The sequence below is a fragment of the Mycobacterium liflandii genome (assembly GCF_022354805.1).
GTDB lineage: Bacteria > Actinomycetota > Actinomycetes > Mycobacteriales > Mycobacteriaceae > Mycobacterium > Mycobacterium marinum.
In genome coordinates this window covers 4,380,486-4,438,156 of sequence record NZ_CP023138.1, presented here as the reverse complement: position 1 = coordinate 4,438,156, position 57,671 = coordinate 4,380,486, and the positions used below count along the sequence as shown (strand labels likewise).

Annotated in this window: 42 protein-coding genes and 16 pseudogenes (2 of these 58 cut by a window edge); 23 read left to right on the top strand and 35 right to left on the bottom strand. The window is 65.2% G+C overall.

Features of this window, described 5'->3' with window-relative positions:
- Positions 1–1,138, bottom strand: partial view of a wax ester/triacylglycerol synthase family O-acyltransferase gene (locus tag CKW46_RS19760; protein ID WP_015356299.1) — the 5' portion only. Its footprint begins 263 nt before the window's first position; the window shows 1,138 of its 1,401 coding nt (coding positions 1–1,138); the start codon lies at positions 1,136–1,138; its stop codon lies off the left edge, out of view.
- Positions 1,139–1,512: 374 nt separating this feature from the next.
- On the opposite strand from CKW46_RS19760, the gene CKW46_RS19755 reads away from it, so the two are divergent.
- On the top strand, positions 1,513–2,961 hold the full coding sequence (locus tag CKW46_RS19755) for a PE domain-containing protein (protein ID WP_482052291.1): 1,449 nt from the start codon (positions 1,513–1,515) through the stop codon (positions 2,959–2,961).
- Between the two features lie 86 nt (positions 2,962–3,047).
- Here the strand turns inward: CKW46_RS19755 and CKW46_RS19750 are convergent, their stop codons facing one another.
- Together CKW46_RS19750 and CKW46_RS19745 are read right to left on the bottom strand one after the other, a co-directional pair.
- A complete protein-coding gene (locus CKW46_RS19750; RefSeq protein ID WP_482052290.1) occupies positions 3,048–3,803 on the bottom strand; it encodes a maleate cis-trans isomerase family protein in 756 nt (251 codons plus the stop codon).
- A gap of 117 nt (positions 3,804–3,920) precedes the next feature.
- Positions 3,921–4,544 (bottom strand): hypothetical protein, encoded by a 624-nt coding sequence (locus CKW46_RS19745; protein WP_482052289.1) that lies wholly within the window; start codon positions 4,542–4,544, stop codon positions 3,921–3,923.
- A gap of 160 nt (positions 4,545–4,704) precedes the next feature.
- Between CKW46_RS19745 and CKW46_RS19740 the strand changes: the two are divergent.
- Positions 4,705–5,907: pseudogene (locus CKW46_RS19740) on the top strand (ISAs1-like element IS2404/ISMul1 family transposase).
- On the opposite strand, the pseudogene CKW46_RS19735 reads toward CKW46_RS19740, so the two are convergent.
- A pseudogene (locus CKW46_RS19735) lies at positions 5,873–7,405 on the bottom strand (PE family protein). The pseudogenes CKW46_RS19740 and CKW46_RS19735 overlap by 35 nt on opposite strands.
- Before the next feature lie 92 nt (positions 7,406–7,497).
- Positions 7,498–7,914, bottom strand: coding sequence for a M15 family metallopeptidase (locus tag CKW46_RS19730; protein WP_041299379.1), 417 nt, complete (start codon positions 7,912–7,914; stop codon positions 7,498–7,500).
- A gap of 665 nt (positions 7,915–8,579) precedes the next feature.
- Between CKW46_RS19730 and CKW46_RS19725 the strand changes: the two are divergent.
- A pseudogene (locus CKW46_RS19725) lies at positions 8,580–9,955 on the top strand (serine hydrolase domain-containing protein).
- 135 nt (positions 9,956–10,090) lie between these two features.
- Here the strand turns inward: CKW46_RS19725 and CKW46_RS19720 are convergent.
- A pseudogene (locus CKW46_RS19720) lies at positions 10,091–10,576 on the bottom strand (TetR/AcrR family transcriptional regulator); the annotation flags it as partial.
- 95 nt (positions 10,577–10,671) lie between these two features.
- Between CKW46_RS19720 and CKW46_RS19715 the strand changes: the two are divergent.
- Positions 10,672–11,073: a nitroreductase family deazaflavin-dependent oxidoreductase gene (locus CKW46_RS19715; protein WP_012395039.1), complete on the top strand. Its 402-nt coding sequence runs from the start codon at positions 10,672–10,674 to the stop codon at positions 11,071–11,073.
- A 21-nt stretch (positions 11,074–11,094) separates the two neighbouring features.
- On the opposite strand, the gene CKW46_RS19710 is transcribed toward CKW46_RS19715, so the two are convergent.
- The 7 genes and pseudogenes from CKW46_RS19710 to CKW46_RS19680 all read right to left on the bottom strand — a co-directional run bounded on the left by CKW46_RS19710 (position 11,095) and on the right by CKW46_RS19680 (position 19,136).
- Positions 11,095–11,754, bottom strand: coding sequence for a class I SAM-dependent methyltransferase (locus tag CKW46_RS19710; RefSeq protein WP_273591680.1), 660 nt, complete (start codon positions 11,752–11,754; stop codon positions 11,095–11,097).
- 27 nt (positions 11,755–11,781) lie between these two features.
- Entirely contained in the window at positions 11,782–13,017 is a 1,236-nt protein-coding gene (locus tag CKW46_RS19705) for an FAD-dependent oxidoreductase (protein WP_482052288.1), read from the bottom strand.
- A gap of 229 nt (positions 13,018–13,246) precedes the next feature.
- Positions 13,247–13,900 (bottom strand): class I SAM-dependent methyltransferase, encoded by a 654-nt coding sequence (locus CKW46_RS19700; RefSeq protein ID WP_012395036.1) that lies wholly within the window; start codon positions 13,898–13,900, stop codon positions 13,247–13,249.
- Between the two features lie 164 nt (positions 13,901–14,064).
- The gene (locus CKW46_RS19695; protein ID WP_012395035.1) at positions 14,065–14,577 is read right to left on the bottom strand and encodes a nitroreductase/quinone reductase family protein; all 513 of its coding nucleotides are present in this window, start codon (positions 14,575–14,577) and stop codon (positions 14,065–14,067) included.
- A 157-nt stretch (positions 14,578–14,734) separates the two neighbouring features.
- Complete coding sequence (locus CKW46_RS19690) at positions 14,735–16,027, bottom strand: hypothetical protein (RefSeq protein ID WP_117436634.1); 1,293 nt, start codon at positions 16,025–16,027, stop codon at positions 14,735–14,737.
- A gap of 267 nt (positions 16,028–16,294) precedes the next feature.
- A complete protein-coding gene (locus tag CKW46_RS19685) occupies positions 16,295–17,227 on the bottom strand; it encodes an alpha/beta fold hydrolase (RefSeq protein ID WP_482052287.1) in 933 nt (310 codons plus the stop codon).
- Between the two features lie 42 nt (positions 17,228–17,269).
- Positions 17,270–19,136: pseudogene (locus CKW46_RS19680) on the bottom strand (AMP-dependent synthetase/ligase).
- A gap of 306 nt (positions 19,137–19,442) precedes the next feature.
- Between CKW46_RS19680 and CKW46_RS19675 the strand changes: the two are divergent.
- On the top strand, positions 19,443–20,921 hold the full coding sequence (locus CKW46_RS19675; RefSeq protein WP_020787008.1) for a biotin carboxylase: 1,479 nt from the start codon (positions 19,443–19,445) through the stop codon (positions 20,919–20,921).
- Entirely contained in the window at positions 20,918–22,114 is a 1,197-nt protein-coding gene (locus CKW46_RS19670; RefSeq protein ID WP_482052286.1) for a serine hydrolase domain-containing protein, read from the top strand. Before CKW46_RS19675 ends, CKW46_RS19670 begins: the two co-directional genes overlap by 4 nt.
- A gap of 78 nt (positions 22,115–22,192) precedes the next feature.
- On the opposite strand, the gene CKW46_RS19665 is transcribed toward CKW46_RS19670, so the two are convergent.
- The gene (locus CKW46_RS19665; RefSeq protein WP_117436632.1) at positions 22,193–23,461 is read right to left on the bottom strand and encodes a DUF3500 domain-containing protein; all 1,269 of its coding nucleotides are present in this window, start codon (positions 23,459–23,461) and stop codon (positions 22,193–22,195) included.
- A 214-nt stretch (positions 23,462–23,675) separates the two neighbouring features.
- Between CKW46_RS19665 and CKW46_RS19660 the strand changes: the two are divergent.
- A pseudogene (locus CKW46_RS19660) lies at positions 23,676–24,878 on the top strand (ISAs1-like element IS2404/ISMul1 family transposase).
- On the opposite strand, the gene CKW46_RS19655 reads toward CKW46_RS19660, so the two are convergent.
- Together CKW46_RS19655 and CKW46_RS19650 are read right to left on the bottom strand one after the other, a co-directional pair.
- Positions 24,879–26,489: an FAD-dependent monooxygenase gene (locus tag CKW46_RS19655; RefSeq protein ID WP_499018121.1), complete on the bottom strand. Its 1,611-nt coding sequence runs from the start codon at positions 26,487–26,489 to the stop codon at positions 24,879–24,881.
- Positions 26,490–26,589: 100 nt separating this feature from the next.
- Positions 26,590–26,997 carry an SDR family oxidoreductase gene (locus CKW46_RS19650; protein ID WP_252872481.1) on the bottom strand — a complete coding sequence of 136 codons (408 nt, stop codon included), beginning with the start codon at positions 26,995–26,997 and terminating at the stop codon, positions 26,590–26,592.
- A 184-nt stretch (positions 26,998–27,181) separates the two neighbouring features.
- Between CKW46_RS19650 and CKW46_RS19645 the strand changes: the two genes are divergently transcribed.
- The 5 genes from CKW46_RS19645 (at position 27,182) to CKW46_RS19625 (ending at position 31,104) form a co-directional block, all read left to right on the top strand.
- The gene (locus CKW46_RS19645; RefSeq protein ID WP_482053377.1) at positions 27,182–28,384 is read left to right on the top strand and encodes an ISAs1-like element IS2404/ISMul1 family transposase; all 1,203 of its coding nucleotides are present in this window, start codon (positions 27,182–27,184) and stop codon (positions 28,382–28,384) included.
- Positions 28,385–28,405: 21 nt separating this feature from the next.
- A complete protein-coding gene (locus tag CKW46_RS19640; protein WP_252872249.1) occupies positions 28,406–29,230 on the top strand; it encodes an LLM class flavin-dependent oxidoreductase in 825 nt (274 codons plus the stop codon).
- A gap of 23 nt (positions 29,231–29,253) precedes the next feature.
- Positions 29,254–29,724 (top strand): HD domain-containing protein, encoded by a 471-nt coding sequence (locus CKW46_RS19635; RefSeq protein WP_015356288.1) that lies wholly within the window; start codon positions 29,254–29,256, stop codon positions 29,722–29,724.
- A 116-nt stretch (positions 29,725–29,840) separates the two neighbouring features.
- On the top strand, positions 29,841–30,554 hold the full coding sequence (locus CKW46_RS19630) for a haloacid dehalogenase type II (protein WP_020725714.1): 714 nt from the start codon (positions 29,841–29,843) through the stop codon (positions 30,552–30,554).
- Between the two features lie 151 nt (positions 30,555–30,705).
- Positions 30,706–31,104: a hypothetical protein gene (locus CKW46_RS19625; RefSeq protein WP_232022561.1), complete on the top strand. Its 399-nt coding sequence runs from the start codon at positions 30,706–30,708 to the stop codon at positions 31,102–31,104.
- On the opposite strand, the pseudogene CKW46_RS19620 reads toward CKW46_RS19625, so the two are convergent.
- Positions 31,101–32,304, bottom strand: a pseudogene (locus CKW46_RS19620) (ISAs1-like element IS2404/ISMul1 family transposase). The gene CKW46_RS19625 and the pseudogene CKW46_RS19620 overlap by 4 nt on opposite strands.
- A gap of 144 nt (positions 32,305–32,448) precedes the next feature.
- On the opposite strand from CKW46_RS19620, the pseudogene CKW46_RS19615 reads away from it, so the two are divergent.
- A pseudogene (locus CKW46_RS19615) lies at positions 32,449–32,817 on the top strand (potassium channel family protein); the annotation flags it as partial.
- A gap of 23 nt (positions 32,818–32,840) precedes the next feature.
- On the opposite strand, the gene CKW46_RS19610 reads toward CKW46_RS19615, so the two are convergent.
- From CKW46_RS19610 to CKW46_RS19590, 5 genes are all read right to left on the bottom strand, one after another.
- Positions 32,841–33,176: a DUF202 domain-containing protein gene (locus CKW46_RS19610; protein ID WP_012395014.1), complete on the bottom strand. Its 336-nt coding sequence runs from the start codon at positions 33,174–33,176 to the stop codon at positions 32,841–32,843.
- Positions 33,173–33,550, bottom strand: coding sequence for a YidH family protein (locus tag CKW46_RS19605; RefSeq protein ID WP_012395013.1), 378 nt, complete (start codon positions 33,548–33,550; stop codon positions 33,173–33,175). Before CKW46_RS19605 ends, CKW46_RS19610 begins: the two co-directional genes overlap by 4 nt.
- Before the next feature lie 198 nt (positions 33,551–33,748).
- Entirely contained in the window at positions 33,749–34,147 is a 399-nt protein-coding gene (locus tag CKW46_RS19600) for a cupin domain-containing protein (protein ID WP_011739460.1), read from the bottom strand.
- Positions 34,144–34,677 carry a hypothetical protein gene (locus CKW46_RS19595; protein ID WP_012395012.1) on the bottom strand — a complete coding sequence of 178 codons (534 nt, stop codon included), beginning with the start codon at positions 34,675–34,677 and terminating at the stop codon, positions 34,144–34,146. The genes CKW46_RS19600 and CKW46_RS19595 overlap by 4 nt, the downstream gene beginning before the upstream one ends.
- Before the next feature lie 68 nt (positions 34,678–34,745).
- Entirely contained in the window at positions 34,746–35,315 is a 570-nt protein-coding gene (locus CKW46_RS19590) for an ester cyclase (protein ID WP_117435312.1), read from the bottom strand.
- Between the two features lie 328 nt (positions 35,316–35,643).
- Between CKW46_RS19590 and CKW46_RS19585 the strand changes: the two genes are divergently transcribed.
- On the top strand, positions 35,644–36,690 hold the full coding sequence (locus tag CKW46_RS19585; RefSeq protein ID WP_482052282.1) for a hypothetical protein: 1,047 nt from the start codon (positions 35,644–35,646) through the stop codon (positions 36,688–36,690).
- 93 nt (positions 36,691–36,783) lie between these two features.
- Positions 36,784–37,410, top strand: coding sequence for a class I SAM-dependent methyltransferase (locus CKW46_RS19580; RefSeq protein WP_015356283.1), 627 nt, complete (start codon positions 36,784–36,786; stop codon positions 37,408–37,410).
- Positions 37,411–37,418: 8 nt separating this feature from the next.
- Here CKW46_RS19580 and CKW46_RS19575 read toward each other — a convergent pair whose 3' ends face one another.
- From CKW46_RS19575 to CKW46_RS19555, 5 genes and pseudogenes are all read right to left on the bottom strand, one after another.
- Entirely contained in the window at positions 37,419–38,792 is a 1,374-nt protein-coding gene (locus CKW46_RS19575) for a flavin monoamine oxidase family protein (RefSeq protein WP_240274720.1), read from the bottom strand.
- Between the two features lie 33 nt (positions 38,793–38,825).
- Positions 38,826–39,002: pseudogene (locus CKW46_RS19570) on the bottom strand (cytochrome P450); the annotation flags it as partial.
- A gap of 20 nt (positions 39,003–39,022) precedes the next feature.
- Positions 39,023–40,226, bottom strand: a pseudogene (locus CKW46_RS19565) (ISAs1-like element IS2404/ISMul1 family transposase).
- Between the two features lie 144 nt (positions 40,227–40,370).
- Positions 40,371–41,511, bottom strand: a pseudogene (locus CKW46_RS19560) (cytochrome P450); the annotation flags it as partial.
- A 105-nt stretch (positions 41,512–41,616) separates the two neighbouring features.
- A complete protein-coding gene (locus CKW46_RS19555) occupies positions 41,617–41,955 on the bottom strand; it encodes an MmpS family transport accessory protein (RefSeq protein WP_012395006.1) in 339 nt (112 codons plus the stop codon).
- A 214-nt stretch (positions 41,956–42,169) separates the two neighbouring features.
- On the opposite strand from CKW46_RS19555, the gene CKW46_RS19550 reads away from it, so the two are divergent.
- Positions 42,170–43,255 carry an NAD(P)H-dependent amine dehydrogenase family protein gene (locus CKW46_RS19550; protein WP_482052281.1) on the top strand — a complete coding sequence of 362 codons (1,086 nt, stop codon included), beginning with the start codon at positions 42,170–42,172 and terminating at the stop codon, positions 43,253–43,255.
- A gap of 131 nt (positions 43,256–43,386) precedes the next feature.
- Positions 43,387–45,298 (top strand): annotated as a pseudogene (locus CKW46_RS19545) (Hsp70 family protein).
- Positions 45,299–45,321: 23 nt separating this feature from the next.
- Here the strand turns inward: CKW46_RS19545 and CKW46_RS19540 are convergent.
- The 3 genes and pseudogenes from CKW46_RS19540 to CKW46_RS19530 all read right to left on the bottom strand — a co-directional run bounded on the left by CKW46_RS19540 (position 45,322) and on the right by CKW46_RS19530 (position 47,834).
- Complete coding sequence (locus CKW46_RS19540) at positions 45,322–45,678, bottom strand: hypothetical protein (protein ID WP_015356275.1); 357 nt, start codon at positions 45,676–45,678, stop codon at positions 45,322–45,324.
- A 94-nt stretch (positions 45,679–45,772) separates the two neighbouring features.
- A pseudogene (locus tag CKW46_RS19535) lies at positions 45,773–46,879 on the bottom strand (class I SAM-dependent methyltransferase).
- 1 nt (position 46,880) lies between these two features.
- Positions 46,881–47,834 carry an SDR family oxidoreductase gene (locus CKW46_RS19530; RefSeq protein WP_012395001.1) on the bottom strand — a complete coding sequence of 318 codons (954 nt, stop codon included), beginning with the start codon at positions 47,832–47,834 and terminating at the stop codon, positions 46,881–46,883.
- A gap of 82 nt (positions 47,835–47,916) precedes the next feature.
- Here CKW46_RS19530 and lnt point away from each other — a divergent pair, with 82 nt between their 5' ends.
- Positions 47,917–49,419 (top strand): apolipoprotein N-acyltransferase, encoded by a 1,503-nt coding sequence (gene lnt, locus CKW46_RS19525; protein WP_482052280.1) that lies wholly within the window; start codon positions 47,917–47,919, stop codon positions 49,417–49,419.
- Positions 49,416–50,164: pseudogene (locus CKW46_RS19520) on the top strand (SHOCT domain-containing protein). The gene lnt and the pseudogene CKW46_RS19520 overlap by 4 nt, the downstream one beginning before the upstream one ends.
- Positions 50,165–50,226: 62 nt before the next feature.
- Here CKW46_RS19520 and CKW46_RS19515 read toward each other — a convergent pair.
- Positions 50,227–50,850, bottom strand: coding sequence for an MBL fold metallo-hydrolase (locus CKW46_RS19515; protein WP_482052279.1), 624 nt, complete (start codon positions 50,848–50,850; stop codon positions 50,227–50,229).
- Positions 50,850–51,935 (bottom strand): S-(hydroxymethyl)mycothiol dehydrogenase, encoded by a 1,086-nt coding sequence (locus CKW46_RS19510; protein WP_482052278.1) that lies wholly within the window; start codon positions 51,933–51,935, stop codon positions 50,850–50,852. Before CKW46_RS19510 ends, CKW46_RS19515 begins: the two co-directional genes overlap by 1 nt.
- Positions 51,936–52,074: 139 nt before the next feature.
- On the opposite strand from CKW46_RS19510, the gene CKW46_RS19505 reads away from it, so the two are divergent.
- The 3 genes from CKW46_RS19505 (at position 52,075) to CKW46_RS19495 (ending at position 54,633) form a co-directional block, all read left to right on the top strand.
- Positions 52,075–53,136: a class I SAM-dependent methyltransferase gene (locus CKW46_RS19505; protein WP_085981931.1), complete on the top strand. Its 1,062-nt coding sequence runs from the start codon at positions 52,075–52,077 to the stop codon at positions 53,134–53,136.
- A gap of 12 nt (positions 53,137–53,148) precedes the next feature.
- A complete protein-coding gene (locus CKW46_RS19500; RefSeq protein ID WP_012394996.1) occupies positions 53,149–53,967 on the top strand; it encodes a serine hydrolase domain-containing protein in 819 nt (272 codons plus the stop codon).
- Between the two features lie 153 nt (positions 53,968–54,120).
- Positions 54,121–54,633, top strand: coding sequence for a DUF3145 domain-containing protein (locus CKW46_RS19495; RefSeq protein ID WP_011739477.1), 513 nt, complete (start codon positions 54,121–54,123; stop codon positions 54,631–54,633).
- 5 nt (positions 54,634–54,638) lie between these two features.
- On the opposite strand, the pseudogene CKW46_RS19490 reads toward CKW46_RS19495, so the two are convergent.
- A pseudogene (locus CKW46_RS19490) lies at positions 54,639–55,010 on the bottom strand (Rv2253 family sensor-like surface protein); the annotation flags it as partial.
- A gap of 145 nt (positions 55,011–55,155) precedes the next feature.
- Here CKW46_RS19490 and CKW46_RS19485 point away from each other — a divergent pair.
- A pseudogene (locus CKW46_RS19485) lies at positions 55,156–56,359 on the top strand (ISAs1-like element IS2404/ISMul1 family transposase).
- A gap of 297 nt (positions 56,360–56,656) precedes the next feature.
- Here CKW46_RS19485 and CKW46_RS19480 read toward each other — a convergent pair.
- Together CKW46_RS19480 and CKW46_RS19475 are read right to left on the bottom strand one after the other, a co-directional pair.
- Positions 56,657–57,592, bottom strand: a complete 936-nt coding sequence (locus CKW46_RS19480; RefSeq protein WP_193376299.1) for a diacylglycerol kinase — start codon at positions 57,590–57,592, stop codon at positions 56,657–56,659.
- A gap of 23 nt (positions 57,593–57,615) precedes the next feature.
- Positions 57,616–57,671, bottom strand: partial view of an FAD-binding oxidoreductase gene (locus tag CKW46_RS19475; protein WP_117435307.1) — the final stretch only. It continues 1,525 nt past the right edge of the window; the window shows 56 of its 1,581 coding nt (coding positions 1,526–1,581); its start codon lies off the right edge, out of view; its stop codon occupies positions 57,616–57,618.

Here is a 57,671-nt window from a genome sequence, read left to right as displayed (position 1 = left end):
AGATGACCAGGTTGCACGCCGGGTGCGCGATGCGATCGAGATGGGTGGAGGCGCCCACGCCGGCGAGCGCGACGAGTCCGACCGCGTAGGTCATGGCCGCTTCCTTCGACATGGCGCCGAGTTCTTTTTTGGCGGTGGCCACCGAGTTCATTACTTGCCCGATCCGTTCTGGCATGCTCGCCCGCGGCTGGCCGAGCCGCACGAAGATCGCCGACACCCGTGTTCCGATCGTGGTGTCGTCGTCGGCGCGCAGCGAGACCGGACACATCGCGATGAAAGGATGGGAGAACTCGCGCTCGGTCTCGCGTAGGTATGCGTGCAGTCCGCCGTCGATGACGCTGGCGGCGACGTCGTTGAGGGTGGCCCCGAAGTGATGGCCGATTTCGCGCATCTCGGCAAGCGGCAGCGACAGTGTTGCGAACCGTCGACCGATTTCCAGCGGTGCGTTGGTGGGGGCGTGCTGCGCGACGAACGGCAGACTGCCCTCGAGGTGGGATCCCAGCAGACCGGAAAGCACCTTGCGCGCCGCGCCGACAGCGACCTGGTTCAGCGCCGTGAACTCGGTGACCGCCCCGCGGATCGAGTGAGCGACCTTCTCGGCCAGCGGCGTGGGCGGGTGCGGTTCGGGGACGGGCGCATCGAGTGCGAATGCGGGCTTGGGGATGGTGTCGCGGTCGGAGGTGCTAAGTCCCTCGTAGAGCCGCTTGAGGCCGGATTCGCCATCGATGATCGAATGGTGCGTCTTCGTGTAGATCGCGAACATGTCGTCCGGCACACCATCGATCACCCAACACCGAAACAGCGGCCGGTGCCGGTCGAGTTGTGGTTCGTGTAGATCGGCAACCAGGCGCAGCAGATCGTCGTAGCCGGCGCCGGCCGGCAACGCCAGGTGCCCAACGTGGTAGTGCGGGTCCCAGTTCGCCACCTCCCGGAAATGGGGCGCGCCCCGGACCAGCAGTTCCGGGACATAGTTGAACGGCGGCGTGGGTGAGCACCCTCGGTAGGCGGCCACGATCTCGTCCACGGGATCTCGGCCGAACGGCTTCTTGAACAGCAACATCGCGCCGACGTGTGTGGTGCCGGCCGGCGACTCGAGCAGCAGCCAGGAAAGATCCAGTGGCGGAATCGGTTTGGTCATCGCCGAGCTCCCATCCGAGATCCGGGCCACCGTGTGATCGCCCATCGGGGCAGGGCGCTCAAGGGTCCGTACCCCGGATGCTCCCTCGCGACGACCGCGGTCGACGAGGGCCTAAGGGCCCTTGCTGTGCCAGCCGTAAGTCCCTGCGGCTAGGCGTGAGACCGGCCGGTTCGGCAGTCCCGGCGCCGGGGCCGCTCGGATAGTCGTTTCGAACCTGCTGTGGCAGCGTCGAATCGCGCCCTGGACAGGATCGGGGAAATCGCCGAACGCCTGTTCGTGCGTCTGCGATCGTTCTGACCACCCCGGACCGCCAACCCGGCTAACATTCTGTAGCGGTCCTGAGGTTGTCGGACTACCGGGTATGGGAGCCGCCGATGTCGACATACGTGATCGCAGCGCCCGATGCTTTTTCCGTAGCGTCGGGGGAGCTGGCCGGTATCGAGGCGGCGGTCAAGGGGGCGGCCGCGGCGGCGGCGCCCTCGACGACGGGGATCATCTCCGCGGCGGCAGACGAGGTGTCCACGGCCATCGCGCGGCTTTTCGGCAGCTACGCTGACGAGTTTCAGACGCTGAGTGCGCAAGCGACGCGGTTTCAGGCCCAGTTTGAGCGCGCGTTGAGCGAGGCCGGGGCCGCCTATGCGGCCGCCGAGGCCGCGAACGTGTCGCCGTTGCGGGCGTTGCTGCAAGAGGCGGAGAGCCTCGGGGTTTTCGCACCCATTGAGCGGCTCATCGGGCGTCCGCTGTTCGGCAACGGTTCCGTCGCGGCCGCGAGCACCGGGGCCACCGAGGCCAGCTCGCTGCTCACCTCGGGCACCAACCAGGCAGGCCTGGGCGGGGCGGTGAACTACGCCGCCGCCGAGGCGCTCGCCGCTCCGGCTACCGGGGCGACCGGGGTCAAGTCGGGGTTCTCGTTCCTGCAGATTCCGATCGGCCCGTCGGAATCCCTGGGCATCACGATTCCGCAATTCAACTTCCCCGCCCCCGCACACTGGTACTTCCCGACGCAGGCCGACGGTTCGGTCAACGCCAACGGCGTCATCTACCTACAGCACGGCTTCGGGGCGATCGGCTGGTTCTACCAGCCGCTGGCCATGCAGCTGGCGCAGCAGACCAACAGCATCGTGGTGGTTCCCACCGTGCCTTCGATTCCGTTGCCGTTCGGCATGTGGATCGGCGGTGCGCAGATGCAGCAGGGCGTGGGCTCGCTGTTCCTGGGCAGTCAGACGGTGCTGAACATCAGCGCGAACCAGGCCGACTACCTGGGCACCCTGCCGCAGGACTTCATCTTGTCCGGGCACTCCGCCGGCGGTGGGCTGGCCTCGATCGCCGCCGGCAGCTACCTCGCGAACCTTGGGGCGGCCACCAACCACCTACAGGGTGTGGTGATGTTCGACGGGGTCGCGTCGAATGCCTCGGCCTTCGGGGCTGCGGTAGCCAACCTGCAGGCGGCGAATGTTCCCATCTATGTGGTGGCAGCACCACCGCAGCCATGGAACGCTTTTGGTGCCACCACGAATCAACTGGTCAATCTGTACCCAGGCCAGTTCACCGGGGTCGAGATTGTCAACGGCTCACACGTCGACTCGATGCTGGGCGGAAATCCCCTCATCGACTTCGCCGCCCAGCTGCTGACCGGGTTCTCCCCGCCCGGCGCCACCCAGGCCGTGTACACGTTGTCCTCGGGGTGGATCAACGACATCTGGGCCGGTGCCGACCCGCTAAACCCGATCTACGGCATCTACGGACCCACCGGTGGCTACGTCGCCCCCGGCGGCCAGGCGATCTTCCTCGGGCCGACCGCCGGGATCGTATTGCCGGCGTAGTCGAGTCGGCGCAGACGAACGGGACGCCGGTTCCGGCGGCGACCCGCCGCCGCGGTCCCGGGGATCAGCCCCGGAGCGCAGGTTGTTCACCCACTCGCGCCGCCGTCGAACAGGGCGCCCGCATCGGCGGCGACTGGCGCAACACCCAAGGACCGCAGTATCTTCCACGACGTCGCGGTTGCCGCCGAGATCACCGGCAAGCCCAGCATCGCCTCAGCGGCGGGAATCGCTGCCTGGGAGGGCATTTGGACGCATGCCGACAACACGACGGCGTCGGCGTCGTGGGTGTCGAGCCGAAGGGCGATGTGCGGCGGGCGCATCGGGTCCAGGCATCCCACCGCACGGTTGTCCTCTACCTCGAGGCTGATCACATCCATTACCTCGATGCCCTCGGCTTCGATGTAGTCGACCACCTGCGACGTAAGAGGTTTCATGTAGGGCGCAACCATCGCGATCTTCCTGGCGCCCAGTTCCCGGATGTCCTCGACCAGAGCGCCGGCGCTGGAGATCACCTCGACGGTCCCGCCGGATTGAGAGGCAACCTTTGTCAAGCGCTCTTCGATTGTGCGGTGTGCGTTGGGTCCGGCGGCCATCACGGCGACCAGACAGGCGTAGGCCATCACATCCACGGCAGCGTCGGCGAGCTCGGTCGTCGCGCGCTCCGCGCTGGCGTTCATCGCCATAAGCTCTTGTGGATCAACCTTTTTCATCCGCATGCGACTGGCATGGAAGGTAAAACGATCACCGGTTGTGCTGCCGTTGGCGCGCAGCACTTCAGGAACCTCGGTTTCCATTGTCGTGTTCGAACTGGGTACGAGTAAGCCGACGCGGTAGCTCGACATCTTTCCGCCCTCTGACACGGGGATACAGATTCGACTCATTCAGCCTGGCCCCGACATGTCCGGCGTGTCAACCAGTTACGTGGAGCTCGGGTCGCCGCGCTGACGCGGTCGTGCCTCTCAAGGGATAGCGGGCCCGCTCGTGCCGGCGCTGCCACCGTTCAGTCCGGCCTGGCCGGACTGGCCGTTGGCGCCGGTAGCGCCCGTGGCGCCGGGTTGGCCGGCGGTGCCGGAGGGCGGAACGGGATTGTCATCCATGTCGAACGAGGTGCCACCGTCGCCGCCGTCGCCACCGGAGCCGGCGTCACCCCCTGCACCGACCATGCCCGACTGGCCATAGGTGCCGCCCGCGCCCGCGGCCCCACCGGTGCCGCCATCGCCGCCGTTGCCGCCGGCCCCGCCGCCGGTACCGCCGTTGCCACCGTTGCCGCCGTTGCCGGCGGTGCCGAGAATGCCGCCGGAGCCACTCGAGTGCCCGCCGATGCCGCCGTTGCCGCCCCAGCCGCCGACCAGCGGACCAAATCCGCCTCTACCGCCGTCGCCGCCGAGGGTGCCCGGCCCGCCGGTCCCACCGTTGCCGCCATTGCCGCCGAAGGGATTGTCGTCGATGACCCCGCTGTTGAAGCCGGCGCCGCCGGTGCCTCCTTGCTCCCCGGCGGTGGTGCCGTTGCTGCCGGTTCCGCCGTTGCCGTCGCCGCCGTTGTCGGTGGTGCCGGCCGCACCGGGATCGGCGTGGCTGGCCACCGGGTTGGGGGTGGGGTCAGGGCTCCGGCGTTGTTGATTAGCAGGCTTGTGAGCTGGGTTGATGATCTTTGGTGCCGCGCTATTGGGGCCGGAGTGTAGGCACGGGCTATCTGGAGAACGATCGAGTTGGTTACTGTTCGTCGTTGGTCTGGAGTTGCCCGTGCCTACCGTTTCAGTATTGCCTGTGTCGTCGGTTCCAGAGGTGTTCGACCGCTGGAGTCCTGGTGAGCGTAGCGAGGTCATCGGATCGGAGTTTCTCGGTGTGTTGGTCTCGGTGCTAGACCCGAGGGACCCACGCGGTCGGAGGTATTCGCTGATGGCTTTGTTGGCGATCGCGGTTCTGGCCACTGCCGCGGGGATGCGCGGCTATGCTGGTTTTGCTACATGGGCGGCCACCGCTCCCGATGATGTGTTGGCCTAATTAGGGGTCCGGTTCCGGCGGCCCAGTGAGAAGACCTTCCGCGCTGTTTTGTCTCGGCTAGACCCCGCCGACCTCAACGCCAGGATGGGCAGTTACTTCACTGCACACGTGGCCAGCAGCGACCCCAGTGGATTGGTGCCGATCGCGTTGGACGGCAAGATGCTGCGTGGTGCTTTACGCGCCAAAGCGACAGCCACGCATCTCGTGTCGGTGTTCGCCCACCGTGCCCGATTGGTGCTCGGTCAACTCGCTGTCGCCGAGAAAAGCAATGAAATTCCCTGCGTACGTGCCCTGCTCACGCTGCTGCCGGGTAGCTTGCGGTGGCTGGTCACCGTGGATGCGATGCATACCCAGGTCGTCACCGCGAAGTTGATCTGCGCCACCTTGAAGTCGCACTACCTGATGATCGTCAAGTCCAACCAAGCCAAAATACTTGCGCGTATCACCGCGCTGCCCTGGGCCGAGGTGCCCGCAGCCGCTACCGACGACTCCCGCGGCCACGGCCGTGTCGAGACCCGCACCCTGCAAATCATCACCGCTGCACGAGGAATCGGCTTCCCCTACGCAAAACAAATCATCCGGATCACTCGTGAACGCTTGATCACCGCCACCGACCAGCGCAGCGTGGAGGTGGTCTATGCCATCTGCAGCCTGCCGTTCGAGCACGCCCGCCCTACCGCGATCATGACCTGGATGCGTCAACACTGGGGAATCGAGAACAGCCTGCACTGGATACGCGACGTCACCTTCGACGAAGACCGTCAAAGGGCACATACCGGAAACGGCGCACAGGTCCTAGCAACGCTACGCAACACCGCGATCAATCTGCACCGCCTCAACGGCGCCGACAACATCGCCGAAGCCTGCCGGATCACCGCTTTGACCGCCAACCGCCGCCTAGACCTCCTCAATCCACAATTCCCCAGCTCACAAGCCTGCTAATCAACAACGCCGGAGCCCTGGGGGTGGGGTTGACTCCGGGCGCGCCGGTAGCCCCGTTGCCGCCGGCCCCGCCATCGCCGCCGTTGCCGTAAAGGCCGCCGCTGCCACCCGTTCCGCCGGCGCCGCCGTCAGCGCCGGGTGTGGTGGGGGTGTAGCCGTTGCCGCCTTTGCCGCCATTGCCGGCAGCGGTGGTAGGTGTGGACCCGAAACTGCCGTTGGCGCCGGTGCTGGAGCCGTGGCCGCCGATCCCGCCGGCCCCGCCGGCGCCGGGGTCACCGCCATCGCCGCCCACTCCGCCATCGGGGTGGCTGGCATCGCCAGCGCCGCCGGCCCCACCGGTGCCCGCTACACCGCCGTCACCGCCGTTGCCGCCGGCCCCGCCAGCCCCCTGGTCGCCAGATGCGCCGAACACTCCGCCGTGGCCGCCGGACCCGCCCCGACCACCGGCTCCGCCGACCCCGCCGACTCCACCGTTTCCGGCATCGCCGCCGCGACCACCGGCGCTGTCGGCGAGCGCACCATCACCACCGACCCCGCCGGTGCCGCCCGTCCCGCCTAGGCCGCCATCGCCGCCGCGAGCGCCGTCGCCGTACACCAGTCCACCCCGGCCGCCCGCACCGCCGGTCCCACCTGCGCCGCCCGTCGCGCCGGTGGTGCCGTCTTGGCCGGCACCCCCGGTCGCTCCGACCGAGCCGGCCCCGCCATCGCCTCCCGCTCCGCCGGACCCGCCGTGGCCCCACATCAACCCGCCGGCCCCGCCCGCTCCGCCGGCCCCCCGGTGCCGTCAGCCGCGCCGGCGCCACCGCCGCCGCCGGTGCCGATCAAGCCGGCGGTGCCTCCGTGTCCGCCAGCGCCTGCGACGGTCGAGCCTGCGCCACCGTCGCCGCCGGTCCCGCCGGCGCCCCACAGCCATCCGCCGCTGCCACCGGCCCCGCCGGCCCCACCAGCTCCGCTTGTCGAGCTTCCGCCGGACCCGCCGGCCCCGCCGGTGCCGATCAGCCCGGCGTTACCGCCACGGCCGCCGGCGTGACCGGGTGCTCCGGACCCGCCCGCGCCGCCGTTGCCGTACAAGATGCCCCCCGCGCCGCCGTTGGCCCCGCTGCCCGAGGTTGCATCGGAGCCGTTGCCGATCAGTGGGCGACCCAATAACGCCTGCGTGGGTCTATTGACCACGTTGACCAGGTCCTGGCCCATTGTCTGCAACACCGAGGCGCTTGCGGCTTCAGCCCCGGCATATGACTCCGCGCTCGCGGTCAACGCTTGGACAAACCGGTCATGAAACGCCGCTGCCTGCGCGCTGACCGCCTGATAGGCCTGCGCGTGGTTACCAAACATCACCGCCACAGCCGCCGAGATCTCATCGGCGCCCAACGCGCCCACCAGCATTGCGGTCGGGCTCGCCGCGGTAGCACTGGCTGTACTGATATTCGAACCGATACCGGCCAGCTGCGCGGGCCGCAGCCTCCAACAGCTGCGGTGCCGTCACCACAAATGACATAGTCGATCACCCCATCCGGCCGGAAACCACACCACACCGCCCGCCGTTAGCCGGGGCGATCGTCAACACCCCTGATGCTAGCGGTCTGGGTTCTAGCGTTTCCTGATTTGGGCAAAGGTGATGAGACACATCAAGGGCTGGCCACCGCCGGCGCACGAGTCCGCTCGCGAGGCCGACCACCGAAGCCGTGCGCCGACAACGATGTCTCGCTGGAATCGCCGCTCGAAGTGTTGGTAGCCGATAGGAGTTGTCCAGGCACCATCCCACCGCCAGCCGTGATCGGCGAAGGCAGGCACAGCCGGATCGCCCTTGTGTGGGAGTCCGGCGTCGCTGCGGCCGCGATCCGGACACGCCGGCTCGTTCTTCGGTTGGAATACTCCCGCCGCGTCGATGTAGGTCTTTGCGCGATTGCCGAAGGCGTGTGGAGACGATTGGCCGGGTCCCGTGATGGCCCGGCAATTGAGGGTTGACGCATTGTCCTGCGTCGATAGCTGATCATCGGCGGCCACGGATAGTGGTCGCCCCTGCGAATGTTCTCGATGGGAAAGCGCAGTCGGTAGAGCCGCTCGAAGATCGTGATGACCTCCACCCCCAGATCTTGGTGCACGATCAGTTCGCGACGACGGAACGCGGCGTCAAAACCGAAGTGGTTGAACTCGATTCGGCGTAACCGCGTCGGTCCGATCGGCCAATCCGGGTGCCAGGTTGCGCCGAGGTCGGCGGCAGTCACCGGGGAGACACTCGCACCGAAGGGTGCGGGCGCCACGGTGCACTGCGCGAGCAGGACGGCAGCCGCGATCATTTCAACGAGTAAGGCAACAGGCTGCCCGAAAGCGTCGGCCGGTGATGAGCCATCTGCGTTGCCTGCACACTCGCCCGATGATCACACGCAGCCGACGATATCCGGGGTCAGCGGGCAACAATCGCGCGGTGGCACGATGATCGGTTCGGAGTCACTACGCTGACGCAGGTAAGCATCGACAGCGGCTCGCCTTCTCGCCGGACCCGCCCAGAACGTCCGGCCGGGCTGCCGCCTGCGCGAAAAGTGCTCAAGGCCATCGCCGTTGGAACTAGTTTGCTCACCCTCGTTGCGGCATGCGCGCCCCACCAGCCGACACCCCCAGCGCCATCGCAGGCCGCACCCGCACCGGTAAGGGAGGGACCGAGGCCCGCCATGCCCGCCGTGGATGCGGCTGGCCTGGCTGCCTTCGCACCCGTCTCTCGGCTGATCAACGACGCCATTGCGGCCGAGCGGCTACCGGGAGCCGTCGTCGTGGTCGGCCACGGCGGCAAGATTGTCTTCCACCAGGCCTATGGCTCCCGCAAACTCGCAGGTGAACAGGGGCTCGATGGGGTGTCGGCACCCGCGGAGCCGATGACCGAAGACACGATCTTCGACATCGCGTCGTTGACAAAATGCCTCGCGACGGCGACGGCAATCATGCAGCTATACGAACAGGGCAAGGTTGGGTTCGACGATCCGGTGCAGAACCATTTGCCCGGCTTCAACCCCGCGAGCGACCCACAGCGTGCTCAAGTGACGGTCCGCATGTTGCTGACACAGACCTCCGGCGAACCGGTAGATGTCGGTTTGCAAGATGCATGGGGACTGGACGGCGCAGACCGAGCGGAAGGCATTCACCGTGCGCTGAGCACGCCGCTGCAGTCGCCGCCAGGGCGGGAGTTCCGATACTCCGACATCAACTACATTTTGTTGGGCGCGCTGCTCGAGAAAATCGCTGGTGAGGCCGAAGATGGCTACGTTGCGCAACATGTATTCGCCCCAATTGGCATGCAAGACAGCGACTTTCTTCCTGCGGCCAAAGCCTGCGGTCCACACAGCGTGAGAGGAGCCGCGATCGGGTGGGCTCCCGCGCCGGCAGGGCGCCCGCGGGCGCCCTGCCCTGCGGGTACCTGGGACACCGCCCTGCTGTCGCATATCGCGCCAACCGCACTCGATGAGGAGAGCGGTGCCGATCCAAGCCGGAACCCCAATTTCAACCGGCTGCTTCGGGGCACGGTGCATGACCCCACAGCGCGCCGCATGGGGGAGTGGCCGGGCACGCCGGGGTGTTCTCCACGGCGCACGATGTCAGCAGCTTCGCGCAGGCCCTGCTCGATCGTCTTGCGGGCCGCCCCAGCACATTTCCACTGACGCAGGCGACGTGCGAATTGATGACGACCCCGCAGCAGCCCGGACATCACATGGCGCAACTGGACGCCGCGAACGCCGCGGCGCGAGAAGCGCTTGCGCACCGGCCGAACTGAACAGATCCGATGCTGGCTCCGCGCTATCCGGCGATCAGCGGACAAACCCTGTTTGGGTTCGGCTGGGATATCGACACGCCATATTCCGCGCCGCGGGGCGTGGTCTTTCCCATCGGCAGCTTCGGTGGCACCGGCTTCACCGGAACTTCGCTGTGGATAGACCCGGGTTCCGACAGTTATGTGGTTCTGCTGTCGAACGCAATTCATCTGCGGGGCAGCACACCGATTTCGGACCTGCGTGGACAGGTGGCCACAGCGGCCGCCCTGGCGCTGGGCTTGTAGGAGGTGGCCGGCGGCACCGCGAGCAGACGCAGAATCGCACGCGCGGGGACGCGCAAGTGCGATTCTGCGTCTGCTCGCGGCGAAACGGGCCGCTACTTCTGGCCGCAGCGCGACTATCTGGCTGCTCTCCAGCCGAAGGACGTGGCGCAGGTAGGCGATGCCCAGCAGCTGGGCCATGGCCAGGTCGATCCGCAGTTCGGTATCGGGGCCTGGCAACGGTTGGGCCAACTGCGGGTACATCTGGTCCTGAAAGAAATGCCGGACCAGGGTGGTGGACTCTTCATGGGTGGCCGCACCGCGCAGGATCGCCAGCAAAGGGGCGCGTGATTCCGGCCGCTCCCAAGCCTCCAAGAACACCCGGGTGAGCCGCGCCCCGAGCTCGTCACGATCGCCGCTGAGAATGAGCGCACTCATCGCATCAGCTTCGAACGGCCATCCCACGATGGACCGGAAGAGTTCGGCCTTGCTGCCGAAGTAATGCCGGATCAGCGCCGGGTCCACCCCGGCCGCGGAGGCGATGTCACGGACCGAGGTCTGTTCGTAGCCCGACTCGGCGAACAGCCGCCGAGCGGTCGTGACGATCGCGTTGCGGGTGTCGGGGTTACCTCGACGTCGTCCCATTGGGGGCATAGTCCTGAAATTCTACAGTCGTTGACTTTTCGGGCAGCCAGCGTTAGCGTAATGGCATTAATTCCACGAGTGAGGAGTTTTTCAAAATGCCGGCACCACGCTGGGTCGCCAAGGCCAACAAGATCAGTCTCAATCGGTTCACCAAGTACGTCGCCCCATGGGCCCCAGGGTGGGCCGTCGTGGTCCATCGCGGGCGCAAGTCGGGCCGCACGTTCCGCACCCCGCTGTGGGCCTTTCACCGGCGCAACGGATTTGTCATCGCTTTGACCTACGGCACCAGCTCGGACTGGGTGAAGAATGTCCTCGCCGCTGGTGGCTGCGAACTGGAGACCAGGCGGCGTCGTTATCAGCTGGGCGACCCCGTGGTCTTCCGCGACGAGGACGCGACCGATATGCCGGCGTTCATCCGGTTCATGCTTCGCCGGGTGCTCAAGGCGCCGGAGTTCCTCAAGCTCGACGTGGTGCGCGAACTGGCGCCGGCGGGCTGACCGCAGGGGGCAAGCACGCGGTTATGGCTGGGAAGCGTTGGGGCTGGCGATCACGACCTCCATCACGAGCCCGAAGCGGTGTACGTGCGAGTGATGCGCCAGCTTCCATCCGGGGTCTAGCAGCGCGCTCACACTGATCGGACGGCATCCGCCGACAAGTTGTGGCGCAACGCGCCACAGCCCGTTCCAGGCGCGACAGGCGACCCGTTCCAGCGGCCGCTCCCCGTAGGAGAGACTGGCCACGCACAACAGGCCGTCGGCAGTCAGGATTCGTCGCAAGTCGTCCAGCACCGCCCTCGCATACGCCTCATCGAGCAGGTCGAACACAAACGTGGACAGCACCCGGTCCGCGGACCGGTCGCCGGCAGGCAGTGGCAGTGAGCCATCGACAAGGGTCACCTTGGCCCGGTCGGCCCAGGGGGCGAGCCGACTGGTGGCGAGGTTGATCATCACCGGGCTGATATCGACGCCGACATAGTTGACACTGGCCGGCAGCTCAGCCAGCAGGTTCGCAGCCAATTTTCCTGTTCCGCAGCCGAATTCAAAGATCGTCTGGCCGGGCGCCAGGGCTGCATTGGCCACGAGCCGGTCGAGCGTCTCATCCTCATAGAAGGCCTGCCAGTCCTGAATGCGTCCGATCCTGTCGTAGACCGAACGGGCCTGGCTCAGGGAAAGCGCCACGGTTGTCCTCCTTGCCCACCCTATGCGCTATGTCGGCACTGGCTTGTCAATCACCGCCAGGTCGGGATGCGCGGGGCGCACTCCCATGCCGATCAGGCGGGCGGGAATGCGGGCGAGCAACGGGAGCCGCCGGATCAGTCGCACTGGCAGTGACGCCTTGAACTGTTGCGAACTACCCAATACCGCGGTGACAACGTTCTTTTGGAGAAACACCTGGACCGCCTGGGTAGCGCGGGTCGGCAACTCGCGCCGTGCCTGCACACGCTGCAGATCGGCATCGCTCACCTGGCCGCGACGTAACGGCGAGATCAGTAGATTGGCCGCCGCGACCGCGTCCTGGATGGCCAGGTTGATCCCAACTCCGCCGATCGGTGACATCGCGTGGGCGGCGTCGCCGATGCAGAGCAGTCCCGGCCGATGCCATTGCTTGAGGCGGTCGACCGAGACGGTCAACAGCCGCAGATCGTCGAAGTCGGTGATTTCCGCGACTCGGTCCTTGACGAAGGGCGCCATCTTTACGATCTCTTCGCGAAAGAACTCAACCCCATGGCGACGCGCTTGTTCGATGGACCCCTTGGCGATTACGAAACCGCATTGCCAGTAGTCGCCCCGGTTGATCAACACCAGGATGGCGCCGCGACCGAAATTCCCCATGGATTCCTCCGGGTCGCCGGGCCGGCGCGACATCCGGAACCACAGAACATCCATCGGCGCACCTAGGCTCAGCACCTGCAAGCCCGCTTGGGCGCGCACGGTGGAGGTCCGTCCGTCGCAGCCGATCACGAGGTCGCTGTGGATCTTCTGCTCACCGTCCGGGGTATTCACGACTACGCCGGTGACGCGGTTGGGCTCCTCGATCAGTTTCGTGACTTCGGCCCGCATCAGCAGCCGGAAAGACGAAAAGCGTTGTGCCTCTTTCGCGATGAAATCCAGGAAGTCCCACTGCGGCATCATCGCGACGAACTTTCCGCGAACCGGCAAGTGGCGGAAATCGGCGACCAGTGCTCGGAAGCTACCGAATTGAGCGTTCAGCGTCGGTGTCGGCTGATGCGGCCGCTGCAACAGCTGGTCATAGAGCCCAAGCTCGTTCATGACCTCGAGAGTTGACGGGTGGATGGTGTCGCCGCGGAAATCCCGCAGAAAGTCTGCATGCTTTTCCAGCACGATGACGTCGACCCCGGCCCGGGCCAGCAGGTAGCCCAGCATCATGCCAGCCGGCCCGCCGCCGGCGACACAACAGCGCGCTCTCAGCTCTGATTCCATATCCCGCCTTGCGCTTGGATCCGACGATCGGGGCCGGTGTGCGATTCGATGCCGCATGCCGGGGCTGCCATACCCGACCGGTTCTTTCCCGTTGATGTCGCCGACGGCTCGTCGCGGAGCTGCGCGCAAGCGGCCGGCAGTGTCGCCTCTAGCACCGACGGCGAGTTCACCTGCCGAACTCTACCGGCGTGGCTGGTCCGGACCGGCGATGACGTGAGTGGTGGCGTCGTCATAATTTTGTCGCAAGGTAGAGATGGACGCTGCCGAAACCGCCAATCTGCTCGTGCTGGACCTCGAAGCCGAAGTCATCCAACAGCGTTGGCATGTCACGAATCACGTCACCGGCCCGTTGCCACATACCGGCCAGCGCAGTGCCCAGGCGATTGCCGTCTTGGGGATAGCCAACGTCGATCAAGACCAGCCGGCCTTGTCTGCGCAGCACACGATGCAGTTGGGTCATCGCCCGTGCACCGTTGGGATAACCACTGAAGGACATGGTGTTGACGACGGTGTCGAACTGGCCGTCCGGATAGGGCAGTGCCTCGACGTTTGCCTGGGACAAGTCGGCGCTCACACCCGCGCGGCGCAGATTGCGCCGCGCCATTGCGACCATGCGGCGATTGAGGTCCACCCCGTAGGTGTCAAAGTTGTTCGCATAGCGGGTGAGCAGCCAACCAGTGCCGAAAGAGACCTCCAGGACGCGCGGGCCGCGGATGTGCGGGAGCGCTGCACTGATCCAATGCCGCCACACGGGCAGCAGCTTGACCGCGAGGTCGTAGGGGCGGGCCAGTCGCGTGTACAGGCGATCGAAGTGCGCGGTAAATGCCTGGGCGTCAACGGGCTCCGCGCGGTAGCAAGTACTCGGCGAATCCTGCTGGTTCATCGCGTTCCCCAGTGCTCAGCGCAGCATTACTGCATTGCCCTCGCGGCACCGCGGCGGCACCGGCGAGGGCACCTTACCCCACACTAATCCGACCACAGGCCCACAACGAGATGTTCGCAGGCTTGCGATCAGGCTGACCACACTGGAGAAACTTTCCCGGTGGCTCACGCCTTGTCGGTGATGTCGAGGCGAAGAAAGGAACGCACCTTGTAGAGGCGGAACGTTCGGCGCGACCGCGCCGAGATGAACGGGGCCGCGACCGCGAACCCGATGACCGCCGGCGCTGTGGTGCGGTAGCGCCGGCCCTTGTGCTCGACGGTGCACTCGCCGGCCGCCATGACATTGGCGCACCAGTCCGTCCGGCCGTAGGGGAGCGGGATGTAGAACTGGTCACCAACACGCTCCGCGACGACGGGCGTCGCGTAGGCCCGCCCCGTTGTGCGGCCCTGATGATGGATCACTGAGGCATACCAGTGTGCGGACCCTGCCATCGTCAACATGGCCGGGTTGAGCACGGCCCTGTTGAAGCGCCGGATTGCGTTGATCGCTGGGCGCAGACGTAACCGAAAGGAGACGATCAAGAACGCCTCGAGCACAACCAGCAGCAGCCCCGCCCCGGCCAGCACCTGGATCGCGGCCCGCCGAACGGGCGATGTGCTTGTCGTGTCCTGCCTCACCGCACGCTCCCGCTCAGCCGGCACCGGCAACCGGATTCTGTTGGCCGTAAACCGATCACGCTATCGCGTGGCGAAACCGGCCGAACGGGTCTTTAGGCCCATTTCCGGGGAGCCATTCGTCCCACAGAAAGTGGTGTCGGCTACCGGCGCCGCCTGCTCAGCAGGCCGGATCGGATTCCTGCAGACCGGCGCCGTCTATCGCGGATTCAGCGTCTTTGTCGCGCTGTATGACTGGTCCCTGCTCGCCGCGTCTGTTGCCCCGTAGCGGCTCGGTCAGCTGCGCACCCAGGCCGACGAGCCCCCGACCGACGGCCACCAGGGCCCGGTTGGTGGTGCCCGCCGCGACTTCGATGGTGGCAAATGCCGCATCGAGCACACTCGGAACGTGGAAGTCCTCCCACATCGCGGCCTGTTGGTGGCGGGCTCTCGCGAAACTGTCGAGCTCGTCGCGCAGGGCTAGGCGCTGTTTGACCAGCTCGCGCACCGCCAGGAAACGGAAGCCGTCGATCGCCTCTAGCTTCGTGAACCGGTCCATAATCTCCTTGGCGTCCTGATAGATGCGGACATCCTCGCGCAGATGATGATCGACGAGCTCGCGGGCTTCGTCGATCGCTCGTAGCAACTGCTGTGGTTGCGTCGACTCGATTCGGGCAAGGCTCAGACGCTGCCACTTGTGCAGCGACTCCTCGGCGATCACCAACAGGCTCAACGCATCACCAAGCCGGTTGTCGTTGACGGCGTTGCGCAGCTTTGCCGCGCGCTGCTGCACGGGCAGGTCGTCAGCGAAACACGCCAGCGCGCGCCTGACGTGGTTGCGCAGTTGTTCGGCTGTGACATTGAGCGCGGGGCCCAGAGCTGCCACCGAATCCCAGTAGGCATCGGGCAGCGACCCGTACTTCTCCAGCGACTCAACCATCCGCGAAATGGTCAGGCTGTTACCCAGAACGTCGCCGGCACGTTGTGCTCTGGCGACTTCGAGCACCGCTTCGACCTTGTCTTCTACCCGACGGACCGCGTCTTCGACCTGAGCAATCGCGGACTTCAACGCCATCTGCACCGCGATCATCTGCGCCGAAACCATGGCTTCCGGGCCGAGCCCCGCCGGCCGCCACTGCAACTGCGCCAGGAACTGGCCGGCCTCAGCCGGTGCCGTCATCCAATAGAAGCCCGCCGAGCTGGGAACGAGGTTGCCGATCCGCAACGCGCTCAGGCTGTCGGGATGCAACTGAACGTATTTGTCGCAATTGGTGAGCACCGCGGTCACCCCGGCGAGCTTGCCCGCCGCGCGGGCCAGCGGGGCGCCGTGGATTCCCGCGACCCGCATGGTCTGCCCGGCGATCGCACGTAACCGCGACAGATAGGACTCGACAGCGGCAGGATCACCGCCAATCAGCAGGCTGTCGTCATGGAACGACACCACGATCTGCGGGTCATCGGTCCTCGTTGGCACGCCGGACACCTCATATCTGCTAAGGGGACCCTAATAATCTCTCGGCAGTGTATGCAGCCGGCGTGAGAGTTCGCAGGCATTTGTCGCTACCGGGCGCGGCAAGGGGCCATCTCAGTGACTGAGCATGGCGCCCGAATGCAAACAACGGGTGAATTGCGGCGGCACCAACCCACGTGAACATGCGAATACCACGGTGGGCGGCGATTTCGCTCGCGCCACGTGGGCTGGATCAAAGCCGCGGGGCAGAGTCGACAAAGTCGTTGCAGCTCAAAGCGATGAGCGGACAAACTGGAGGACCTCGTCGGCGGCGGCGAAGCCGCCTAGGTGGCTTTCGCCCGGGCGCGCGATGAGCTCGGCATTGGGCAGCCGCGCGATCGCCGCTCGGGCGGCGGCCAGCGGTACCAGCGGGTCGGCGTCGCCGTGCCACCACCGCACCGGCACCGTCACGTCGGGCAACCGGAAGCCCCAGTCCCGTCCGAACAGTCGCAAATCGTCGATCATGGCCTGGCAGCGGCTCTTGACGACCAGGACTATGTCATCGAGGAACACTGCCTCTAATTCGGGGTCGGCGAAGACCTGCTGGTCGCCCTCGGGAGTGATGCTGGCATAAGCCCGATAGAGGTAGTGCGAGACCGGGACCAGGGGCAGCAGTCCGGCGGCCAGCGCCGCCAGCGGGCGGCGCAACTCCGACAGGATGAGGGTGAAGCGACGGGCAAGATCGGTGACCGCGTCGGCGGTGGCGTCGGGGCCGACCGACGGAACTATTCCGCCCAACACCGCCACGGTGGCCACGCGAGACGCCAGGGGTGCTACCGCGCCGCAGGCCAGGGCATAGGGGCCGCCGCCGGACAGGCCGACGACAGCAAGCCGCTCGGCGCCCAGCGCGTTGGCCACCGCAGTCATGTCGGTGGCCCAGTCGGCCATCGCGGTGTAGGCGTGACAGTCGGAGAGACCCGAGCCGGGGCGCTCCACGACGACTACGCGCAAACCAAATTCTTCGGCGGCACGCCGGCCCAGCAGCGGGAACTGGCGTCGCGCGCCGGGCGTGCCGTGGAACCACAGCACCACCGCGCCCGCGGGGTCACCGAACTCGGCGAAGCCAAGCCGGCGCCCATCGGGCAGGTAGAAACGGCCCTCCGCGCGGGGCTTTTCGACGCGCGGTACGAAAAAAGGATGCCGCAGTGGGTTGCTCAGCTTCATCGAGAAGCTGCGACCAAGTGCGATGACATGTGAGTGCGCGAGTCAGTCGGGTTTGGATAGGTCGACGATCTCCGGGCCGGGCGTTGCGGCGTAGAGCTTGTCGATCTCGGTCGAATACTTCTGCGCGATGGGTTTGCGTTTGAGTTTCATCGTCGGGGTGAGTTCGTCTCCACCCGGATCCCACGCGGTGCCGATGATGATGAACCGCTTGATCTGTTCCACCCGGGAGAGCTTGGAGTTTCCCTCGCGGACCGCGGCGGTAAGCATTTCGCGTGCCTGGCGGCTCTGGGCGAACGCGGCCGCCGACGGATCGGCCATGCCCAAGGCGGCGGCCTGCGCCGCGGCGGTGTCACGATCGAGGACAACGAGTGCGGTCACGTAGGGACGTGCGTCACCGAACGCGACCACCTGGTCGATCAAGGGGCAATCGGCCTGGATCGCCCTCTCGATGTTGCTGGGGGGAGAGATTCTTTCCGGATTCGTTGACGAGCAACTCCTTCTTGCGGTCGACGATGGTGACGAATCCTTGGGCATCGATGGTGCCGATGTCGCCGGTGTACAACCAGCCGTTGGCGTCGATTGTCTCGGCGGTCTTCTCTGGCTGGTGCCGGTAGCCGCGCATCACGATCGGTCCGCGGATCAGCAGTTCGCCGTCCCCGGCCACCTTGACCTCGACGCCGCGCAGCGGTTTACCTACCGAACCGAGCTTGATGGCGTCGCGTCGATTGGAGGTCGCGCCGCCCACACATTCCGATTCTCCCCACACTTCGTAGACGGGAATGCCTAGGCCCCAAAAGAATTCCAGTGTTTCGACCGGCATGGCAGCGGCGCCGGTGACGCCCCAGCGCAGTTGATCGAGGCCGAGCGCCTCGCGCACCTTGGCCAACACGAGGCGGTCGGCGATCTTGTGGCTGATGGCCAGTGCCGGGGAGAGGGACTTGCCGGACAAGGTCTGACGGGCAGCGCGGATGCCGGTGTCGATGGCCCACAGCGCCAGCCGCTTCCTGGCTCCGCCGGCCTCGGCAAGCTTGGTTTCGATCCCAGCTTGGATCTTGTGCCAGACTCGGGGCACCCCCAGCCATAACGTGGGGCGGGCGTCCGGTAACGCCTCGGCGATCGCTTTGACGTCGGCGACATCGGTTACCTGCACTCCGAAGACCATGTTGGCGTAGTGCGCGGTCACGCGGTCGGCGACGTGTGCATGCGGCAGGTAGGAGGTGATCCGATCTGTCGGCTGCATGCCAAGCAGCTCGACGATCGCGGAGAACTCGGCGATCACATTGGCGTGGGTGAGCTCGACGCCCTTGGGCGGGCCGGTGGTACCCGAGGTGTAGATGAGGGTGGCGATGTCATCGGGCCGGACGGATTGCCACGTCGCATCGAAGTTGAAATCGGTTTTGGCCCCGCTGGATTCGAGCTGTTCGAGGCTCATACCGGCGTCGGCGTCGGCGTCGGCGTCGGTGTCGGCGTCGGCGTCGATCACGATCACGTGAGCAAGGTCGGCGACGGCCGCATTGATGGCCGGCAGAAAGTCCTTCTCGGTGAAGACGACCTTGTTCTCAGCGTTGCTGAACAGGTACTTGATCTGGTCGGGAGCCGAGGTGTTGTAGATCGAGAACGGGATCGCGCCCAGATGCAGGACCGCGGTGTCGACCAAGTGGAACTCCGGACGGTTGCGCAGCATGATCCCCACCGTGTGGCCGCGTTCGACCCCGAGAGCGGCCAGCCCGGCAGCGATCCTTCGCACCCGATCGGCGTACTGGCGCCAGGTGAGGACGGCTTGATTTCCGACCGTGCGGATGGCCACCGAGTCCGGGGCTACGGCCGCGGTCTGCTGAAAAGCCTGGGGCAGGGTGGACACCGATACTCCGCTGGGGTGGCGAATCACCGCGAGATCGCCTTTGCTCATTGGTCCGCTCCTTCGACTATCTCTCTGAGGATCATGCTCGATCTTGCGCCCGGGATAGGGTCGATCGGCCTCATCGCATCGAAGATCTTGAATTTGCCAGTGATGCCGGGTGGACTGGTTAGACGAGAATGTACCCGTTGCTCGGCGGACGTTCAGGCACCCCACATTTCGATACGACCACCTTCGGGTCCACACTGGACCAATGGAGGTATGCGAATTCACCGTCGTCGCGCTGACCGCACCGTCCCTACCGCCGCCGCCCCCGCGCCGGGCTCAAGGCTCGACGACACCGCGGCTGGTGCGATCGTGACCGCAGGTAATCCCGAGCCCAAGCCGCCCCGTGTGCTGAACGGTCTTTCGGACGTCCGCGCGTTCTTCCACAACAACAAGCTGCCGCTCTACTTCATCTCGCCGACGCCGTTCAACCTGCTAGGCATCGACCGATGGGTGCGAAACTTCTTCTACCTCACCTACTTTGACTCCTTCGAGGGCGCGCATTCGCGCGTGTTCGTGCCGCGGCGGCGTGACCGCAGGGATTTCGACGGCATGGGGGATGTGTGCAACCACCTGCTGCGTGATCCCGAGACGCTCGAGTTCATCGCGCGCCGGGGGCCCGGCGGCAAGGCCTGCTTTGTGATGCTGGACGGAGAGACCCAGGCCCTGGCGCGCCAGGCGGGGCTCGAGGTCATTCATCCCCCGGCGGAGCTGCGCCACCGGCTCGGCTCCAAGATCGTCATGACTCGCCTGGCCAACGAGGCGGGCGTGCCGAGCGTGCCGCACGTGATCGGGCGGTCCGGCTCCTACGAGGAGCTATCGACGCTGGCGCATGACGCCGGGCTGGGAGATGACCTGGTCATCGAGGCCGCATATGGCAACGCCGGCAGTGCGACCTTCTTCGTGCGCGGTGAGCGTGACTGGGACCAGTGCGCCGCTGACCTGGTGGAGCAGCCGGAAATCAAGGTCATGAAGCGCATCCGCAATGTCGAGGTGTGTATCGAGGGGACCGTGACCCGCCACGGCACCGTGATCGGCCCCGCGATGACGAGTCTGGTCGGTTACCCGGAGCTGACTCCGTCCAAAGGGGCCTGGTGCGGCAATGACGTCTGGCGTGAGGTGCTGCCGCCCGCCCAGACGCGCGCCGCGCGCGAGATGGTTCGAAAGCTGGGCGATGTCCTGAGCCGCGAGGGCTACCGCGGCTACTTCGAGGTTGACCTGTTGCACGATCTGGACGCAAACGAGCTCTACCTCGGCGAGGTGAACCCACGCCTGAGCGGGGCCAGCCCGATGACGAACCTGACCACCGAGGCCTACGCCGATATGCCGCTGTTCCTGTTCCACCTGCTCGAATACATGGACGTGGAATACGAGCTCGACATCGAGGAGATCAACACGCGCTGGGAACGCGGCTACGGCGAGGACGAGGTCTGGGGTCAGCTCATCATGTCGGAGACCTCGCCGGAGCTCGAGCTGTTCACCTCAACCCCACGCACCGGGGTGTGGCGCCTGCACCACGATGGCAGCGTCTCCTTCGCTCGTCAGGGCAACGACTGGGCCACGCTGCTCGACGAGTCCGAGGCGTTCTACATGCGGGTCGCCGCACCTGGCGACTTACGTTGCGAGGGAGCCCAACTCGGTGTGCTTGTCACCCGCGGGCATCTGCAGACCGACGACTACCAGCTCACTGAGCGCTGCCAGCGCTGGGTCAAGGGCCTCAAGGCGCACTTTGCCTCGACACCCCTGACGCCGGCCGCGCCGATCGTCTCGCGGCTCGTCGCACGCGCGTGAGCGGCGGCGTCCCGGCCGGTCTTTCGCTGGGCAATTGGCTCTCGTCACCGTATTCGCACTGGGCGTTCCAGCATGTCGAGGACTTCATGCCGACCGCGCTGATCTCGCGCGGGACCAACCCCGCCGTGGCGCTGCCCGCGGCCGGTGCTCCGGTCGCCGACATCGAGTTGACCAACACCGAGGGGGCGCCGACCACCGTTGGTGCGGTGATGGCCGGCACCGTTACCGACGGGTGGGCGGTGGCTCACCGCGGTGCGCTGGTGGCCGAGGAGTACCTCGGTGGATTGCGGCCCCAGACGCGGCACCTGCTGTTCTCGGTGAGCAAATCGTTGGTGGCGGCGGTGGTCGGCGCGCTGTCTGGGGCCGGTGCGATCGACGTTGACGCGCCGGTCACGACATACGTTCCCGCCTTGGTGAACTGCGGCTATGCGGGTGCGACGGTGCGCCACCTGCTGGACATGAGATCAGGTGTTGGCTTCTCGGAGAACTACGACGACCCGGCCGCCGAAATACACGTGCGCGAGCAGGTGATCGGGTGGGCGCCCAAGCAAAATCCGGATGTCCCCGCCACACTGCGCGACTACCTGCTCACCTTGCGGCAGAAGTCGGCCCACGGCGGCCCCTTCGAATATCGCTCGTGTGAAACCGATGTACTCGGCTGGATCTGCGAGGTCGCCGGCGGCCAGCCGATGCCCGAACTGATGTCGCATCTGCTGTGGAGTCGCATCGGCGCCCAATGCGACGCCAGCATCGCGCTAGACACGGCGGGCCCGGCCGGCACCGGGATATTCGACGGCGGCATCAACGCCTGTCTTACCGACATGATCCGGTTCGGGTCGCTGTTCTTGCGTGACGGTGTCTCGTTGACCGGCCAGCAGGTGGTGCCGGCGGCGTGGATCGCCGACACGCTCGACGGCGGTACCGATTCGCGTCAGGCATTTGCCGCCAGCCCCGACGACACCAAAATGCCGGGCGGGATGTACCGCAACCAAGTGTGGTTTCCCTACCCGGGCAGCAACGTCGCGTTGTGCGTGGGCATGTGTGGCCAGTTGATCTACATCAACCGCGCCGCGCAGGTGGTCGGCGCCAAGCTGTCCAGCCGGCCGGCCTCTCAGGACGACCCGCAGCAACAGGCGAACACGCTGCGTGCATTCGACGCGGTGGCACGGGAATTGGGTGGAATTACCAACTAGCCTGCGCTGAGCGGGGTCCGCGGCGGATTCAGCGGGGCAGCTGTCGCCAGCGGAGTCCACGAGTTGTCGGCTATATGCCTATTGATTGAGCTCCAGCCCGGCCATCGAGCGCTGGTGCGCCTCGCAGTATTGCCGCACCAGAGCCATGCCGTAATCGTTGCCGTTGGGTGTGCGCACCAGCGTGTGGATGTGGAACCGCATGGCGGTGGGGTTGTTGAGAAAGACCCCGGCGTGATGATCGAATTCGATCAGGGTTACTGGGTTTTGAATCCGGTAGTAGAACGGATTTTCCGGGCCCGAACCGCCGATCCAGCAGAAATACGTGCTGTCGAGCTGCTTTTGGATCTCGGCCATCGGTGCGGCCTTCGGACCATCGGGCAGGTGTCGGTGATAGACCTCGATGAGCTCGACGAGCTTGTCGCGGGAGGCCGCGCCGAAGTCCGCTGCCGGGGCTCCTTGATAGGGGATGACCCTGTTGTCCTGGCTGAACCCGCCCAGATGCAGATGGTCGAACGGACTGAGCCTGCCTTGGGGCACGGCGGGATCGTAGGCGCTGGGATAGAGCACGACGCGTTCACGCAGCTGCGCGGGAAGCGTCTCAAACAGCGCCACCGCGAGGTTTTCCTCGTCGGTGAAAAGGGTCAGGCCCCGGCGCGGACCTCGGTCGACTTCATTGGGTTCGGCTCCCCAGAAACACGGCGTCATGACCATCTGCTCGCCGACGATCTGACAGTTCAGCACGCAGTGATGGCCGTGCATCTGCCAGCCCCATGGTTCGGTCAACGACGGCTCGCCAAACAGCGTGAAGTTGTAGCTGTATTCGTTCATGATCAGCGGCGCCACCATGATCGTTCCGAGGAACCCGTTCACGTACATGCAGTTGCGCACCTTGGTGTAGCCGGCTTCGCTCAGCGTGGTCTTGAGGAAATCGAAGATGGCGGTTCGGGTTTCGGCGGTGACCTCGTCGAGGCGCAGGCCGTAGCGGAACAAGTAGAACTCCGGGTTGAGCCAGCGCCGCCGCAGCACCGAGGTCAGCGGATGAACGAGCTTGGCGCGTTCGGCGGGGGTCACCGTGGATAGCAAGTGGTTCGCCGCCTTGACCATGTCGGCGATGGGTGCGCCCTCGGCAGCAAGGTCGAACAGGCCCGGCTCGATCGTCCCGTCGGCACTCACCCCCTGAAACGGTGCATTGGACCTCTCCACGATGAGATCGAAGGGATTGTTGTCCCCCAAACCCAGACGCAGCATCTCGCCCACGTGGTCGGCGTAGGTTTCTGCGTCCGCGTCCAGACCGGCGTAGCGCGGTGCGTCGTCGGGCGGGATGAACTCCCGGAACTTCGCGCTCATGCGATCGCCTCTGTCCCCAGCGGCTGACCCGTTTGCAAGTGGTTGCGCAATGAGCTGTGGATGCCGGGCCACAGGGCTCCGGCGTTGTTGATTAGCAGGCTTGTGAGCTGGGTTGATGATCTTTGGTGCCGCGCTATTGGGGCCGGAGTGTAGGCACGGGCTATCTGGAGAACGATCGAGTTGGTTACTGTTCGTCGTTGGTCTGGAGTTGCCCGTGCCTACCGTTTCAGTATTGCCTGTGTCGTCGGTTCCAGAGGTGTTCGACCGCTGGAGTCCTGGTGAGCGCAGTGAGCTCATCGGATCGGAGTTTCTCGATGTGTTGGTCTCGGTGCCAGACCCGAGGGACCCACGCGGTCGGAGGTATTCGCTGATGGCTTTGTTGGCGATCGCGGTTCTGGCCACTGCCGCGGGGATGCGCGGCTATGCTGGTTTTGCCACATGGGCGGCCACCGCTCCCGATGATGTGTTGACCTAATTAGGGGTCCGGTTCCGGCGGCCCAGTGAGAAGACCTTCCGCGCTGTTTTGTCTCGGCTAGACCCCGCCGACCTCAACGCCAGGATGGGCAGTTATTTCACTGCACACGTGGCCAGCAGCGACCCCAGTGGATTGGTGCCGATCGCGTTGGACGGCAAGATGCTGCGTGGTGCTTTACGCGCCAAAGCGACAGCCACGCATCTCGTGTCGGTGTTCGCCCACCGTGCCCGATTGGTGCTCGGTCAACTCGCTGTCGCCGAGAAAAGCAATGAAATTCCCTGCGTACGTGCCCTGCTCACGCTGCTGCCGGGTAGCTTGTGGTGGCTGGTCACCGTGGATGCGATGCATACTCAGGTCGTCACCGCGAAGTTGATCTGCGCCACTTTGAAGTCGCACTACCTGATGATCGTCAAGTCCAACCAAGCCAAAATACTTGCGCGTATCACCGCGCTGCCCTGGGCCGAGGTGCCCGCAGCCGCTACCGACGACTCCCGCGGCCACGGCCGTGTCGAGACCCGCACCCTGCAAATCATCACCGCTGCACGAGGAATCGGCTTCCCCTACGCAAAACAAATCATCCGGATCACTCGTGAACGCTTGATCACCGCCACCGACCAGCGCAGCGTGGAGGTGGTCTATGCCATCTGCAGCCTGCCGTTCGAGCACGCCCGCCCTACCGCGATCATGACCTGGATGCGTCAACACTGGGGAATCGAGAACAGCCTGCACTGGATACGCGACGTCACCTTCGACGAAGACCGTCAAAGGGCACATACCGGAAACGGCGCACAGGTCCTAGCAACGCTACGCAACACCGCGATCAATCTGCACCGCCTCAACGGCGCCGACAACATCGCCGAAGCCTGCCGGATCACCGCTTTGACCGCCAACCGCCGCCTAGACCTCCTCAATCCACAATTCCCCAGCTCACAAGCCTGCTAATCAACAACGCCGGAGCCCTGTGCCGGGCCATGACTGCGGGCCGGCGGCTTTGGCGGCGATGTGTCCGTCGGGGCGCACCACCAGCGCCGCTCCCTCGTGCGCGAGTCCGGTCAGCTCCAGCCACCCCTGGTCGGCCACCGCGCCCGCAAGATCCACGATGGTGACCGGGAACTCCGAGCCCCCGGATGCCTCTCGCCAGGCGTCGGCCGCGCCCTGTATGAAGACGGTGAAGCCGGCTCGGTCCACCAAATCGATGATCGGCACCAGATCCACGGCACCGGTCTTGACCTGAGCGTGCGGCAACCGTCGTCCCACGGCGGCTGATGGGGTGAATGAGGTTGCATCGGCGACCTCTTGGTTGGGCCCGTAGCCGTAGCCCAGTTGCAGCCCAGGGCTGTTAAAGCCGATGGAGTTCTGCTGGACGAGGTTGTCGAGGCGCTCCGCAGCTATGGTGTGCAGGGTTCCGTCCAAGGCCGCCGTCGCAAGCTCGGCTAACGCCTGGATGTGGATTTCGAAGTTCTCCAAGGAGCGCAGCGTGTTCGCGATCGCTATCGGCCGGCGTTCGGTGGAATAGCTCTGCAACAGGGCCTCACCGGCCCAGCCGTGGATCACCGCGGCGAGTTTCCAGGCCAGGTTGGCGCCGTCTTGGATGGCGGTGTTCATGCCCAGCCCGCCGGTCGGCGGCAGCCGGTGTGCCGCGTCGCCGATCAGGAAGCATGGGCCGGCCTGGAATTGGTCGGCCACTCGCGCCGTCAAGACCCAGGGCGAGAGCTTGAGCACCTCGAATCCGATATCGTCACTTCCGATAACCTTGCGCACCCGGTCGATGATCGTGTCCATCTCGGGAACGTTCTCGCCGTCGTAAGGCGATCCGCAGATCCACTCGATCGTGTTGTCGTGGCCGGGCTGGCCTAGGCCGTGGATGACCGCGACGCTGGCCACCTCCGGGTCCACCAGCGCATACAAGACCGCCGGATGATCGGTCAGCTGCTCGCGCATATCGGCGACCACGTGGGCGTTGATCTGATGGCTGGGCTGACCATAGGTATGCATGGATATCCCGAGGCTTTCCCGGACCGCGCTGTTGGCGCCGTCGGCGCCGATCAGGTACCGGCTGCTGAACTGGACTTGCCGGTCATCGACGGTCGCGGTGGAAACCACTTTGCCCTTGTCGACCTGTGCGCCGGTCCAACGCCCGCAGACCCACTCGATGCCAGGGCGCTGACGCACATCGCCTTCGACGATCGCTTCGAATCGCGGTTGGGAGAGGTTGATTCGTGGCCGGGCGGTCCATTCCGGGGACTGGTACTCGTAGGCGATGGTGCCGAGCTGTTCGCCGAACAGCCGAGTCGCGAATCGAACGAATTGATCCCATTCCGGGGGGTGCGCGTCGGCGCTCATGCGGTCCACGTCCAACCCCGCTTGCACACAGATGTCAAGGGTGACCGGGCCAACGACGTGCGCCTTGGGCAGGGCAAGCCGGGACGGGAAGCGCTCCAGGATCCGCACTGTCATCCCAAGCCGTTCGAGCAGAGCGGCGGTGACCATGCCGGCCGGTCCGGCGCCCACAACCAGAACATCGGATTCTGCTGGCAACGTTGCATTGCTCACTGGCGCAACCTCCTTGTGTCGGTGATCGGGACTGTGCCGCCGATGCTCGCGCGATGGCGTCGGGCCCCCAACAACGTCCGGCGCCCTGGTACCGGGCGATTCATGCGCCGCCGCCCATGACCGGTCCTCCGCCATTGACGGGCAGACTCACGCCGGAGATGTACCCCGCTTGTTCGCTGCACAGAAAAGCGCATGCGGCGCCCACTTCCTCGGGCCGTCCGAGCCGCTTCGCCGAGGTGACGCTGGCCTGCCGCCGCCGAATTTCCTCGAACGCGACACCGCTGCTCTCGGAAAGCAATTGCGCCATCTGTAGCTGTCGGGGGCTGTCGATGAGCATCGGCAGCAGCTGATTGATTGTCACGTTGTCGGCGACGCTGTCGTGTTGAACGCCCTTCATCGCCGTGGTCAGTGCGCTGCGTGCGCCGGCCGAGGCGATCATGCCCGCCACGGGTGACTCGACCATCTCGGAGGTGATGCTGACGATTCGCCCGAAGCGCCGATCCCGCATGCCCGGCAGGTAGCGCTGGACGAGATGGATCGGTACGTAGTCAGAGCTCCGGCGTTGTTGATTAGCAGGCTTGTGAGCTGGGTTGATGATCTTTGGTGCCGCGCTATTGGGGCCGGAGTGTAGGCACGGGCTATCTGGAGAACGATCGAGTTGGTTACTGTTCGTCGTTGGTCTGGAGTTGCCCGTGCCTACCGTTTCAGTATTGCCTGTGTCGTCGGTTCCAGAGGTGTTCGACCGCTGGAGTCCTGGTGAGCGTAGCGAGCTCATCGGATCGGAGTTTCTCGATGTGTTGGCCTCGGTGCCAGACCCGAGGGACCCACGCGGTCGGAGGTATTCGCTGATGGCTTTGTTGGCGATCGCGGTTCTGGCCACTGCCGCGGGGATGCGCGGCTATGCTGGTTTTGCCACATGGGCGGCCACCGCTCCCGATGATGTGTTGGCCCAATTAGGGGTCCGGTTCCGGCGGCCCAGTGAGAAGACCTTCCGCGCTGTTTTGTCTCGGCTAGACCCCGCCGACCTCAACGCCAGGATGGGCAGTTACTTCACTGCACACGTGGCCAGCAGCGACCCCAGTGGATTGGTGCCGATCGCGTTGGACGGCAAGATGCTGCGTGGTGCTTTACGCGCCAAAGCGACAGCCACGCATCTCGTGTCGGTGTTCGCCCACCGTGCCCGATTGGTGCTCGGTCAACTCGCTGTCGCCGAGAAAAGCAATGAAATTCCCTGCGTACGTGCCCTGCTCACGCTGCTGCCGGGTAGCTTGCGGTGGCTGGTCACCGTGGATGCGATGCATACCCAGGTCGTCACCGCGAAGTTGATCTGCGCCACCTTGAAGTCGCACTACCTGATGATCGTCAAGTCCAACCAAGCCAAAATACTTGCGCGTATCACCGCGCTGCCCTGGGCCGAGGTGCCCGCAGCCGCTACCGACGACTCCCGCGGCCACGGCCGTGTCGAGACCCGCACCCTGCAAATCATCACCGCTGCACGAGGAATCGGCTTCCCCTACGCAAAACAAATCATCCGGATCACTCGTGAACGCTTGATCACCGCCACCGACCAGCGCAGCGTGGAGGTGGTCTATGCCATCTGCAGCCTGCCGTTCGAGCACGCCCGCCCTACCGCGATCATGACCTGGATGCGTCAACACTGGGGAATCGAGAACAGCCTGCACTGGATACGCGACGTCACCTTCGACGAAGACCATCAAAGGGCACACACCGGAAACGGCGCACAGGTCCTAGCAACGCTACGCAACACCGCGATCAATCTGCACCGCCTCAACGGCGCCGACAACATCGCCGAAGCCTGCCGGATCACCGCTTTGACCGCCAACCGCCGCCTAGACCTCCTCAATCCACAATTCCCCAGCTCACAAGCCTGCTAATCAACAACGCCGGAGCCCTGCATGGCGGGCGGGATGGCCGCGGTGACCAAGCATGCCCGCCTGCTTATCGGCGCGGTGGTGCTGCCGCTGCACGATCCCGTGCTGGTCGCCGAACAGATCGCCATCGCCGATCTGATGTCGGGCGGGCGCATCAACGTGACGTTCGGTGCCGGCTATGTGGCATCGGAATTCGCGATGTTCGGCAAGTCGCTGGCCGATCGGGCCAAGCTCATGGACTCGGGTATCGAGACGATCATCCGGGCGCTGCGTGGCGAGACGTTCGAAGCCGACGGCCGCCCGGTGTGTGTGCGCCCGCTGCCGATACAGAAGCCCGAGGAGATCATCTTGGTCGGCGGCGGCGTCAAAGCCTCGGCCCGTCGCGCCGCGCGCTTCGGTCTCGGATTCCTGCCAATGGTTCCCGACCTGGTGGATGTTTATCTCGAAGAATGCCGCAAACACGGTCGTGAGCCGGGGCTTTACTTTCGGCCGATGCTCATCCCGATCAGCATCCATCTATGCGAAGACCCCGAGCGTGGCTGGGCCGTAATCGAACGCCATGCCATCCATGTCATCACCGAGTACGCCAAATGGGCTGAGCAGGAAGCCGATGCGTCCAATTCGCCGTTCAAGTCGCTGACCGATCCCGCCGTGCTGCGCCAGGCGGGTCTGTTCGCGGCTTGGACACCGGATGATCTGCTGGCCAGAGTGCCTGACGTGGTCGACCGGTCGGGATTTGCGTTTCAGCCGCTGCTGGGCGGTCTGTCACCCGAGGAAGGCTGGAAGAGCCTCAAACTGCTCGAGCAGACAATGCCCAAACTGAAGGCCGCGATTGCGGCATTGGACTAGGTGGCGCTGGTAAGGGCGGAGACGTGGACCACATCGCAATTGCCGACTCGATCGCCGCCGCGGCTCACGCCGGCCAGCTCGATAAGGCCGGGCTGCCCTACCTGGGGCATGTGCGCCGGGTTGCGGCCTATGTCGATCCGGCCAACGCCGAGGCCGCGGTGGCGGCTTTGCTGCACGACGTCATCGAGGACTCGGGGATTACGGCTGCCCAACTCGCTGAGCAAGGCATCCCCGCCAGCGCGATCGATGCACTCGAGCGGCTCACCCGACGCGATCACGTCCCACCCGACGACTACTACCGGCGTATCCGCGAACACCCGATCGCTCGCGAGGTCAAACTCGCCGACCTGGCCGACAACACCGACCCGGAACGCATGGCAAACCTCAGCGACGCCGACCGCGCCAGATTGACCGGCAAGTACGCGCACGCCTACCGGGCGCTCGGTGCCGACTTCGGCGATGGTGCCGAGCGCAGAGCCCGCGCCAACCGCTAGCACCGCGAGCAGACACAGAATCGCACCCGCGCGGAGCCCGCGGTGCGATTCTGTGTCTGCTCGCCAAGACCGGGCGAGAGGCAAACCCCAGGCAAGCTTGGGGTGGCCGAGGTTGGATGATGAGCCTCATGGTGACGGCGTTGCTCTTCGACGTGCAGGGGACCGCGACGGATTTTCATTCGACCGTCTGTGACGAGGCGCGGCGGATCAGCGCCGGACGGCACCCGGATGCGGACTGGCCCGAGCTGGTCCGGCGCTGGCGGGCCGGTTACTTCAGCGCGTTGGATGCTTCCTCGGGCGGACACGGCGGGTGGGTTTCGGTCTACTCGGTGTACCGACAAGTCCTTGACGCGGTGCTGGACGGTTGCGGTGTCACCGGACTCTCGGCCGCCGAGCGTGACGAGCTCACCCTTGCCTGGCAGCGGCTGCGTCCCTGGCCGGACGTGGTGGCCGGCCTGACTCGGCTGAAGACGAAGTTCACGCTGGCCACCCTGTCCAATGCGGACGTCAGCGCGGTCGTCAACATCTCGAAGCGGGCCGCTCTGCCCTGGGATGCGATCTTTGCGGCCGAGATGGCCGGGGTGTTCAAGCCCGATCCGGCCGCTTATCGGATGGCCGTCGGCTACCTCGGGTGTGAACCTGCCGAGGTCATGATGGTGGCCAGCCATAAGTACGACCTCCGCGCCGCGGCCCGTCTGGGTCTGCGCACCGCCTTCGTCGCGCGGCCGCTCGAATTCGGTATCGGTGGTGCGGCCGATGCAACCTATGCCGATGAGTTCGACATCAACGCCGCAGACTTCCTCGATCTTGCCGGGCAACTCGGTTGCTGATCGCTGCGGAGTCGAAACAAGTTTCACGCGAACCGAATTCGGCTAGCCCGTTATCACCTTTACCGCGCGGAAGGCCAGCCCGCTACCCTAAAGCCGGGCAGAAATTGAGACGGATACGTAACGCCATGATCGACTCGGAGGCCCAGCCGTTATGACTGAGCAAACTAAAGACCAGCTATGGGAGCAGCGCACCGAATGGCCACTGGCCATGGTAGCCATCGCATTCCTCGCCATGTACTCGATCGAAGTGCTGTATCAGCCGCAGGGTTTAGAGGCGACCTTCTTGGGGGTGGCAACTTGGGTCGCCTGGAGCCTCTTCGTCTTCGATTACATCGCGCGCCTGTGTTTGGCGCCTCACCGTGGGCGTTGGTTTATCCGGCACATAATCGACCTGCTTATCGTCGCGCTTCCCATGATGCGGCCACTGCGTTTGCTGAGGTTGCTCGTCCTGGTCGGCGCGCTGCAGAAGGCGGTGGGAAATGCCGTTCGCGGTCGCATCATGCTCTACACCATCTCGGGTGTATCCCAGGGCTCCGGCGTTGTTGATTAGCAGGCTTGTGAGCTGGGGAATTGTGGATTGAGGAGGTCTAGGCGGCGGTTGGCTGTCAAAGCGGTGATCCGGCAGGCTTCGGCGATGTTGTCGGCGCCGTTGAGGCGGTGCAGATTGATCGCGGTGTTGCGTAGCGTTGCTAGGACCTGTGCGCCGTTTCCGGTATGTGCCCTTTGACGGTCTTCGTCGAAGGTGACGTCGCGTATCCAGTGCAGGCTGTTCTCGATTCCCCAGTGTTGACGCATCCAGGTCATGATCGCGGTAGGGCGGGCGTGCTCGAACGGCAGGCTGCAGATGGCATAGACCACCTCCACGCTGCGCTGGTCGGTGGCGGTGATCAAGCGTTCACGAGTGATCCGGATGATTTGTTTTGCGTAGGGGAAGCCGATTCCTCGTGCAGCGGTGATGATTTGCAGGGTGCGGGTCTCGACACGGCCGTGGCCGCGGGAGTCGTCGGTAGCGGCTGCGGGCACCTCGGCCCAGGGCAGCGCGGTGATACGCGCAAGTATTTTGGCTTGGTTGGACTTGACGATCATCAGGTAGTGCGACTTCAAGGTGGCGCAGATCAACTTCGCGGTGACGACCTGGGTATGCATCGCATCCACGGTGACCAGCCACCACAAGCTACCCGGCAGCAGCGTGAGCAGGGCACGTACGCAGGGAATTTCATTGCTTTTCTCGGCGACAGCGAGTTGACCGAGCACCAATCGGGCACGGTGGGCGAACACCGACACGAGATGCGTGGCTGTCGCTTTGGCGCGTAAAGGCACCACGCAGCATCTTGCCGTCCAACGCGATCGGCACCAATCCACTGGGGTCGCTGCTGGCCACGTGTGCAGTGAAGTAACTGCCCATCCTGGCGTTGAGGTCGGCGGGGTCTAGCCGAGACAAAACAGCGCGGAAGGTCTTCTCACTGGGCCGCCGGAACCGGACCCCTAATTAGGCCAACACATCATCGGGAGCGGTGGCCGCCCATGTGGCAAAACCAGCATAGCCGCGCATCCCCGCGGCAGTGGCCAGAACCGCGATCGCCAACAAAGCCATCAGCGAATACCTCCGACCGCGTGGGTCCCTCGGGTCTAGCACCGAGGCCAACACATCGAGAAACTCCGATCCGATGAGCTCGCTGCGCTCACCAGGACTCCAGCGGTCGAACACCTCTGGAACCGACGACACAGGCAATACTGAAACGGTAGGCACGGGCAACTCCAGACCAACGACAAACAGTAACCAACTCGATCGTTCTCCAGAGAGCCCGTGCCTACACTCCGGCCCCAATAGCGCGGCACCAAAGATCATCAACCCAGCTCACAAGCCTGCTAATCAACAACGCCGGAGCCCTGGGGTGTATCCCTGCTGATCTACGTCACTTCACTGGCCATCCTCAACCAGGAACGTGGCCATCCGGGGGCCACCATTGCGTCTTTCGGAAAGGCCGTGTGGTGGGCCATCACTACGGTGACAACCGTTGGTTACGGAGATTTGTACCCGATCACAGTCACCGGCCGAGTAATTGCCGTATTGCTGATGATCGGTGGCATTAGCCTGATCGGTGTCGTTACCGCCTCACTCGCATCGTGGATAGTGCAGCGGGTCGCTGAAACTGATTCCGCGAACCGTGCCGCCACCGCTGCGCAGATCGATGAGCTGCGCACGGAAGTACGCCGACTGGCGGCGCTCTTGCGCGAACAGCACTCCGACCGCGTCAACTGAGCCCGGCGATGGCCTGGCGCGGCCTACAGCAGCTGCGCGAACGCGGTCACGACCATCAGCACCAGCACCGCCAGCCCGACGATGTAGACCTGACGGCGAGCGGTGATTCGTTGCGGTCGTGGGCGCCGGCGCAGGGTTCGCTGGCGTTGGTAGGCGATGATGTAGCCGCACGACGCCGCCAGCGCGGCCAGGCCGGCCGGGACCAGCCCCGCTAGTCCGGCGTGGGCCTGCACGTCCTTGGTCGTCAACAACACGCCGTTGACCAGCAGCGCAAACGACGTCCGGGTCCAGGCCAGCGTGGTGCGTTCGGCCTGTAATCCGCGATCCGCCGCCTGGGCAGTCTCCGACGACTGGCTCAACCCGTGACCACCTTGGCGACCACCAAGATGAGCGCGACGACGCCGACGATCGCCAGTCCTACAGCCAGGTATGCCGGTGTCGGGTGGTGGGGCAGTGGTTCGCCGCGGCGCATGGCGCGATCGGCCTGCTGCCAGCGCAGCAGCCCCATCCCGCTGGTCAGAATCGCCAGTGTCGCGAGCACCACGCCCAGCACATGGCGTGCACCGTGGACGGCCAGCTCGGGGACGAGTTGCACCAGGGCGACCGCCGCGGCAAGAAGCCCCAACGCGGTTCGCTGCCAGGCTAGGAAGGTTCGTTCGTTGGCCAGAGTGAACCGGTAGTCGGGTTCGGTCTCGGCGCATTCTTCGCTGTCGGGTGTGGTGGTTTCGGCCACTAGGCACCTCGCAAGTCATATTGGGCACTGGCGTTTTCGACGTCGACCGAGTCTAGCCAGAGTTGTGCCCGGTCCGGGCGCGCACAGCCGAAACGCCAGCGATCGGTGTGGGCTGAGGCCAACCGGCTCGGTGCGACGATACGCAAACCGCAGCTGAGGGCGGGTGACCGGGCCGACTCAGGGCGGGTGGGGTTGGTGTCAGCGATTCCGCTCGTCATCTGGTGTCGCGACGCTGAAGGCAGATGGGTCGATCGGCGACCAGTCCAGCGCGACGCAGGGTTCGTCGCCGACCACCCACGCGTCGTGGCCAGGCTCGGCGGCAAATGCCTGGTTGGGTCCCACCAGAATCTCCAGACCGTCGTGGCTGCGCACCGCCATGTGCCCGCTCAGCACGTACCCGACGTGCCGCGCCGAGGCCCTGCCAGTTGTCGGGCCGACGTGGACCGACCACTTCCAGCCGGGTTGGTAGATGCCATGGCCGATGGCGACCGTGCCCAACAGTTCCATCACGACACGCACGCTGCCGTCGAGGAATCGCACGGTCCTGTCGGGTTGCTGTATCGCCTTGGTTTCCGCGTCTACATGTTGGTGGTTCATGAGCCTGGGCGCTGGGCGGAGCCGGTCAGCGGCTGACCGTCGGCGGCCTGCAGCAGACAGATGACGGTGCTGGGGGTGGGGTCTGCGCCCGTTCTGTCCTGCCGTGAGTCGATCAGCCAGGTCACCGCGTAGGGGCTGTCGTCGACGGCCTTGCCGGTGTAGGGCGCAAACCCCGCCGCGCATTCCCGATTGGCGACGTCGGCGACGGCGGAGTCGACGGCCACCGGAGCGCGTAAGTACACCTGAGCTAGATGCGTTGTCGCGCAATCGGTTACGGTGACGTAGATGCGGCTCAGGTCTGCCGGGGGAAGGTCGGCGACGCAATCCCCGACCTGCAGGTCAATCCATTTCTGTGTGCTCGAGCCGGGGGAGGCGGGCTGCGCCGGGACGGTAGCGGTGACCGCTGTTGCGGCTTTGGTGGGCGGCGCGATCGTGGATTCCTGCCCCGCTTGATGAGTGGTGGTGGCGCAGCCGGACAGCAATGGTATTGCGGCCAGGGCGCCCAACACATGTCGGTCTGCTACTCGCATGGCAGCCTCCTGAAAAGCATCGGCTAGCGGGGGAGTCTAGGCATTCGCACTGCCACGGGGAAGCGTAGTCACGCAAACGTCGGCTCGGTGGTGTTGGTCAGTGCCCGGTCCGGTTCCCCCGACGACATGGACAGCAGGCCCCGGACACAACGCGCAGCCAGCAGCCAGTTCGACGGCCGCCGCATGGCCAGCCCGCCCAGCAACTGTTTGATCATGGTCAGAGTGTCGAAATAGATGCGTTCGCAGACAAGGGTTTCCGCCTCGTCGAAAACGAAATAGGCGGTCATCCGGACCCGGAACCGGCTTCCGGTGGGCGGAATCTTGCCGAGGTAGCCGCGGTGGGTGCCCATCAGCCAGAACTCGACGATCACCGCGTCGGCACTGTGTCGCAAAGCGATGATTTCGTGGTCCTGGTCCTGGTCCTGGTCCGGGAACGCCGTTCGGGTGTAGTGGTAGTAGCCGCGCACCGCCTGGTCTCCGTCGTGGACGGTCATCTGCGGGATCAGCTCGTAGCGCGGGTGCGGAAAGGTGGACAGCACGTCGTCCCAGTCCTGACGGACCTCATCGTGGAAATGGTCGAGCACCAGCTTCTGGCGGGCCGCCAGCACCTCGGGAGCGGGAAACGCGGAAATGGGCATGCTTGACGATAGGCTCCGATCTCATCGACCGGCCAGATACTTTTGTTGGCCGACCCGGGCGGGCCCGGTCACGCCAGCGTCATCAAGCTCAGAAACGCCTGTGCCCGTTGACGTGTCACTGATCGGCGGCCCGGTGACGTCTTGTTCCGGAGTCCAGTCCTGCCGCGCTTGTACCGCATACCCCTATATGGTATCCATCTACTATGGATTGCAGCCGGGGATTTCCCACAACTCGCCGACACCACCCCCGGTAGTCAGGATGGATATCGCCGGACTATCCAGCTACGACTACCTACTCCAACGTGTGGCGACCGGCCGGCTGCGGCTGGTGCTGCTGCTGTCGCCGCCGCGCACCGGTTCGACGGCGCTTGCCAATGCCCTGGCGCGACACGGTCAGGTTGATGCGGTGGTGACCGAGCCGGCGGGCCAGTACCATCTGCGGGCCGATGCTCGGGTCGTCGAGACTTTTGGGCTGATCGCCGATGCGGTTGCTGCGGTTGGTCCGTGCCCGGCGTCCCGGCCGGCTGTCGTGCTGATCAAGGAGACCGCGCAACATATCGGGCCCGATCGGGAGTGGCGGGCTTGGCGCGCGATCATCGACAAGACTTTGGTGTTGGTGCGCCAGCCGGCGCTGGCCTTGGAGTCGCTGATCCTGATGACACTCGGGCTGGCGGACCTGTTGTCGGGAGGTTCCGAGGCCAGGCCCCGGCTGTGGCTCAGCCCAGCGGGGCGGGCGACCTGCCCGCCCGCCACACTGACCTGCTGGGCGGACTTCCTGGCACGGCTGCGCGAGGAACGCGACTTCAGCGGATTCGATGAAGGCCGTTTGCGTGCCCATTGGCATAAGAGCGCCTTGTTCGGCATGCCCAGCCTGCAACGCGAAGACTGGGCCAACGAGGCGCGACAGCGCAGGCTGGGAGATGTCGGTGACTTCGAGCCATACCTGGGCACCCCGCCCTGCGCTCTGAGCACACTGCCTGAACCGCTGGTGCGCCCATTCAACGATCGCCACTTCGCCTGGTCTGCGCTGTGGGATCTGTACGACAACACCCCGGCCGGCGACCAGGGGGTGGCGCTTGTCGATTTCGCTGCGGTGCAGGCCGATCCGCCTGCCCGGCTCGGCGCGCTCGCCGCGTTCCTCGGGTTGTCCCCGCGCGATCCCAGCGCCTCGCCCCCGATCGCGCGCTCAGGTTACGACACGCGCTGTCCGCAACTGCATGACGTGTTGTTCCGCGAGGCGAGGGCGAGGTCAGACATCGCGCCAGGCAATCGTCAGCCGCTGCCGATCGAAGGATTTCCGTCCTGGCTGCACCCCCAGTTGCGCGCGGCCCAGACGATCTACCGGAACCTGCATCGAGAGCTGCGTCAGCCGTGACCACTTGGATCGCCGCTTCGCGTTCTGTGGTCATCGGGCACGTCGTGTCCGTTCGGCCGCCAGACGCCGATTCTCTGATATGGTCACGGCAAAATGAGTGCCGTGCAGCCATTTTCCGAGAAGTTGAGCGCAAAGCTTAACGACATGCGCGAGGTGCTGCGGCCGGCAGAGCGACTTCGGCAACAGGCTCACGCGCTTGGCGGCCACCTCGGCAAGGGCGATAGCGTTCTCGATGTCGGGTGCGGGACGGGTTATCTGTCTGCGTACTTGCAGCAGATGTACGGGATATCCCCGAGTGGCATAGACGTCAAGGACGCTCGTCGTACCGAGATTCCGTTCCGCGAGTTCAATGGCACGTCAATTCCTTTTCCGGACAGGTCATTTGACCATGTTGTTCTCAGTGAAGTGCTGCATCACAGCCATGACCCGGTGGCGCTGATCAAACAGTGTTACCGAGTTGCGCGCCGCAGCATCATCGTGTTCGAAGACATGCCGGACGGACGGCTGGGCAAAGGCATTCTTTTCCTCCATGTCCACGTGTTCGCCCGCTACTACCGCTACCCATTTCGCCCGGCAACCAGAGGCTCCTACCGATCGGCACTAAATTGGTTGGGCGACAATGCATCCTGCGTTCTGCAGGCCCGGCAGCCACCAGAATGGCTCAGCGTGTACCCGCGCGAGCTATTCGTGTACGAGCTTGCCGAATCGGCTCAGTGGTGATCGCCAGGTCATGAGTCGCTGGCCATGGTCATCGTCTGGTTCGCCATTACTTCGCTGGCCGCGCGCTCGCCCGAGCGAATGGCGCCATCGATCCAGCCGCACATCTTGGCCGAGGTCTCGGTGCCTGCCCAGTGAATCCGGCCGCACGGCCTGCGCAGCGCATGACCGAACTGGGTGAGCACGCCCGGGGGAGTATGGCTGAGCATCCCACCGCCGGAGTAGCGCTCACGGCTCCAGTTCTGCTCGAAGTAGTCGAGCGGCTTCGCGGCCTTGGCGCCGAAGCGTTCCACCAGGGCGGCGAGCACCGCCTGACGTCGACCGTCGTCGTCGAGGCGCTCGTATTGCCGGGCGACCGGCCCCTCGATCACCACGCACAGCACCCCCGGTGTCCCGCTATTGGGGCTGGCATCGATGGTCAGCGTAGCCAGCGATGTCGGCGCGGCGCTTTGGCCACACAATCCATCGGCACGCCAGAACGGCTCGTCGTAGACGGCGGAGATCTTGACAACCGCGCCGCTGGGCATCCGCTGGTGCAGAAATGACCGATCGGTGGGAAGCATTGGTTCATAAACGATTTGGCTGGCGATCGCGAGCGGAACCGCGACGATCGTTCGGTTCGCCCGCACGGTTAGCCCCTCGGCTTGCACGGTCACGCCGCCGGAATCCTGGGTGATCGATCGGACCGGTTGGGACAGGTGGATCGCGTCGCCCAGCTCGGCGGCCATCGGCCCATAAACGGCGCCCATGCCACCGATCGGCCGGGCGTCTTGTGCGGCGCCCTTGCTGCCCAGCACGAAGCCGGGCCCACCGCCCGAGGCCATCTGGTACAGCACGAACAGCATCGATACCTCCGAGGCGTCGGAGGTGTAGCAGCCGGCGATCGCCGTTTCCAGGAGGTCGTGCGCTGCTTTGGACTTGACGTTGTTGCGCAGCCACTGGGCCAAGGTCATTCGGTCCCATTTCGCGGCTCGCTTGGCTTCCCAGGGCGCCTCGAGTGGAATCGTCTTGCACATCTGGCTGATTTCGAACATGGCTGTGCCCAGATTCATCGAGGCCAACGGGCTCAGGGTCCGCGGGATCGTGCCCTGGTAGCGGTACTGCTTGCCATCGACAACCATCATGGCTTCGCCGTCGGTGTACTGCTTGAACGCCGCGACTCCGAATTCCTTCATCAGCGCATAGATTCGGTGCTGAGTGGGGCCGATCCACGCGCCGCCCTTGTCGATCCACGACCCGTCTTCACGCACCACGGTGAAGGTTCGGCCGCCAACCCGGTCCCGAGCCTCCAGCAATGCCACCGAGTGACCGGCCTGCTTCAGCCGAAGCGCGGCGGTCAGGCCAGCGAACCCCGCACCCACCACGCATACATCGACCTCGGCCATGCTGAATAGGCCTACCGGCAAACGGCTTCGCAGTCAACGGCTCCACGCGACTGGTAGCCGTTTGATGCCATGAATGAACTGTGACAGCAACCGTGCCGGCTCCTCGGTCGCGACGACGTCAGGCATTTGCCGGCGCAATTCGTCGAATACAACTCTGATTTCACGGCGGGCCAGGTTTGCGCCCAGGCAGAAATGGGCACCTCCACCACCCAGGGCTCCGGCGTTGTTGATTAGCAGGCTTGTGAGCTGGGGAATTGTGGATTGAGGAGGTCTAGGCGGCGGTTGGCGGTCAAAGCGGTGATCCGGCAGGCTTCGGCGATGTTGTCGGCGCCGTTGAGGCGGTGCAGATTGATGGCGGTGTTGCGTAGCGTTGCTAGGACCTGTGCGCCGTTTCCGGTATGTGCCCTTTGACGGTCTTCGTCGAAGGTGACGTCGCGTATCCAGTGCAGGCTGTTCTCGATTCCCCAGTGTTGACGCATCCAGGTCATGATCGCGGTAGGGCGGGCGTGCTCGAACGGCAGGCTGCAGATGGCATAGACCACCTCCACGCTGCGCTGGTCGGTGGCGGTGATCAAGCGTTCACGAGTGATCCGGATGATTTGTTTTGCGTAGGGGAAGCCGATTCCTCGTGCAGCGGTGATGATTTGCAGGGTGCGGGTCTCGACACGGCCGTGGCCGCGGGAGTCGTCGGTAGCGGCTGCGGGCACCTCGGCCCAGGGCAGCGCGGTGATACGCGCAAGTATTTTGGCTTGGTTGGACTTGACGATCATCAGGTAGTGCGACTTCAAGGTGGCGCAGATCAACTTCGCGGTGACGACCTGGGTATGCATCGCATCCACGGTGACCAGCCACCACAAGCTACCCGGCAGCAGCGTGAGCAGGGCACGTACGCAGGGAATTTCATTGCTTTTCTCGGCGACAGCGAGTTGACCGAGCACCAATCGGGCACGGTGGGTGAACACCGACACGAGATGCGTGGCTGTCGCTTTGGCGCGTAAAGGCACCACGCAGCATCTTGCCGTCCAACGCGATCGGCACCAATCCACTGGGGTCGCTGCTGGCCACGTGTGCAGTGAAGTAACTGCCCATCCTGGCGTTGAGGTCGGCGGGGTCTAGCCGAGACAAAACAGCGCGGAAGGTCTTCTCACTGGGCCGCCGGAACCGGACCCCTAATTGGGCCAACACATCATCGGGAGCGGTGGCCGCCCATGTGGCAAAACCAGCATAGCCGCGCATCCCCGCGGCAGTGGCCAGAACCGCGATCGCCAACAAAGCCATCAGCGAATACCTCCGACCGCGTGGGTCCCTCGGGTCTGGCACCGAGGCCAACACATCGAGAAACTCCGATCCGATGAGCTCGCTGCGCTCACCAGGACTCCAGCGGTCGAACACCTCTGGAACCGACGACACAGGCAATACTGAAACGGTAGGCACGGGCAACTCCAGACCAACGACGAACAGTAACCAACTCGATCGTTCTCCAGATAGCCCGTGCCTACACTCCGGCCCCAATAGCGCGGCACCAAAGATCATCAACCCAGCTCACAAGCCTGCTAATCAACAACGCCGGAGCCCTGCTCCACCACCGAAGCCGACCTGCGGATTGGGGTTGCGGGTCACATCGAACGTCCAGGGATCGGCGAACTTCTCCTCATCGCGATTCGCCGAGCAGTACCACAGGGTGACCTTGTCGCCGGCCGCCATCTTGGTGCCCCGAAGGTCGACGTCCTGGCTCAACGTTCGGCGCATATAGACCACCGGCGAAGCCCATCGCACGATCTCCTCGACCGCGGTCGCGGCCAAACCGTCGAAGTCCGACCACCACTTGGCACGCTCGTCGGGGTAGCGCGACAGCGCCAGCATTCCGTGACTGATCGCATTGCGGGTGGTTTCGTTGCCGGCGACCACCAGCAGGATGAAGAACATCGCGATCTCCGACGAGGACAACCGCTCGCCGTCGACCTCGGCTTCCACCAGGCTGGTCGTCAGATCGCCGTGGTGGTTGACCCGACGATCATCGGCCAGCGCGGTGGCGTAGCCGCCGATGGCCATCGAAACTTGAAGGAACTCATCGAAATCGGTAGTCAGGTCGGGGTCGCCGAACCCGAGAATCACGTTCGTCCAATGAAAAATTTGCTCGTGGTCTTCTTCGGGAATCCCCATCATGTCGCAGATGATCTGCAAAGGCAGCGGGCCGGCGAGCTCGCTGACCAGGTCGGCTTGCCCGTCGGGATGGTTCTCGATCATGGCTGCGACCAACCGGTGGGCCCGCTCCCGCACCGAGGCTTCGATGCGGGCGACCACCTTCGGGGTGAACGCCCTGCTGACAATCGAGCGCAGGCGCTGGTGGCGCGGATCGTCGAGCACGATCATCGAGCCGAAGTATTCGGCCAGCTCCGGTGTCTGATCGTGGATCACGATGTTGGGACTGGAATGAAAGATTTCCGGATGCCGACTGGCGAAGTGGATATCGTCGTGCTTGGTCAGCGCCCAGCGCCCAGTGCCCCTTGCCCGCAGTGAGTCCGGCGAGTTCGATCGGGGGCCAGAAGGAGATGGGGGCTTCGCGGCGCAAGGTCGCGAAAACGCCGTCGCGGAAGTCGCCATCGCGTCCCCAGAACTCCAGCGAACCAAGTTCGATGTCGGCCAGTGGGACTTCCGGTGGCGGTGTCCCGTTAACCCGAGGCAGCAGGCCGGTGTTGAGGTTCGTGCTGAGGTCCATCGTGCTTCTCCTACGTCTCCGCTTCGTCGTTGAAGGGGTGACACTGGCGAGCTTAAACCGCTGGCGGCGACAACGTGGCGGTGCGGAGCCACCGCATGCGGTGGGTCAGTGTGTGCACACGGTGTGTCCGGGCGTTCCGGTCCCGGTCTGCTCGGTCACCACGCTGCCGTCAACCAGAATCCTGCAGGTAATGCTGCCCTGCCCTTGGGCGCTGAGCACGAAAACCTGCCCGCCGAAGGCGGTGAACTCCGACGACCAGGGCAGGTTGATGTTGGTCGCTCGCTGCTGGCCCTTGGCGGTTTGGTACGAGACGAACTCGGCGACGCCCGGGCCGCTCACTTCATAGCGGACCTGCTGAAACGGGTCGGCGTTCGCCACGCCGCAGGTGGCTGCGACGCCGACACCGATAGCGAGCAGAATCGCCGGTCCGCTGAGACGGCGCATGGGTCTGGCTGCCAATCGACTGGTCATGGTTTTCCATAGTGTCATCAGGTAGGACGGCATGTAAGTGGTTTGTTGGGCTCCCGCCCCGCCGGCACGAGTGCGTTTGGTGCCCGAGAACAGCGAGTGGACTCGTTGAAGACCCAAATGTGAGCCCTGATGCTAGATGTCGCCCCCGATCGCGCTTAGTGTGACGTAGTCAGGGAGGTGGCCGTTTATGTCGCAAAGTGGCGGGAAACGAGTGGTCGTCTGGGGCACCGGCTTCGTGGGCAGGATGGTGATTCCCGAAATCGTCAAGCATCCATTGTTTGAGCTGGTGGGTGTTGGTGTCAGCAATCCTGACAAGGTGGGGCGCGACGTCGGCGAAATCTGCGGACTTTCCGAGCCGGTGGGAATCAGCGCCACCGACGATGTCGACGCGCTGATCGCGCTGCGGCCCGACGCGCTGGTGCATTACGGCCCGACGGCGATGCACGCGCAGGACAACATCTCACTCATCACGCGCTTCCTGCGGGCCGGCATCGACGTCTGCTCGACCGCAATGACGCCGTGGATCTGGCCGACGATGCACCTGAACCCGCCGCAGTGGATTCAGCCCATCACCGAGGCTTGCACGTTGGGGGAGTCGTCGTGCTTCACCACCGGCATCGACCCGGGATTCGCCAACGACTTGCTTCCCATGACCCTGATGGGTTTGTGTTCGGAGGTCCGGCGTGTGCGGGCCTCCGAACTGCTGGACTACACGAACTACGAGGGCGATTACGAAAAAGAGATGGGCATCGGCCGCGAGCCCGAATTCAGCCCGATGCTGGAAAACCGCGACGTGCTGATCTTCGCGTGGGGCGCCACCGTGCCGATGATCGCTCATGCCGCCGGGATCATGCTCGATGAGATCACTACCACCTGGGAAAAGTGGGTGACCCCCACCGAGCGCAAGTCGGCCAAGGGCCTCATCAAAGCGGGCCACGTGGCCGCGGTGCGGTTCACCATCAATGGGGTCTATCAGGGCGAAACCCGCATCCAACTGGAACACGTCAACCGCATCGGCCACGATGCCGCGCCGGACTGGCCCTCCGGCCACGACGACGACGTCTATCGGGTGGATATCGAAGGAACTCCCAGCATCTTCCAGGAGACCGCGTTCCGGTTCACCGACGGTTCCGGGCGAGATCCAGCCACCGCCGGGTGTCTGGCGACCGGCATGCGGGCGCTCAATGCGGTGCCTGCCGTCAACGACTTGCCGCCGGGCTGGGTCACCGCGCTCGACCTGCCGCTGATTCCAGGCGCGGGCACAATCCGTTGACCTGCGTCGATTGCTTGGCGTTGAAGTGCTTATACAGCTGGCGCATAGCTGGCGCAGAGATTGGCTATAGGTTCTATCGACAGAATTTGAGTTAGGCGGGTGGCGTGCCGCCGGACATGGGGACTTACTAGATGGCAGAGGGAGCACGGCCCGCGCTGGGTCTATCGATCGGTGCCACCAATCTGGCGGCGGTAACCGCCGATAGCGCCATCCTGCGAAAGCCCGTACTGACGCTGTACCGACAGCGTCCACCCGAGATCGGACTGCCGTCGGAGAACCCGAGGCTGGATCAGTCCGGTTTGGTGATCAGCGACTTCGTGGACCGCGTCGGGGACCAGATCGGCATCGTCGCGGCCGACGGGTCGGTGCATCGCAGCGAGGCATTGGTGGCCGATGCGTTGCGGGCGTTGGCATATACGGCCACCGGCGGTCACACCCTGCCCGCCAGTACCGCAGTCGCCTATCCCGCTCACTGGACCACGAGCGCGGTAGACGCATTGGGCGCCGCATTGGGCCGGGTTCCGGAATGGTCGCCGGCGGGGCAGCCTCTGCTGCTGATCCCGGACGCCGCGGCGGCGTTGTTCGCCGCGCGTGCCAACCCTGGCATCCCGGCCCGCGGCGTCGTCGCGGTCTGCGATTTCGGTGGCAGCGGTACCAGCATCACGCTGGCCGACGCCTCCGGCGAATATCAGCCCCTGGGTGCAACGGTGCGGCACCCGGATTTCTCCGGCGATCTGATCGATCAGTCGCTGTTGACCTACGTCATGTCCGAGATGCCGGCGAAGGGTTCTTTCGATCCGTCGGGGACCTCGGCGATCGGCTCATTGAACCGGTTGCGCGCCGAGTGCCGCCAGGCCAAGGAGCAGCTCTCCCTCAGCACGGTGGCCACGCTGTCTGACGCGCTGCCCGGGGAACGAGTTGGACGAGACGATCCGCGATTCGCTCGATGGATTTGCCCGCGTTGTCGAACACACGCTGCAGCGCGCCGGCGTCCCCGCCGCGGACCCGGTCGCCATCGTCACCGTCGGTGGTGGCGCCAATATCCCGTCGGTCACCACAACGCTGTCGGGGCGCTTCGGCGTACCGGTGATTACCGCACCCCGCCCGCAGCTGACAGCCGCGACCGGCGGGGCGCTGCGGGCTGCCCGGGGACCAGGTGATTCCAGTGCGACGGTGTTGATCTCAGCGGCACCGATGACCCAGACCGCGATGGCGCCGCTGGACCCAGACGTCGGGGCGGTAGCGGCGGCCGACGCGCCGGTGTCGGCGTTGCAGCCCGCTTTGGCATGGTCGGAAGCCGACGACCAATCCCGGGCGATGCCGGTGGTCGGCGACGATTATTCGGGGGCTTCCGGCTACACCTCCGCGCGGCCCCAGCTGACCTTTGAAGAGAATGCCCGGGCGGAGCCGGCGCCCAAGTCCGTGGTGATCCCGTGGTACCGCCTGCCCGGAGTAATCATCGTCGCAACGGTGGTTGCGGTGCTGCTCGTCGGCGCCGCGGTCGCGATCGCGCTGAGCTCCGGAGAACAGCCGGCGACTCGCTCGCCCGAAGCGACCACGTCCCCGCCCACCTCGGCCCCCGCAGCCGTGCCACCGGTGACCGATGCCGGAACTTCCGCGCCCGCGCCGTCCACTCAGCCACCTGCCTCCCAGGAGCCGGCGCCGCCGCCGACACAGCAGGCGCCCCCGCCGCCGTCGACCGAGGCACCGCCGCCCTCAACCACACAAGCCCCGGTCACCACCCAGCCTCCGGCCACCACCGAGGCGCCGCCGGCAACCACCCAGCCGCCGGTCACCACCGAGGCGCCGCCCACCACGCAGGCGCCGGCGACACAGCAACTGCCCACGCCGCCCCCGATCCCGCCCATTCCCCAGATTCCGCCCATCCCGCAGATCCCGGGAATCGGTTTCCCGCAGGTGCCGCAGGTGCCGCAGATACCTCAGGTGCCTCAGGTGCCGGGAGTTCCCGGGTTCGGCCAAGTCATCGCGCCGCAGGTCATTGCGCCGCAAGTAATTGCGCCCCAGGCGGCAAACGGTCAATGAGGTGAGCGACCGCCCCGCGGCGTTCAGCTGGCGGCATCCTTGAGGACGCGCTCGTTGTAGGCCTTGTCTTGGGCGTAGTTTTCTTCGGCGCTCCACTCGCCGGTCCCGTCGGCCTTGCCTGCTGTGGCGACGTCTTTGGCCTTCGCCGCTGGGGCGTTCCGGTCACCGGCGGCTTTGGGGTCGCCGTTTTCGTCGAGCCAGTCGTTGACCGCGGTCCCGGTGATGGTCTTGCCGGAACCGGGTAACACCAGCGTCGGCCGGTCCTCATAGGCAGTCATCATCTCGGCGGCCTTGTCTTGGGCGCCTTGGTCCGGCTCGATGTTGTCGCAACGATCCGGCTCCTCATGTTGGTCGGCCGGCTGATCTTGGGCTGCAGTCATGGCTCTTGCTCCCTGCGCAGTTAGTTGCGGTTGTGACCGACCCTCTGCTCCGGTTACCCATCCCGGTGCCGGGTCGAAACGCGCGCTACCGCGATCAGGCGCGCTTGGCAAGCACCAGCGATGCCAGCGGAATCCGCATCGGCTCGGGCTGGCTTGCCAGCCGGTCGGCGACGGAAGCCTCCAGCTGCTCGATGAACGCGGTTGCGCGAGGGTCGCCGGTCCCGCAGTCCAACGCGGCCGCGAGCGTGGGGAACAATGCCGCCCGGGCGAAGCCGGCTCACTGCGCTCCGAAAGCCTCTGCGTCGCCGTCTGATTGGAAGGCGGACCAGAACCGGTCCTCGGCGTTGAACACGTCGAGCTGCTCGATGGTCAGACCCTCGAACCAGCCGCGCGGCGCAAACGGAGCGCGCAGGTCCTTTTCGGCCCGGGCGACCACAGGTATCGCCATGCGTCGCAGCTCTTCTGGGCGCAGCAGCCCGTCGCGCACCTGATCGTTGAGCGCCGCCACAAGCGCGTCGTTCATCGGTCGATAGCCGAAGTGGCCGTGTTCGTCGAGCGCCATTGTCAGCACCACCAATCGCCCGCCCGGACACAGCTCCCGCCCCCGGAAGGCAAGAAAGTCTTGCCAATCCGTGGCGGCCTGGTGCGCGTATGCCGCGCGCGCTCGCTCGTCTTTGCTGTAGGCGACTTGCACGTGATCGGTGAGTTCCGGCGCCCCCGCGGGGATTCGGCTAAGCCATTGGATCGCCCATGAACTCCAGCCCAGGCTCACCGTATTGCTGGGCAGGATCTGGGTATAAAACGACCGGCCGACTGCCGATGCGAAGCTCGCCGAGTCATGGTGCAGGTAGCTGTCCGGGTCATCGGCCAAGGTGCGGAACAAGGCAGTGAAATCGTTGTCCGGTACATCGTTGTGCGCCACCATGATTGCGCGATCTTCGCGGATGCGCCGGCGACGTGCGTTGATCGCGGCCATCATGGGCTTGAGTGAATTGTGGCCGGTGGCCACCCCATAGTCGGCGATGACGACCGGTTGCGGTGCATCGGGCAGCGGCACGGTTTGGGCGGCCTTTTCGAACAGCGTGATGGCCGGCGACAAGCCCGCGGCCTGTAGTCTTGACGACTGGCTGTAGGTCGCACTTTCCATTGGCGCCGGCCGGACCACCACACTTGACTCCGGCAGCCTGATCTCCCGTGGCATGTCAGCTCGACGTGGGGTAACCGACACCCGTGAGACGTTCGGAAACCTCCCAAAGGCGTTGGCAGTCAGCGTCATTGCCAGCACGAGCGGGCACCTTGGCCGCCCTCACACCGCCACCGGCCGCCTCATAGAAGCCCCGCGGGCCGTAGAAAGCACCGCCCTCGGCCTGCGGTGTAACGGCGGCGTAGAGCGCCGGCAGGATCCCGTCTTCGATTTCTTGCCAAAGGAACGGAGCGAAACGCCATGAGGTGGTGTAGAACCGCTGCATCAGTGCCGGCTTCTCCCGCCCATGCGAAGGCCCGCTGATCTGCAGGTTGGTCTTGGTCAGTCCTGGGTGCGCCGCGTTGGACATCACGCCCCAACCCGCCGCCCGGCTGCGACGGTCCAGCTCGCGCGCGAACATCAGTACCGCCAGCTTGGATTGACCGTATGCCGTCATCGCAGCGTATGACTTCTCGAACTGCAGGTCGTCAAAGTGGATACGGCCACGCCGGGCCGCCAGGCTACTCAGCGATACCACCCGCGCGCCTTGCGCCGCGCGCAGCAGCGGCAGCACGTGCGCGGTCAGCGCGAAGTGTCCGAGATGGTTACTGCCGAACTGCAATTCGAAGCCGTCGGCGGTGGTATCACGTTCGGGCGGAGTCATGACGCCGGCGTTGTTGATCAGGATGTCGATCGGGCGGCCCTCGGAGTTGAGCTGGTCACCCAATGCGGCTACCGACGCCAGCGAGGACAGATCGAGCGCTTTGATACTCAACTTGGCATCGGGCACGGCACTGCGGATCTCCTCGATCGCCGCCTCGCCCTTGGCGCGGTTACGGATTGCCATCACCACATCGGCGCCCGCCGCCGACAGCCGCCGGGCCAGCCCAAAACCCAACCCGCTATTGGCTCCGGTGACTATCGCGAGTTTTCCGGACAGATCGGGCACGGTGGCGATGAGATCGCTGGCCATGCGTATCACTCCCTTTCCGGTGTTGCTGTCCAGTGTGCGCTTTTCCCCGCTATCCGCGAGTCGGAGCGGCATGCTTTAGCCCATGGTCCCGCACCCGAGAGCGCTCCGGCGGCGTGCTTTCGGGTGGACGGCAGCATTGGCCCTCGGCACGCTACCCGCGCTCGCTTTCCCGGCGCCATCGTGGTGGTGGTTGGCCTGGTTCGCGCTGGTGCCGCTGCTGCTGCTGGTGCGGGCAGCGGCGACGTCCGGCGATGGTGCGGTGCGGGCCGGTTGCGGTGTTGCCGGCTTCGTGCTGGCCAACCAGTACTGGTTGGCCGCCAGCATCGGCCCGCTGCTGGCGTTGTTGGCTCTCGGAATGGGCGCGTTGTGGTTGCCGTGGGGTTGGGTTGCGCACCGCCTGCTGTCGGCACCGCTTTCCGCCGCCCGCGCGGCTGGGGCACTGGCCGTCGTACCGAGCGCCTGGGTGGTGGCAGAAGCGGCGCGGTCCTGGCCGCCATTGGGCGGTCCGTGGGCTCCGCTGGGTGCGTCGCAATGGAACCAGCCCTACACGCTGGCGTCGGCATCGGTGGGCGGGGTGTGGCTGACCAGCTTTCTGGTGATGGCCGTCAATACCGCCATCGTGGCCGGCATCGTGGGCCGAGGGCTGCCCCGGCTGGTGCTGCTGGGCTGCGCGGTGGCGGGGGTGGGCCTCGGACCGCTGTGGTACCTCGTTGGCCCAGCTCCCGCTGCGGGTCCGGCGATTCGGGTGGCGCTGGTGCAGCCGGGCCCCATCGCCGACTCGACGGCCCGCCAGGCGGCCGGTGAAGAACTGACCGCCGGCTTGGTGGGTCAACGGCCGGACCTGGTGGTCTGGGGGGAAAGCAGCGTCGGCCACGACCTGGCCGAACATCCCGGCGACCTGGCCCGGCTGGCGGACCTGTCCGCGCGGGTTGGCGCGGATCTGCTGGTCAATGTCGATGCGCGGGCACCGGGCGGGGGCATCTACAAGTCGTCGGTGCTGCTCGGTGAGCACGGCGTGGCGGGCAGCTACCGCAAGACCCGCTTGGTGCCGTTTGGTGAATACGTTCCGCTGCGGCGGTTGGTTGGCTGGATCACCCAGGGCACCAAGGCCGCCGCGGAGGACCGGCGGCGGGGAACCGGCCCGGTGGTGCTGCATGCCGGACCGCTGGCCATCGGATCGCTGATCAGCTACGAGACGACGTTTTCCGATCTGGCCCGACGCGAAGCGCTGCTGGGCGCCGAGTTGTTGGCATTCCAGAGTTCCACCTCGTCGTTTCAAGGGAGTTGGGCGCAGCCGCAGTTGGCCAGCCAACCCGCGGTGCGTGCCGTCGAAGTGGGGCGACCCGCGGTGCACGCCGGGTTGTCCGGTGACAGTTCGGCCTTCGACGCCCGGGGACGCCGGCTGGCGTGGTGCCCGTCGGACTTCGCGGGCGTGACGGTGGACAGCATCGAGCTGGGTTCGCGCGACACGCTGTATCGACGACTGGGGGATTGGGTGCCGGTGACGGCCCTGGTGGTGCTGGCGGGATACGCCGGCTCAGCTGGGCTTCGCCGCTATCGAATGCGTGACACACTGCGTGCATGACTAGCAGACGGGTCGCCAAGTTTTCGCTGACCGTTGCCATCCTCACGTTGGTGGTGTCGGTGGCCGGCTTCATCGTCACCCTGGTGCTCAACGCGTTCTTCCTGGACAAGTACGACGCGTACGGCGAGGTGGCGATCCCCGGTTCGGGCAGCGTGCATTTGCCGGCCGGAGATGTCACCGTCAGCCTGCACACGCTGGTCATCGGCGGCACCAACGGCGTTGGCCTGCCGGTGCCGCCGTTGGGGATCTCGATCAGTCCGCCCGACGGAGTACCGCAACCGGAGGTAACCGAAAGTATCGGCAGCACAACGACGGTCAACAACGACGCCCACGTACGGGTATGGATGGTCCGCGTTCCCGTCGAGGCCACCTACCGCGTCACGACCGACGGTGAGGTCGGCGGATACATCAACCCCCGGCTGGCGTTCGGGCACCAGAGTTCGTATGGCTGGTTGGTGTGGGTTTTCGTCGCCATGTTCGGCGTCGGGCTGATCGACTTGGTGCTTTCGGTGGTGTGGTTGAGCCGCAGCCGCCCGGCCGCATCGGCGTCGCCGGCCAGCCCCTACTTTGCCGAAGCACCCGTCCTGGCTTCCCACCCCAGCGATCCGCCCAGGACGGCCTACGAGCCCAGCGACAACGGGATCAGGCTGGACGGCTCAAGACGCTGGCGGCGTTGCGCGATTCGGGGGCGCTGACCGAGGAGGAATTCCAGAGCGAGAAACGCCGGATCCTCGACGGCAGATAGCCGGCGTCGCGCGGGCTCGTGGCTTGCTTGCCGATCTCGGTGAGCGTTTGACCTGTTGCGCCCTAGTGGCCGCGGGCCACCCATTCTTCGTAGTGCACGATTTCGTCGCCGATGGTGGTGCTGTCGCCATGGCCGGTATGCACGACGGTGTCGCCGGGCAGCTTGCCCAGCCGTTCGGATATCGACTGCAGGATGGTCGGGAAGTCGGAAAACGAGCGTCCCGTCGCGCCGGGTCCGCCGCAAAACAGCGTGTCCCCGCTGAACACCATATCCAGCTCCGGGGCGTACCAGCACACCGATCCCGGGGAGTGGCCCGGAGTGTGCAGTGCGCGTAGCTCGGTACCGCCGACCCGCAGCGTCTCAACGTCAGAGACAGCGCGAAAGTCCTTGTCCGGATGGGTCATCCGCCACAGCATCTCATCGCCGGGGTGGAGCAGCACCGGAGCGTCGAGTGCCGCGCTGAGTTCGGGAGCCACCGTCACGTGGTCGTTGTGGCCGTGGGTGCACACCACCGCAACCACATTGCGGCCGGCGACCGCCTCGATGATCGGAGCCGCCTGATGGGCGGCGTCGAAGACCACCACATCGGAGTCGTCGCCGACCAGCCAGATGTTGTTGTCGACTTCCCAACTGCCGCCGTCGAGTTCGAAGGTTCCGTGGGTCACCACCCGGTCGATGTGAACCACTACAACACCACCACCGAGCGCAGCACCTTGCCGGCGTGCATCTTCTCGAATGCCTCCTCGATACCGCCCAGACCGATCTGCTCGGAAACGAACTTGTCCAGCGGAAGCCGGCCCTGCAGGTAGAGGTCGATCAGGGTGGGGAAGTCGCGCTCGGGTAGGCAATCGCCGTACCAGGACGACTTCAACGCGCCACCGCGGGAGAAGAAGTCCACCAGCGGCATGTCCAGCCGCATGTCGGGGGTGGGAATCCCCACCAGGACAACGGTTCCGGCCAGATCGCGAGCGTAGAACGCCTGCTTCCAGGTTTCGGGCCGGCCGACCGCGTCGATCACCACGTCGACCCCAAAGCCGCCGGTGAGGTCCTGGATCGTTTCGACGACGTCGAGTTCGCGGGCGTTGACGGTGTGGGTGGCGCCGAAGGCGCGCGCCCACTCCAGTTTGGTGTTGTCGGTGTCGACGGCGATGATCTTCTTGGCTCCGACCAGCGCCGCACCGGCGATGGCGGCATCACCCACGCCGCCACAACCGATCACCGCGACGGTGTCATCGCGGGTGACGCCACCGGTGTTGACCGCGGCGCCCAGTCCGGCCATCACCCCGCAACCCAACAGGCCCGCCACGGCGGGGTCGGCCGCGGGATCAACCTTGGTGCATTGGCCGGAGTGCACCAGCGTCTTGTCGGCGAATGCCCCGATGCCCAGTGCCGGGGTGAGTTCGGTGCCGTCGGTCAGTGTCATCTTCTGCTCGGCGTTGAACGTGTCGAAACAGTAGCTCGGCCGGCCCCGTTTGCAGGCCCGGCACTGGCCGCACACCGCACGCCAGTTCAGGATCACGAAATCGCCTGGCTCCACGTTGGTTACCCCGGGCCCAACCGCTTCGACCGTGCCCGCGGCCTCGTGGCCCAACAGGAACGGGTACTCGTCGTTGATGCCGCCCCCGCGGTAGGTCAGATCGGTGTGACAAACGCCGCAAGCGCTGATATCGACGACGGCTTCGCCGGGCCCGGGATCCGGGACGACGATGTCCACCAATTCAACGGGTTCGCCCTTTTTCCGGGAAATTACGCCGCGCACTGTCTGACTCATGGCCTCTAACCTACTGTTCGGCATTCGCGGCGGTTGCGCCGCGCCTGCGCTCGCGGCGCCCATATTGCGTTGAGCTTTGGTCCCGATAGCCGGCCCGACGGGCGGCGATGCCGGTGTAGCGTCGCTGAGCATGACGGCAATCGACGGCGGAACCGAAACCACGGAGGAATTCGGCGGCAGAATTGTCGCGGCCATCGACAGCGCCGGTTTGACGATCTTGCTCAGTGTCGGACATCAGACCGGGCTGCTGGATGTCATTTCTCAATTGCCGCCGTCCACTAGCGCCCAAATCGCCGAGGCGGTGGGCCTCGACGAGCGCTATGTGCGGGAATGGCTGGGCGGGATGACGGCCGGGCAGGTGATCGAGTACGACGCCGAGACGGCCACATATTCGCTGCCCGAACATCGCGCGGCCATGCTGACGCGGGCCGCCGGCCCGAACAACCTGGCCCGCGTGACGCAATTCATCTCACTGCTCGGAGAGGTCGAACAGAAGGTGATCGCCTGCTTCCGGGAAGGGGGCGGTGTGCACTACACCCAATACCCGCGCTTTCACACGCTGATGGCCGAGATGAGCGGCGAGGTATTCGACAGTGCGCTGGTCGACGTGATTGTGCCGCTGGTCGAGGGCCTTCCCGAACGCTTGCAGGCCGGCGCGGAGGTGGCCGATTTCGGTTGCGGTAGCGGTCACGCGGTCAACCTGTTGGCGCAGGCATTTCCGAAAAGCCGGTTCACCGGCATCGACTTCTCCGAGCCAGCCATCGCGGCTGCCTCCCAGGAGGCGCAGCGTCGCGGCCTGTCCAACGCAACCTTTCAATCTCGGGATCTGACCACCCTGGACGATGTCGGGGTCTACGACGTCATCACCGCCTTCGATACCATTCACGATCAGGCGCAGCCGGCGCGCGTGCTGGAGAACATCTACCGCGCGCTGCGGCCCGGCGGCGTGCTGCTGATGGTCGACGTCAAGGCGTCGAGCCGACTCGAAGACAACGTCGGCAACCCGATGAGCACCTACCTGTACACAATTTCGATGATGCACTGCATGACCGTGTCGCTGGCGCTGGACGGCGTCGGCTTGGGGACGGTGTGGGGCAGCCAGCTGGCCACCAAGATGCTGGCCGACGCCGGATTCGAGGACGTGACGGTGGCCGAGATCGAGTCGGACCCGCTGAACAACTACTACATCGCCAGGAAGTGACGAACCGCCACGATGGCTGCTCTGGACGCTCTTGATGATTGGCCGGTACCGGCCGCCGCCGCAGCGGTGATCGGCCCTACCGGTGTGTTGGCGACGCACGGCAATGTCGAGAAGGTCTTCGCGTTGGCCTCGGTGACCAAACCGATGGCGGCGCGCGCCGCGCAGATCGCGATCGAGGAAGGCGTCGTCGACCTCGACACCCCGGCGGGCCCGCCCGACTCCACCATTCGCCACCTCCTGGCGCACACCTCGGGCCTGTCAATGCACACCAATCAGGTGCTCGCCCGGCCCGGGACCCGCCGCATGTATTCCAACTACGGCTTCACCGCGCTGGCCGAAGCCGTGGCGCAGGAATCCGGAATCGAGTTCAGTAGCTATCTGGCCGAGGCGGTGTTCGAGCCGCTGGGCATGTCGACGAGCAAGCTGGAAGGCGGCGCGGCCGCGGCCGGGTTCGGGGCCACCTCGACGGTTGGCGACCTGGCGCTGTTCGCGGGCGACCTGTTGCGTCCGTCGACGGTCTCCCCGCCGATGCACGCCGAGGCGATCGCCGTGCAGTTTCCCGGTCTGGACGGTGTGTTGCCCGGATTTGGTGTGCAGCGCCCCAACGACTGGGGGCTGGGATTTGAGATCAAGAGCGCCAAGTCGCCGCACTGGACCGGTATCCGCAACTCGCCGCGAACCTACGGCCATTTCGGGCAGGCGGGCGGCTTCATCTGGGTGGATCCCGAAGCCGACCTGGCGCTGGTGGTCCTTACCGACCGTGATTTCGGGGACTGGGCGCGAGAGCCCTGGCCAGCGCTTTCGGACTCCGTACTAGCCGAATATGCCTAATGCGAACTGCACACTAGCGCAACAGGGGTCTCACAGGGCACAATAGACACGCAAGACATCAAAAATCGCAGAAGTTTCGTCGCAGGCATCCCGCCTATCGGGTTCACCAGGTCGTTGGGGAAGACGTCCCTCGTGGAACCGAAGGAGTAAGAGATGCGTGCATCGAATCAGTTCGCCGACGTGACGAGCGGCGTGGTGTACGTCCACGCCTCTCCAGCGGCGGTGTGCCCGCATGTCGAGTGGGCACTGTCGTCGACCCTGCATGCCAAGGCCAACCTGGTCTGGACGCCGCAGCCGGCGATGCCTGGCCAGTTGCGTGCCGTCACCAACTGGGTCGGGCCGGTGGGCACCGGCGGCCGGCTGGCCAACGCGTTGCGCTCGTGGTCGGTGCTGCGGTTTGAGGTCACCGAGGATCCCAGCCCCGGCGTGGACGGGCAGCGGTTCTGCCACACTCCGCAGCTCGGCTTGTGGAGCGGGGCGATGAGCGCCAACGGCGACACCATGGTGGGTGAGATGCGGCTTCGGACCCTGATGGCGCAGGGGGCGGACACCCTTGCTGCCGAATTGGACTCGGTGCTCGGAACGGCGTGGGACGAGGCGCTGGAGGATTACCGCGACGGTGGCGACACCGGTGAGGTGACCTGGCTCAGCCGCGGCGTCGGCTAGTCCGGCTAGCTGACCGGCACCGCGACCGGTTTGGCCGACAACGGCATATCGACGTTGCCTTTGCACGCGCCGCTGTAGATGTTGGTGTGAAAGACGCCGGTGAGAATTCCGTAGTCGCCGGGCGTGTACACCGAGATGGATTTGGCCGGGTTGTACTCAATGGTGCCGTCCGGCAGTAGACAATCCCAATTCCAGGTCATCTCGCGTACCCATTGGGACCCGTTCCAGGTGAATTCGATTGATTGCGGCATGGATTCATTTTTGGGCGGGGGAGGGTTATTCACCGTCGCAGTGCAGACGCCCGCCGAGCAGCTGGAGCTAATGGAGACGCTGGTCCGGTGGGCAAACTCGGGTTGGCTGGCCGCGATGCTGGTGCCGGCAGGGCTCCGGCGTTGTTGATTAGCAGGCTTGTGAGCTGGGTTGATGATCTTTGGTGCCGCGCTATTGGGGCCGGAGTGTAGGCACGGGCTATCTGGAGAACGATCGAGTTGGTTACTGTTCGTCGTTGGTCTGGAGTTGCCCGTGCCTACCGTTTCAGTATTGCCTGTGTCGTCGGTTCCAGAGGTGTTCGACCGCTGGAGTCCTGGTGAGCGCAGCGAGCTCATCGGATCGGAGTTTCTCGATGTGTTGGCCTCGGTGCTAGACCCGAGGGACCCACGCGGTCGGAGGTATTCGCTGATGGCTTTGTTGGCGATCGCGGTTCTGGCCACTGCCGCGGGGATGCGCGGCTATGCTGGTTTTGCCACATGGGCGGCCACCGCTCCCGATGATGTGTTGGCCCAATTAGGGGTCCGGTTCCGGCGGCCCAGTGAGAAGACCTTCCGCGCTGTTTTGTCTCGGCTAGACCCCGCCGACCTCAACGCCAGGATGGGCAGTTACTTCACTGCACACGTGGCCAGCAGCGACCCCAGTGGATTGGTGCCGATCGCGTTGGACGGCAAGATGCTGCGTGGTGCCTTTACGCGCCAAAGCGACAGCCACGCATTTCGTGTCGGTGTTCGCCCACCGTGCCCGATTGGTGCTCGGTCAACTCGCTGTCGCCGAGAAAAGCAATGAAATTCCCTGCGTACGTGCCCTGCTCACGCTGCTGCCGGGTAGCTTGTGGTGGCTGGTCACCGTGGATGCGATGCATACCCAGGTCGTCACCGCGAAGTTGATCTGCGCCACCTTGAAGTCGCACTACCTGATGATCGTCAAGTCCAACCAAGCCAAAATACTTGCGCGTATCACCGCGCTGCCCTGGGCCGAGGTGCCCGCAGCCGCTACCGACGACTCCCGCGGCCACGGCCGTGTCGAGACCCGCACCCTGCAAATCATCACCGCTGTACGAGGAATCGGCTTCCCCTACGCAAAACAAATCATCCGGATTACTCGTGAACGTTTGATCACCGCCACCGACCAGCGCAGCGTGGAGGTGGTCTATGCCATCTGCAGCCTGCCGTTCGAGCACGCCCGCCCTACCGCGATCATGACCTGGATGCGTCAACACTGGGGAATCGAGAACAGCCTGCACTGGATACGCGACGTCACCTTCGACGAAGACCGTCAAAGGGCACATACCGGAAACGGCGCACAGGTCCTAGCAACGCTACGCAACACCGCGATCAATCTGCACCGCCTCAACGGCGCCGACAACATCGCCGAAGCCTGCCGGATCACCGCTTTGACCGCCAACCGCCGCCTAGACCTCCTCAATCCACAATTCCCCAGCTCACAAGCCTGCTAATCAACAACGCCGGAGCCCTGCTGGTGCCGGTCTTCGCATTGGCGGCGAGCGTCAGAATGTAATCCCCATTCCATGCCGCAACTTCACCCGCGTAAGCCGGCGGCGCGAAACACAACGAGACGCAAAACCAAGCCGCTGCCGCGGCTCCAAGTCCGGTTTGGTGAGGCCTCGACATCTTTCCTCCCAGGTGAGCGGCTCTGAGAAAGATGTCGTATTCGGTGCATTAGGTGTTACAGGAAGGGGCGTCGACAGGTCGCCCGAGAATTGGCATCGGCGACCCGGCAGCGCTGCAAATGATTATCGGTCGTTGGGCCGCAATATCTGCAGTGCGCCCGCAACCGCGGAGATATTGGCCGGCAATGGGCACGCGTAGTCACCGTCGGCATACACGTTGATGCCAGGGCATTCAACGTCGATGGACTTGGCTCGTGCGGTGGTCACTTCGTCGAGCTCCACATGAGTGCCCTTGACCACCGTCGGGAACAGCCGCAGGAATCTGCTGCGCGGGCCGGATCGCACCATGGTGATGTCCAGCAGACCGTCGGTACGGTCGGCGTTGGGGCACATCAGCATCCCGCCGCCGTAGCTGCGGGTGTTGCCGAAGGTCGCCAGCGTGAGGTCGGTTTCGATCTCCTCGGTGCCGTCGAGCACGAGCCGGAATGGCAATGGCCGCAGCTGCGACAGTTCGACCAGCATCGCGATGTAGTACCGCAGTCGTCCGTGTGGCCAGGTCATCCGGTTGGCCCGGTCGGTTACCAGCGAATCGAAACCGGTTGCGGCCAGGGTGCCAAACCATTTGTCGCACTTGTCTTTGCCGCTGCCGGCCTGAATCCGGCCCAGGTCGATGGTTTCGGTCCAGCCGTCCACCACGATGTCCGCGGCGGCTTCGGCATCCTTTGTGGGAATCTCGAATTCACGTGCGTGATCGTTGCCGGTGCCGGCCGGGACGATGCCCAGCGGGACATCGGTTTCGGCCAGCACCTGCAACGCGTTGGAGATGACGCCGTCGCCGCCGGTCACGACGACCGCATCGGTGCCCTTCTCGACCGCCGCGGCCAGCAGGTAGCGCGCATCCTCGGCGTTTTCACCAACGATCTCGATGACCTCGACGCCACGATGATGCAGCCGGGCGATCGCGTGCTGGGCGGCCTGGACCGCGGCACCATGTCCGGACAGCGGATTGGTCAGGGCGGTCACCTTGCTGATGCTGCGCTGACGTAGTTGCCCTGCCAACGGGTTGACCGGGTTCTCGGGGGTCACGGAATCAGCTTGCCGGGGTTGAGGATCCCAGCCGGGTCCAGGGTGGCCTTGA

Coding starts and splice junctions, on each gene's coding strand:
- CKW46_RS19755 (WP_482052291.1), top strand. CDS start 1,513: ATGTCGACATACGTGATCGCAGCGCCCGATGCTTTTTCCGTAGCGTCG.
- CKW46_RS19750 (WP_482052290.1), bottom strand. CDS start 3,803: ATGTCGAGCTACCGCGTCGGCTTACTCGTACCCAGTTCGAACACGACA.
- CKW46_RS19715 (WP_012395039.1), top strand. CDS start 10,672: ATGCCGGCACCACGCTGGGTCGCCAAGGCCAACAAGATCAGTCTCAAT.
- CKW46_RS19705 (WP_482052288.1), bottom strand. CDS start 13,017: ATGGAATCAGAGCTGAGAGCGCGCTGTTGTGTCGCCGGCGGCGGGCCG.
- CKW46_RS19700 (WP_012395036.1), bottom strand. CDS start 13,900: ATGAACCAGCAGGATTCGCCGAGTACTTGCTACCGCGCGGAGCCCGTT.
- CKW46_RS19685 (WP_482052287.1), bottom strand. CDS start 17,227: ATGAAGCTGAGCAACCCACTGCGGCATCCTTTTTTCGTACCGCGCGTC.
- CKW46_RS19665 (WP_117436632.1), bottom strand. CDS start 23,461: ATGAGCGCGAAGTTCCGGGAGTTCATCCCGCCCGACGACGCACCGCGC.
- CKW46_RS19650 (WP_252872481.1), bottom strand. CDS start 26,997: ATGCGGGATCGGCGCTTCGGGCGAATCGTCAGCATCACCTCCGAGATG.
- CKW46_RS19640 (WP_252872249.1), top strand. CDS start 28,406: ATGGCGGGCGGGATGGCCGCGGTGACCAAGCATGCCCGCCTGCTTATC.
- CKW46_RS19630 (WP_020725714.1), top strand. CDS start 29,841: ATGATGAGCCTCATGGTGACGGCGTTGCTCTTCGACGTGCAGGGGACC.
- CKW46_RS19625 (WP_232022561.1), top strand. CDS start 30,706: ATGACTGAGCAAACTAAAGACCAGCTATGGGAGCAGCGCACCGAATGG.
- CKW46_RS19600 (WP_011739460.1), bottom strand. CDS start 34,147: ATGAACCACCAACATGTAGACGCGGAAACCAAGGCGATACAGCAACCC.
- CKW46_RS19595 (WP_012395012.1), bottom strand. CDS start 34,677: ATGCGAGTAGCAGACCGACATGTGTTGGGCGCCCTGGCCGCAATACCA.
- CKW46_RS19590 (WP_117435312.1), bottom strand. CDS start 35,315: ATGCCCATTTCCGCGTTTCCCGCTCCCGAGGTGCTGGCGGCCCGCCAG.
- CKW46_RS19580 (WP_015356283.1), top strand. CDS start 36,784: ATGAGTGCCGTGCAGCCATTTTCCGAGAAGTTGAGCGCAAAGCTTAAC.
- CKW46_RS19575 (WP_240274720.1), bottom strand. CDS start 38,792: ATGGCCGAGGTCGATGTATGCGTGGTGGGTGCGGGGTTCGCTGGCCTG.
- CKW46_RS19555 (WP_012395006.1), bottom strand. CDS start 41,955: ATGCGCCGTCTCAGCGGACCGGCGATTCTGCTCGCTATCGGTGTCGGC.
- CKW46_RS19550 (WP_482052281.1), top strand. CDS start 42,170: ATGTCGCAAAGTGGCGGGAAACGAGTGGTCGTCTGGGGCACCGGCTTC.
- CKW46_RS19540 (WP_015356275.1), bottom strand. CDS start 45,678: ATGACTGCAGCCCAAGATCAGCCGGCCGACCAACATGAGGAGCCGGAT.
- CKW46_RS19530 (WP_012395001.1), bottom strand. CDS start 47,834: ATGGCCAGCGATCTCATCGCCACCGTGCCCGATCTGTCCGGAAAACTC.
- lnt (WP_482052280.1), top strand. CDS start 47,917: ATGGTCCCGCACCCGAGAGCGCTCCGGCGGCGTGCTTTCGGGTGGACG.
- CKW46_RS19510 (WP_482052278.1), bottom strand. CDS start 51,935: ATGAGTCAGACAGTGCGCGGCGTAATTTCCCGGAAAAAGGGCGAACCC.
- CKW46_RS19500 (WP_012394996.1), top strand. CDS start 53,149: ATGGCTGCTCTGGACGCTCTTGATGATTGGCCGGTACCGGCCGCCGCC.
- CKW46_RS19495 (WP_011739477.1), top strand. CDS start 54,121: ATGCGTGCATCGAATCAGTTCGCCGACGTGACGAGCGGCGTGGTGTAC.